This window comes from Paraglaciecola mesophila KMM 241, from assembly GCF_000315015.1.
Classification (GTDB): Bacteria; Pseudomonadota; Gammaproteobacteria; order Enterobacterales; family Alteromonadaceae; genus Paraglaciecola; species Paraglaciecola mesophila.
On the sequence record NZ_BAEP01000051.1, the window covers coordinates 1 to 57,671 of the forward strand.

Here is a 57,671-nt window from a genome sequence, read left to right on the forward strand (position 1 = left end):
GTTCAGTCGCCTTTTTCGTATTTGCTCAAATGAGACATCTGTTAAGCAAACATGTGAGTCGCCAGGGTTTGCTGAATGCCAACCACTGTGTCTTTCTTAAGTTCTTTTTCAATCGGCTGTTCTTGCCCTGACACCCAAATTTTTAGCTCGGCGTCTAAATCAAAATGCCCAGCGGTTTCAATTTTAAATTGGGTGATGGCCCGATAAGGAATGGAATGGTAATCCACCTTGCGGCCGGTCAAGCCTTGTTTATCAATCAGTAACAAGCGCTTATTGGTGAATACGTACATATCGCGTACCACTTTAAACACTTGCTGAACCTCTTCTGTAGCGCCGATAATCGGTGCTAGTTCTTCGCTCACATCACTGACATCGATTTCAGATGCGTTGCCCATGATGGCGTCAAGTAATCCCATGTTGTTCTCCTTTTTAGATTTTACCTAGTAAAACCGATTTTGTGTAAAAAGAGAACTAATAACGGGTGTTAGCTCATGCTAAAGTGCTTATCGGCTTTATTTATCAAGGAGTTGTTATTACATGCCTAGTGTGAACTTTGCTGATATCAGTGCGGCTAGATTACGTATTTCACGTTATGTGCACACGAGCGAACTGATGACATCCGCGTTACTCAATCGTTGGCTTGGGCACGAAGTTCTGTTTAAAACCGAATGCTTACAGCGCACAGGTGCTTTTAAGCTGCGTGGCGCATTGAATACCCTGCTGCATGCGAGAGAAAAAGACGTTCCCATTAAACGAGTGGTAGCCAGCAGTTCGGGCAATCACGCCCAAGCAGTGGCGTATGCTGCGTCTTTGTTTGGTATTCCTGTGACTATTTTTAGTGCGCAAAACATCTCAAAAATTAAAGCGGCTGCCACTCGGGCTTACGGGGCTGAGTTGCGCCTATTCCCATTACGAGATGAAGCGGACAATGCCGTGGCACAAGCAGCAGATGAGCCGGGCACGTTGTGGATCCCGCCCTTTAATCACCCGGATGTCATTGCAGGGCAGGGTACGGTTACCGCAGAAATACTAGAGCAAACCACTGACGTGAATGCCATTTTCATGCCTTGTGGCGGTGGGGGATTAGCCTCAGGTAGCATGCTAGCCGCACGCGCGTTAAGCCCACAAACTAAAGTGATCGCGAGTGAGCCGCTGGCGGGTAACGATGCGGCGCAATCTTTGCGCTTGGGCAGTATTCAGCGCTTAATAACACCGGCTAAAACACTCGCGGATGGTGCCGCAACGCCAGCGGTAGGCGAACATACCTATCCACTGATTCAACAGCTAGACGGTTTTTACGAAGTGGATGAAACGCAAATTGCCTACTGGACGCAGTGGCTACAGCATTTATTAAAGTTGCATGTTGAGCCCACAAGCGCCATGAGTATGCATGGCGTGGTTAACTATTTGGCCAAGCAAAGCGCACCGCAAAAAGTGGTGGTGATTTTGTCTGGGGGAAATATCGATGCACAAAAAATGCAGCAAATTTGGCAACAAGATCATTTAATCAATCAACCAAGTTTACCCAGTGTGCCGCTGGCTTCGGTGATTTAGCTCCTCTTGGTTCCTTCTGCATTCCTTTTGGATTTACACATAAAAAAAGCCCCAATGATTTGGTCAGTGGGGCTTTTTTTATGCGCTACGATATTTAGTCGCGCCAGCGCTTGGTCATGTCTTCGTAGGCGTCGATACGACGATCCCGGAAGTAGGGCCAAATGCGCTTGACTTGTTCCGTGCGGGCTAAATCCAATTCAACCATCAAGTTTTGTTCGCTGTCAGCATCGGCTTGGGCGAGGATCTCCCCTTGTGGGCCTGCAATAAAACTTTGCCCCCAAAATTGAATGCCGTTGTCGCCTTCTACTGGCGATGCTTCAAAGCCAGTGCGGTTTGCCACTATAACGGGAACTGAATTCGCCACAGCGTGTGAGCGCTGAATGGTTTGCCACGCACCGAATTGTCTTTGTTGTTCCTCTACTGTGTCGGCTGGATCCCAACCAATTGCAGTGGGGTAGAACAACATATCTGCGCCACGCATGGCCATCAAACGAGCTGCTTCTGGATACCATTGATCCCAACATACTAGTACACCCAATTTACCGACACTGGTTTGGATTGGCTCAAAGCCCATGTCGCCTGGTGTGAAGTAAAACTTCTCGTAAAAACCAGGGTCATCGGGAATGTGCATCTTGCGATACTTGCCGACCATGCCTAATTGGCGATCGAACACCACGGCGGTGTTGTGATACAAACCTGAACCACGTTTTTCAAACAAAGACGTAATTAAAACGATGTCTAACTTGGCGGCTAGCTCGGCAAAGTAATCCGTAGCTGGGCCTGGAATAGGTTCAGCTAAATCGAAAAAATCAGTGTTTTCTTGCTGGCAGAAGTACAGGGTGCTGTGCAATTCTTGCAGCATGACTAGTTCGCAACCTTGCTCGGCGAGTTTTGTTACTTGTTCAGCGCTACGCTGCCAACTGAGTTGCTTGTCATTATTGGCAACCGCTTGTTGAACAACTCCTACCTTTAGGGTTTTGGCGGTTTGTGGGGTGCGGCTCATAACTCACTGACTCCTGTTGCTAGTTTTTTACTAATGTCGAACGTTAATGTGCTAACCGGAACTTGCATACTAATACAATGCAAGCTGCCAAATTGCTGAACCAAGGGTAAGCAGTTTATTGGCACTATGGTATGGTCAGGATAGGCCTTTGCCATGACATCCATGGCAAGTTGGTCTTGTGGCTGCTGATATATAGGACATAAGATCTGTTTATTATTTATCAAGTAGTTGGCATAAGAAGCAGGCAGCCGCTCGCCTTGCTGGTTAAACACTTGGGGCAACGGGAGTTCAAAGATATCATGTTCTGGCATGGCAGCTTTGCACTCATCCACTAGGGCCGCTAAGCCAGTATAGTGAGTGTCATCGGGTACATTAAATGCTGATTGCACCACCAGGCCATCATGGGGGGTAAAACGCACTAGGGTATCAATGTGGCCGTCTGTGTCATCACCTTCTAAATGCCCTTGCTGGAATATATGTACACTCTTGGCGCCCAGTGCAACTTTAAAAGCCCCGCGATACTGAGACATCGTCATGTCGCTATTACGCTCAGGATTCGATAAACAAAACTCTGTTGACAACAACACACCTGCATCGTCTATTTCCAATGCGCCGCCTTCAGCAACAATATCGAAACTCTGTAGCGGTAAACGGCATAAGCCTGCTAACACTTGCTGGTTTATCATGTTGTCTTTTTTAGCATCGAACTTATTGCCCCAGCCGTTAAAGTTGAACTCGATGGGCTGCATGCCACCTGAACTGTGGCAAGTTAAAAAGCCATAATCTCGAACCCAAGTGTCGTTGTAATCGGCGCGTACTAATAGCACACGATCAATGGGCTGATTAAAATCTTGGCTCAAGGACCTAAAAGTAGGCATTTCTTGTCCGCGAATAAGGAGTATGACCCCAGTACCAGCTTGGTTAAGCGTGGCCATAATCGTCAAATAGACTTGGCGAACGTCGGCAAGCCAAGGTTGCCAATCTGTTTTTTGATCGGGCCAAGCAAGAATAATGGCTTCTTGAGGCGCCCATTCAGGGAGTAATCGCATAAAATTTACCGTCACAAATTAAAGTTGCTCAATATTCGCGGAGTATAATGATAACCATCAGGCGGGTCTTGTGAATTTTGCCTGTTTAGCGCTAAATTTTTGGTCGATGCAATGCGCTTGTCTCAATCCTCATGAAAACTGTCCAGTAAAATTCTGTAATAAAAATTACATATTTTGTAATTTAACAACGTTTTAACGTGAAAATCAGGCTGTTAATTCATATATTGTTTAACTTTTAATCTATTTTTGATTTTTAAGAGACATTACTTTCAGTTTTAAACAGATGTTTTTGGAATAAATAGGAATATTCATTTCAATTATGAGTATATATAAATGAAAAATACTGTTAAAATTCAATGGCTTACAAATGTTATTTTTGTGTAACTCCTTGTTTTACATGCTTTTTACTACTTTCGTACAATAAAACCACAGACATGATCATCAAATTCATGGATATTTCAGTGGCAGGCAGAACCTGCTGAACACTTAATTAGCTAACCAATATTTGGAGCACACAATGAAAAAAGTACTTATATCTCTCGTCGCGTTGACAGCCTTTAATGCAAGCGCTGGTATGGAATCAAGCAGCAAAGTGCGTTTCGCAGGTGACAGCGAATACTCGAGCTTCTGTAAAGCCGTAGTAAATGATGATCTTGGTATGCTTAAGCGCAGCCTACGTAGTAAAGTCGGTCAAGTAGCTGCAAGCTCTAATGATGTTCTTCGCAAGCTTGTATCGGCTGAAGGCATGAAGTGTAACGGTGTTGATTTGATTCAATTCTCAGAACAGCGTGAAGCATCACAAGTTAGTGCTTACCTAAAGACCAAAAACAATGCGTAAGAGGTCGCTTGATACCTCATTCAGCATAGGCAAATAGCCTGCCCAGCAGGCTATTTTAGCTTCTTTTTCTGTTAAAGAGCGCTATACGCTGTACTACATTCCCCTAAGGTTCTACCCTTCTTGCATTAAATTTCCCTGATTGTGTTTTTGACTGTCTATTAGACTGTTTCGTCATCCTAGATGGTGTTCTGTGTTGCTTGTTTTGTGACGCTCTTTTGACAGCTTTCGCTGGTTTAGAAACATAACGGTTTTTACCATTGTTTCTGTCAGTACTTTGATGCTTAACACGCTGATGCTCGCTGCGCTGACTTTTAATCGTACGCTGGGGTTTTGTTCTTAACTGCTCTGTCTTTTGTCTACCTTGTTCAATTTTGTAAGACCGCCCGTTTGCTTGGGATGAACGTTTTGAAAACGTCTCGCCGTTACTTTTTCTACTTTGCTCAAAATGCGCTTTCTTTTTGCTGTCGGCACTCTTTTTGCTAAAGGCATTCTGTTTGTTATGAGCATTCTGCTCTCGCTTGTACTGCCCATGATTGCGGGCGCTTTGTTGGTGCTTCAAGCGCGAGACGACCTTATCCCTATGTATACGATTTTTCTGCATTTCAACGTTACGGCTGGTAACTGTGCGCTTATGGGTACCGTTATAGCCACGATGGTATTTTACTGAGCGTCTATGATGATTATTATGCTGCCATCTGGGGTAATTGCGCACTTTGCTATAGGTATATCTGTGGTTCGAACGGCGGTAACGATAGTCGTTATTGATCACCACGTAATTTTTGCGCCAATGAAAACCACCGAAGAAGAACCCTGCGCTGATATGAAATCGCGGACTCCAATGAAATCCTGAATGAAAGGTGTAGTGACGAGGCGAGCGCCAAAAAATGGGCTGGTGCACGGTCCACCACCAGTCACCATATACGACGCGAGTGTCATAGTAGGGCACGTAAACGGTTTCACGTTCAACACTATGGATCACTATTTTATCTTGCTCACGCTCGACATTTTGGTATTGGTTGTCTTGCAAATTCCCTTTGGCATACGCCCGGCTGCGCAGTGTTTGCACACTTTCTAACACTTGCTCTTCATTCGCTAAAAATGCATCGCCTAAGTCCTGCAGCCAATTCAGGTCTTTACTCATACGTTCGAGCAATTCAGTAAAGGGAGTCAGGGCAATGACGCTAGGGTCCCAATCTTGTTGTTCGGCAAGATCCAGAGCTTGTTGTTCAGACAGGTTAGCGTGCTCTTCACGCCAGCGAGCGGCTTGCACCACTTCGAGAGGATACGTTGCTCCAATCAGGATATGGGATAACAAAGAATCTGGATACAAGGCAATAGGCGCCAACATTTGGTCTAATTTTGCTTGATGCAGCTCAACAGGTGGTTCAGCTTGGGTTTCTGCATGGGCCAATTGCAGCGCGACGCTAATCAACAGGCTTATGGCAGCCAAATAAATGATGATGTACTTAGTGTTTCTGCCCATAGGACACCTCAGTTGTTTTACCTTTACACGATAGGTAAAGGTTATACGGTGACTGTAGTGTGGGCGGTTAAGGCTTAATCTAAACTGAATCGAGGCTTAAGTGAGTTATTTATGTCTCGTTGGGGAAGCTAAGGCCGCGAACACGGCCTAACTTAAATGATTATTTAAGTAGATGTGGGTCAAACTCATGGCCCAATTTTTCCGTTTTAGTGCGAATATAATGGCGGTTGTCATCTGTAATGCCGTGGTCAATTGGCGTGCGGCTAACCACTTCAATGCCCATCGCTTCAAGCGCCTTACGCTTCTTAGGATTATTGGTCATCAAATTTACGCGTTGCACATTTAAAGTATCAAGCATTAACTTACACATATCGTATTCTCGCAAGTCAGCGTCGAACCCTAGATGCTCATTTGCTTCAACCGTATCTAAGCCTTGGTCTTGCAAATTATACGCTCGAATTTTATTTAACAAGCCAATGCCACGTCCTTCTTGGCGTAAATAAAGCAGCACACCTTTGCCTTGTTCTACAATATTTTGTAGCGCCTTTTCTAACTGTGCGCCGCAGTCACATCGGGTACTGAATAACGCGTCTCCGGTTAAGCATTCAGAATGAATTCTCATGGGTATCACATCACCAGATTGCCATTGTCCGAAAGTTAAGGCGACATGTTCTTGTTCGGTTGCGGTTTCAACGAACCCGTGTATGGTGAACTGGCCCCAGCGCGTGGGAAGAGAGGCTGAGCTCACGAATTCGTACTTCTGAAGTTGTTTCATAATTTTGCTTGCTGACTTGTAAAAGTTATTTAAAGGGCTGTCACACTGGATGAAAATATGGGTGCGGAATATTTAAATACAAGTGTCTCTACGGCCCCGCTTCTGAATTAAAGACACTGTTTTGGTCTGTCATTGTGCTTAGCGAGATGGGTTTATTCACGCCAAAGCCTTGAACAAAATCAACGCCAATTTTACCCAATTCCACCATGATCTCTTTTGACTCTACATATTCTGCTACGGTTTGTATTTTCATCGCACTGGCGATGTCTTTGATGGAAGTGACCATAGCCATATCGACGGGATCAATAAGAATATTTTTAACGAATTCGCCGTCAATTTTAACTTGGTCCACGGGCAGATTTTTTAGATAATTGTATGATGAAAAGCCGCTGCCAAAGTCATCTAGAGCGAACGTACAGCCAAGCGCTTTAAATGTATCAATAAACTCAATGGTTTCGTCGAGTTTTAAGATAGCCATGCTTTCTGTTATCTCGAAACAGATCTTATTGTGAGGCACTTGGTATTTTTCAAACGCGCTCAAAATAAACAGTTTAAGATCCTGCTCACCCAGTGAATGGCCACTTAAGTTGATATTACAACGCATAAGATCTGCCTTGTGCTGCGGGTTTTGTGCTAACCAGGCAAAATAAGTGTCGATAACCCAACGGTCAATTTTGGCACTGAGGTTATAGCGCTCGGCCGCAGGTAAGAATTCATTGGGTAGTATGCGCTGGTCATGTTCATCCACTAAACGCAACAATATTTCGTAGTGATGCCCCTTAGCAATAGATGTCATCGGCATATACGTTTGGCAATGAAGTTCAAAACCGTTGTGACTCAGTGCGTGTTGTATACGGGGTAGCCAACTCAACTGAGATTCGTATTTAGCTATTTGCTTGTCTGTTGAGGAGTAAGTGTGAAGTCGGTTCCTGCCATGTTTTTTCGCCATATAGCAGGCTGAATCGGCCATACTGAGCAGCTGCTCTGAGCTTGATATTGTGTCATTCCATGGTACTTGGCCAATGCTGACCCCAAGGGTCAAAGGGCGTTCTTCCCATGTAAACTCATGTGCTTGTACGGCATTTAATAGTTTATTGGCCAGCATAAAACTGTTCTGGGCATTATTGCCAACCAGCAAAATACCAAACTCATCTCCGCCTAAGCGACCTATTATGCCGTCATCGCTGACAATCTTTTTCATTAACTGCGAAAACTGCCTAAGTACAGCATCGCCGGCTTTATGGCCATGAGTATCGTTGATCGCTTTAAACTGATCGATGTTTACGTGCAATAAGGTCAATTCTTCTTGCTGTTGTTTAGCGAAGAGGATCGCTTCATGTAGGTGTTTCTCGAATGCTTGGCGCTGATAAAAGCCAGTTAGCGTATCGTGGCTGGCCATGTACTCAATACTTTGGTGGTCAGACTTTCGCGCGCTAATGTCTACTACTGAGCCACAAATTAGTTTTTCACCAGTGTCGCCATTTTTGCTCAATTGAGCAGACACAGATAACCAAAGATCCTGATTCTGCCGTGTTTTACCGCGTAACTCTCTACTTAACGTGGTTTGGTTTTTATGGAGTTCACCTAGCAGCAGCTCCCGTTCATTTGGCTCTGCATACAAAGTGGACATCGTGGGCAAGTGTGCTTTCATTTGCGCCACGTCTTCATAGCCAAATATCTTCGCCATGGCTAGATTAGCCCGTAACAATTGACCATCGAGGCTGGAGATAAAGCGCCCTTCTGGTGCTTCTTCAAACATATCGACGAATTGTTGTAAGGCGCGAATAGAAGTTTGTTGCTCGTTGTAATGCCTAAATGCGTTGACTTTTTCGTGGGCGGCTATGGCAACAGCAATCAATACAATACCGATAATGATTAACGTGCTAAGGGTGAGTGATAATTGTTCGGGAAAAGCCACCCAGTTTAGATAAAGTCCAATGTGTGCCACCGTAGTCAGGCTGATAAGCGTTAAACCCAAAGCAAACACGCGATTACTGATGGTGTGTCCTTTGTAACGATAAAATATTGCTAACACGGCGATAACCACAATGGATGATATAGAAGCGCCAGATACCAATAAAATTTGTTGGTAGCTATTGAGTACAAACGCCGAAGCAGCACTTAGCCAACCCATGGCATATAGGAAATAGCGGTAGTAGGTAGGCAGTGGACGAAATATAGTGAAGGTTATTTTCGCTAATGAAAACAGCAACAGGGCACACAAAATAGTGCTTAGGTTGTCTATGTATTGATTAAAACCAGTGACATGACTCACCACACCTTGGCTATTTAAAAACAGCAGTAAATACGCTGTACTGGCCACCGAAAACCAAAAGCGCACCGGGCTGCGCAATAACGTATAGGTGACCAAAAAGTACAGCACCATCATGGTCAATGCGCCGCTGAACAAGGAAAAAATCGTGCTGTTTCGTTGTTCTTTTTGAATCAGTGCTGACTCTGATTTCACATCAAAAGCGAACACCAGTGGGCCTTCATCGCGGATCTTAATATAGATGTTTCGCGGCTGAGCATAAGGAATATCTACCGGAACCACGAATAACCTATGCTCAAAAGGGCGGTTATCATGAGGCCGTGTTGTACCTAGGCGGTATGAGTTAATGATCCTGTCTCTTTCATCTAACACGTAGATATCCAGCGCGTCGATACGTGGATTATCAATACTGATAAAAAAAGGTTGATGATTACTATCGGTGCTCAGGGTAACTCTGCCCCAAAGGCTTTGATTTTTATTCAGAGGTTGTGGAGAGAAGGTATCACGCCAAGTTTTCAGTTCCTGCACATCAGATAGCTGCACTTTGTTATCGGCTACAAGCCAATGGCTAGAGGTGATTAAATTCACGGAAGGCGTTGAGTCATTAATATTAACGCTGGTTTGCGTAGTTTGCGCCTTAAGCACCAGCCCAAATTGCATGATAAGCAGCAACATAAGGCACAGCAAGGAAGTAAAATAAGATGAGCGGCGCATTTTCACAGTCTAAGAAACCAGAGCAAAGTTGGCTGCAGGCACGGTGTGCAACCTCGAGTTGTAATATGAAGCGTAGCCTAACATCGGATATTCCCTTTCAACAAAGAGTTTATACTTATACATAGGGATTAACTGCTGCATGATATTTCCATGTGCTTACCCCAGTCAGGTGGCGGTTTTGCAAATTCGGCGTACTCAGGTTTGCCCTCAAATGGATGTTGCAGCACCTGTAATAACCTTCTAAAACGTGAAAAATCTCCGTCTTGTGCCGCATCAATTGCCAGTTGTGCTTGGTAGTTACGCAGTACATATTCGGGATTAATGTTGCGCATGTTTGCTTGGCGTTCTTGCCTCTTCACATTTTGAGTAATGAGTGCTTGTTGATAATGTTCTAACCACATTTTAGCCGTGTCTCGTTGCATGAAGTGATCAACAAGTGGCTGGTTTTCGCCGTGTTCATCAATTTCACACAATAAACGAAAGCTAATATGGTAATCACGTTTGTCTTGAGAAATTAAGTCGAGCCAACGGTTCACTAGTTCAGCGGTGTTTTGGGTATTTTCGTACAGGCCAAGCTTTTGGCGCATAAGTTGTGAAAATTCAGCCATTAATTTTGGTTCATATTGACTTAGTTCCCCCTTGATTTGCTCGACATTCAAGTATGGGGTGAATGCGTGAGCAAGGGCATTTAAGTTCCACAAACCAACGCCAGGTTGTTGCTCGAATGCATATCGCCCTTGATGATCAGAATGGTTACAGACAAATTTAGGGTCAAAATCATCTAAAAAAGCATAAGGGCCAAAATCGAAGGTGATCCCGTGAATCGACATATTGTCAGTATTCATTACGCCATGGTTAAAACCGTACGCTTGCCATTTTGCAATTAGGGTGGCGGTATCCGTAACTACTTTTTCTAGCATGGCTAAATGGGGTGATTCACTGTGCAAACATGCAGAAAAATGATGTTCAAAGCAGTAGTCAAATAAACGCTTGAGTTTGTCCAGTTCACCGTTGTGATAAAAGTACTCAAAATGGCCGAAACGAATATGACTCTGGCTAACTCGGATCATCATAGCGGCTTTTTCTTGTTTTTCTCGGTACACAGGCTCGTCACTGGTAATTAAACAGAGTGCCCTTGAGGTAGGAATACCCATATGATGCAATGCTTCACTTGCAAGGTATTCACGTAGTGTTGAGCGCAATACAGCTCGCCCGTCCGCGAAGCGTGAATAGGGCGTAGGGCCAGCGCCTTTAAGATGCAAATCCCATGACTTTCCGAATTTGTCTTTTGCTTCCCCAAGCAATAAACCACGCCCATCACCTAAGTCCGGATTCCATCCGCCAAATTGATGACCACCGTACTTTTGTGCAAAAGAATGTGTCGTAAATGAACTTGTATTGCCAAAAAGCATCGACATTATGCTAGATTGCGTAAACCATGATGCTGGTAGTTGCAGTGCGTCGCGTAAGGTGTGGTTAACCTCAACAAGTTGAGGGTTTGCCACACGTAAAGGCTTAGTTAAGGCGCCTAAATCACCTAAATGCGTTGCATATGAATGATCTAAATTCATTGTCTGCCTCTATTTTATTACTCGTAGAATGGTTTACGTAAACCGACGTTATCTTAAGGACCAATTATGAATCTAATCTCAAAAGCATGTTTTGTGGCGAGTCTTTCAACAATCGCCATGTTATCAACTAACGTTTTCGCTGGCGACATTGCGGCGGGTAAATCTAAATCAGCAACCTGCATGGCATGTCACGGTGCTAATGGAATTTCACAAATTCCCATGTATCCAAACTTGGCTGGCCAGAAAGAACAATACTTGGCAATCCAGTTAAAGGCGTTTCGTGCAGGTGAGCGTAAAAATATGGTAATGGCACCTATGGTTGCAGGCTTGAGTGATGCTGACATAGAAAATTTAGCCGCATATTACGCGAGTTTAGATCCGTCAGGAAAATAACCCTACTCTGCACACATCAATGCGTAAATACCCTAAAGGCTGAAGATAACTTCAGCCTTTTTGCATTAATAGAGACATATTAATATTTTTGATGAGCCAGTTTGCGACTTTGAGCGTAAGTTAATCTCAATCAGATATATTTAAAAAAGGTACCTCATGCTCACACTTCATCATCTTAATAACTCTCGCTCTCAACGCATTTTATGGATGCTAGAAGAGTTGGGTGTGGAATATGACATTCAGCGTTATCAAAGAGACAGCCAAACTAATTTGGCGCCTGAGTCTTTAAAGAAGGTGCACCAGTTAGGTAAGTCACCTGTTATCACAGATGGTGAAGTGACTGTGGCAGAGTCAGGGGCGATTATCGATTATTTAGCGCGTAAATACAGTGATAAAGCCTTGATACCTGAGCCCGGCACAGAAGCGTATCGTCAATATACCTATTGGCTGCATTTCGCCGAAGGAACCCTGATGCCTCCCATGGTTGCCAAGCTGGTGTTCGATAAAGTCAGACAAAACGCTAAACCATTTTTTGTTAAAATCATCGCCAATAAAATTGCCGACAAAGTTATGGACGGATACTACGGCGTGAATTTGGTCGCTAACCTTAAGTTTGTTGAACAATATTTAGCGGATAACGAGTGGTTCGCTGGTGATGGGTTATCTGGGGCGGATATACAGATGAGCTTTCCGCTAGAAGCGATGGCGTCACGCAATGTGGCAGGTGATTACCCAAATATTGCGGCGTTCGTAAAACGTATCCATGCACGTCCGGCTTATCAGCAAGGTTTGTCTCGCGGGGGACAGTACGATTACGCGTAAATGTTATCATTTTTTAATAGGGGTAAGATTAGAAGGGCTATCTGGGATGGCCTTGTTGGCGAGGCTGAGTCATTAGCTTTAGTTGAGTAGCCCACAAAACAAGGGCTATTCTTCTGAGTCGATATCGATTCCCATTTCTTGCATGATGCGCAGTGCATCGCTAGGAATACGATTGTCATTATCTTTTTGCAAATCGTTGTCATTCGGCAATGGCTGCCCAGTGAAAGCATGTAAGAATGCTTCACACAATAACTCCGAGTTCGTTGCATGACGCAGGTTATTCACCTGGCGACGTGTACGTTCATCCGTTAACACCTTGAGCACTTTTAATGGAATAGAGACGGTGACTTTTTTCACTTGCTCGCTCTTTTTCCCATGCTCGGCGTAGGGATGAATGTATTTCCCGTTCCATTTTGTCGTTTTAGCCATCGTTTACTCGCTTTTTTCTTTCTTATAAGGGGAAATTCTAACCATAAACGAATAAAGGTCAACGATAGACTGCTAAACATCTTGACGGCTTTACGTACAAAGTTTAGTTTAGACGTCTAAACGTCCATATAATCACGGAGCTTTTCATGGTCTCTTATGCACAAGGTATCGATGCCCTCAACCAGTCACTGTCAGAAGTGAAAGGGATCAATGTATCATTTGAATTTTTTCCACCTAAAACCGAAACGATGGAAAAGACACTATGGAAATCGGTGGAGCGCTTAGCGCCCTTAAAGCCCAAATATATGTCTGTGACTTACGGTGCGAATAGTGGTGAGCGTGATCGTACCCACGAAATCGTAAAACGTATTCAAAGCGAAACAGGCATTGCCGCTGCACCGCACTTAACATGCGTAGATGCTAGCCGTGACGAATTAAAGCAAATCGCCAAAGATTACTGGGCCAGTGGCATCCGTAAAATTGTAGCTTTACGTGGAGACTTACCCGAAGGCTATACCGAGCATGTATCTTATGCATCTGATTTAGTGGCATTACTGCGCGATGTTGCTGATTTCGACATCGCCGTTGCCGCATACCCAGAGAAACACCCAGAGGCGCCAAACAGCCAATTCGACTTATTAAACCTGAAACGCAAAGCCGAAGCGGGTGCGAACCAAGCAATTAGCCAGTTCTTTTTCGATGCTGAAGTGTTTTTACGTTTTAGGGACAGGGCAGCAGCCGCGGGTATTGATATGGATATCGTACCGGGTATTTTGCCTGTGACGAACTATCAAACCCTGCAGCGTTTTGCTGGCTTTACCAATGTACACGTACCAAATTGGCTGCATAAAATGTATGACGGCCTAGATAAGGACGACCAAACTACTCGTAACTTAATGGGCGCTAGCATTGCGATGGACATGGTCAAAGTCTTAGCAAAAGAAGGCATTCGTGATTTTCATTTCTACACACTGAATCGCTGTGAATTGAGTTATGCTATTTGCCATATGTTAGGTGTTAGAGCAGACTAAGAGGATTGAATTCTCAGCCTGTAGTAAAGGAAAAGTATGGAGTCCAAGGTTATTTTGTCGGATGTACTAAGGAGCTGGTTACCTAAAGCGAATATTTTTGTTCGTATGTTTGTAAGCCATTGCCAACGAGATGGGATCACCGTGTCCGCTGGGCATTTAGCCTATGTGTCCTTGTTATCTTTGGTGCCGTTTATCATGGTGTTCTTCACTATATTGTCGGCCTTTCCTGCTTTTTCTGAGGTACGCGGTGATATAGAAGCGCTGATCTTCGGTAATTTCATTCCTACTTCTGGTGATCAAATCCAAGGTTACGTTGCCGAGTTCGTGGGTAACGCATCAAAAATGGGTGCGATCGGGATTTTATCTTTGGTGGTGGTTGCCTTATTGCTTATCTCGAACATAGATAAAACCTTGAACCGCATTTGGCAAGCAAAAAGCGAGCGGCCCATCATTTTTACGTTTGCGATTTATTGGATGATCCTCACCTTAGGGCCTTTACTAATTGGCCTAAGCGTGATCATGAGCTCTTATTTGGTTGCTTTTGCTAATTCGGCTGAAGCCTACACCATGGGCGCCACAACGGCCATGCTCAAAATTGTGCCTTTTATCGCGTCTGTCTGCGCTTTCTTTATTCTGTATATGATTGTACCGAATAAGCGGATAAACCCTCGCCATGCCCTCGTCGGTGCGTTTATGGGGGCGCTACTGTTTGAGCTATCGAAGAAAGGTTTCTCGTTTTACATTACTCACTTCCCTTCTTACCAAATGATTTACGGCGCGATGGCCGTTATTCCTATTTTATTCGTTTGGGTGTACTTGTCGTGGATAGTGGTGTTGCTTGGGGCTGAATTAACCCACGTGATTGAAGTGTTTTTTCATGAAGAATCACAAGAGAATTTTACGCAGGTCGATGAGGATGAGTCCCAATCGCCTGCGTAGGGTTAAATGCTAGTTAATCTCGCATACTGGAGATAAACGCATTTGATTCTTTGATGGCGTTATTCATTTCAGCAATAAGCTGATTGATGTCATTCTTAACACCGTTAAACTCACTTTGTAAGGCACCGATTGCAGTCGCATTCAAGTTGTGTTTTAGATACAGCACGTTGTCTTGTAGTGCAGATAAAACAGGATCCATTTTTGCCTCTGCTTTACGCATGCTTTTAACTAGGCTGGCATAGTGGCGCTGGGTATCTTTAAGTTTGCTCGCACTTTCACGGCGTAAACCGTCATTGGTATATTTATCTAATTCAGTTTCCCACTCATCAAATAACGCATCAGCTACGCTTTCTACTTTATTAATGCGCTTGGTCACTTCTGCTGCTGCTTGGTTACTTTCTTCGTACTGGTCTTTTAACTCTTCGTATACGTCTTGCAGTTCACCGCCGTCGTAATTCATCAAATGGGTAAATTGTTCTAGTGCATCGCTAAATTGTTGTTGGGCGTCTTCCTGCGATTCCTTCGCATCTTCAACACGATCAACCATGATATCGCGCTTTTCAACGCCCACTTTTTCCCAGGCTGCATAATAGGCGCTCTGGCAACCTGTTAGCAGGGTGAATAAAAATACTGTTGGTATTATTTTCTTCATGAAAACCTCTTTAGTGTTAATTAACCACGATATTTAGCGGCATCAATAATCGACCATACTTGGAAGATGAAGCCGAACACTGCCATAAAAAACAGAATACCTGTGGCTGCTAGGGCGTAGTTAGTCCATACCAGAACGAAAAATATGATTGCTGCTAGTATCCGTCCTTGAACTAATTGTCCCAATCCTGGAAAAAATAAGTTACATATCGCTGCAATTACATTTCCACCTGAACCTTGTCCTGCCATTTGTTGCCCCTAAGTTATTAATTCATTATTGTGGATACACTTTAACAAACTACTGTAATCGGTTGGAAGAAATAATGTCAAAGTGGCTGCCTATATGAGTGAACTCTATCCTACAATTAAACCGTTTTTCAGCGAGATGCTAGCAGTTAGCGACGATCATTCGTTATATCTTGAGCAAAGTGGTAACCCAGAAGGAATACCTGTGCTGTTTTTACACGGGGGCCCAGGGGCAGGGCTGTTCGCCAATTATCGTCGTTTCTTCGATCCTGACAAATATTGGATTATTGGGTTTGACCAAAGGGGGAGCGGGCAATCCACCCCATTCGGTAGCATCAAGAATAATACTACCCAAGATTTACTGAGTGATATTACCCAGATAAGAAAGCATTTAGGTGTCCAGCAGTGGGTATTATTTGGCGGCTCTTGGGGGGCAACATTGGCGCTACTTGCTGCCATTGAGCATCCTGAAACGGTTAAAGGACTCATCTTAAGAGGCAGTTTTTTAGCGCGAGAAGAAGATTTTGATTGGTACTTAGACGAGAAAGGCGGAGCTGCCCAGCTATTCCCTGACTACTATCAGGAGTTCATCCACCCCGTGGCAGATAAGTCTCATACGACGTCGTTAGTTGATGCTTACTATGATTTGTTTACTGGCATCGATGAAGTGCACAAAATGGCAGCCATTAAAGCATGGTGTTTGTGGGAAGCCAGGATCAGCAAGTTGCACTGTAAATTACATGAAGATGAGTTGGTCCCTGATGTACACAGGGGGATTAGTTTGGCCATTTTAGAGTGTCATTACATAAAGCACCTTTGCTTTATTGAGCCAAATTATATATTGAAAAATATTCATAAAATCAGTCATATACCGGCAACGCTCATTCATGGTCGCTATGACTGTGTGTGCAAAATACAAGGTGCCTATTTACTTAACGAAGTTTGGTCTACGAGTCAGCTCATCATAGTGCCCGAGTCTGGCCACAGCGCCAATGAGCCCAAAATTACAGCAGCTCTTTGTTTAGCTGCGACCGCGATGGCTGATTTTATAAAGGAGCAAGAATGATTGGTTTGATTCAGCGAGTCAGCGAAGCCAATGTCTGCGTTGGCAATGAGGTCATTGGGGAGATTAATCAAGGGATTTTGTTGTTGCTTGGTGTGGAAAAAGACGACAACGAGGAAAAGGCCAAAAAACTGTTTCAGCGGGTGCTGAATTACCGAATTTTTAGCGATCAAGACGGTAAAATGAACCTGAATCTTCAGCAAGTCGGTGGCGAATTACTTGTGGTCTCTCAGTTCACTTTGGTGGCGCAGACAAACAAAGGAAATCGGCCTGGATTTTCCCAAGGAGCGTCGCCAGAATTGGGCGAATCTTTGTATAACTACTTTGTTGAATTGGGGAGAAGCAGTGAAATACTCTGCGAATCAGGTAAATTTGGTGCAGATATGCAAGTTACATTAGTCAATGATGGCCCTGTGACGTTCTCCTTAAACGTCTGATTTGCTACCAAGCAATGAATAATATCTAATGGTGGACTGGCTGATATAATTCGGCCTCAGGTTATCGATATCTCCATAAGGATAAATGCATAATAATGTATAAGATTGAAACCCCAGAAACAGATGCAGAGTTTGAAGCATATTTTGAATTTCGCTGGTTAATGCTGCGAAAGCCTTGGAATTATCCTCAAGGCTCTGAAAAAGATGAATATGAGCAAGTCAGTGAACATCGCATGATCCGTAATAACAAAGGTGAAGTGATCGCTATTGGCCGTATACACATGAACAGCGCTGAGGAAGCTCAGGTTCGCCATATAGCTGTCGCCAATGATGCGCAGGGGCGTGGCTTAGCCAAAATGATCATGTCTTCACTTGAAGCCGTAGCGCGACAAGAGGGCGCCGTTCGCATCGTCACTAATAGCCGAGAGCTTTCCACTCCGTTTTTCGAGAGTTGTGGCTTTGAAGTGGAAAAAGAAGCTTCGACTGAATTAGGGAAGTTAAAACGCCAACAAATGGTTAAGCGTCTGTTGGCCCATAACACGATTTTGTTGCACCCAAAATGGTGTAAAGAGTTACAGGATACATGGCACGATACCATCCCTATTAGTGAACAAATGGGGATCAAGTTGTATCAATACTCTGGTAAGACTTTAGAGAACCGAGCTTCGCTAAATAAAAATATCAATTTGCATGGGACTATGTTTGCCGGCAGTATTTTTTCCTTGGCGACTCTGACAGGCTGGGGCATGATTTTTTTGCAATTGAAGGAGAAGAATCTTGTTGGGGAAATAGTGTTAGGGGACGGTAATATTCACTATCACAAACCCATCACTATGCAGCCAAGAGCCTTATGTCACATTGAAAGTCTTAGCGGTAAGTTCGAGCCATTAGCGAAAGACAAGAAATGCCAAATTAAATTACAGGTCGATATTCTTGATGGCGATACTGCTGTTGCCGAGTTCAAGGGAGTGTATTGGATTCTCCCCCCTGCGGCTGAAGAACAAGACGCCCAAAGCGAGTAATTTTTAGTTAATAAGCAGTGATTATTTTTCAGGCAATAAAAAAGCGCGTTTAAAACGCGCTTTTTCGTGTTCATATTACTGAGTTATACCATAGCACTCTGTAATTTTTTCATGGCGTTCTTTTCGATTTGACGAACACGCTCTGCAGATACTTGGTATTTATCTGCTAAGTCTTGTAGCGTTGTTTTGTCGTCGCTTAACCAGCGCGTTTGAATGATATGCTGACTACGCTCATCAAGGGTTTTAATCGCTGAATATAGCTTCTGTGAAGCTGTGGCGTCCCAATCTGCGTTAACAACGTCAGTTTCAACATCTGCACTTTTGTCTTCTAAAAACTGTACCGGTGCGAAGCTTCCGCTTTCATCATCATCTGCTGACAAATCAAAGGCTTGGTCGTGACTGCTCATACGAGCTTCCATTTGTAATACTTCTTTTTCGCTCACTCCCAAGTCACTTGCAACCTTTTGCACTTCTGCATGAGTGAACCAGCCTAAACGCTTTTTATTCTTACGCAGGTTAAAGAACAGCTTACGTTGTGCTTTGGTTGTCGCGACTTTCACTATGCGCCAATTACGCAGCACAAATTCGTGAATTTCGGCTTTAATCCAATGTACAGCGAACGATACCAACCTAACACCTACCGTAGGGTCAAAGCGCCTTACCGCTTTCATTAGGCCGATATTACCTTCTTGAATCAAATCAGCTTGAGGAAGTCCGTACCCAGAATAAGATTTTGCAATATGCACAACGAAACGAAGGTGTGACATGATTAGCTTTCTTGCTGCTAATAAATCGTCTTCCTGTTGTAAACGTTCTGCTAGACCACGTTCTTCTTCGGCTGTAAGCATATTAATGCTGCTAACAGCTTGCACGTAAGTTTCGATGCTACCGGTCTGTGGAACGGTTAATGTTAGTGCACGCATATCTGTTGTCATAATCACCTCGTGTAACATTGTGTTCTTGGAACCATGCAATGACTTTGCCAACCAAGAACCGCATTGAGTTCTACATTTGCTGTAATAGACCACTCAAACGCGAAAAAATTTCATGTAGCGGCTGATCTATCAATAAGATATTATACAAATATAAGCTCTAGTTGATCGAGATCAATTGAAAAGTTATTAAAGCGCTACTTTTTGGGGGTTGCTCGAATAGTATGAACAACGAATGATGCCACCATAATAACAGTTACCATTGTACGCAAGTACTATCTTCGCAATATTAATATTCTATTACATATGTCGGAAGTGCATCATATTTGATAAGCGGAATTGATCTTATTTGTTTTATGGATGTAAAAACAGCAGTTTGTCTTATTTACAAGGTTTAAATTTGTCTGTTAGTCTGACTTTGTTCAAAAAAACGACGACAGTACATCTATGTACTAAAAATTTATTTGCAGCGCTTTCCGTGCGTTGTGTCTTTAGGCCTAATAACCTTACTCAAATGATTTCATAGGGATGTAAATGTTCGCCTTTATTGCTCGCCAGCCTATTTTAGATCGCCAACGTGATGTGTTTGCCTACGAATTACTTTTTCGTGATGGTAAGAACAATTGCTATCCAGATACGGCAAGAGACGAACGCACCGAAAAACTGATTGCTAAGCATTATCTTACCCTCGGACTAGACGAAATCTCTTGCAATAAAAAATCTTTTATTAACTTTCAAAAAGAAACCTTAATTAATGGATTACCTGCTGTTTTAGATCCTTCTAACGTCATCGTTGAATTATCTGATGCTAACTTGCCACATGACACTTTGCTAGGGGTCTGCCAGCAAGTGAAGAATAGCGGATTTACTATCGCTTTGGACGATCATAACTTAGACCCTAAATGGAATGATTTTCTGCCATTTGTTGACATCGTTAAAGTGAATGTGATGCAAAGCGATTACGATGGTGTGGCGAAAAGTATGCCTAGGTTATTAGATGCCAATGTAAAATTGGTGGCTGAACAGATTGATAGCCAGCAAGATTTTGAGATATATCGCGACATGGGGTTTGATTACTTCCAAGGTTACTTTTTTGCTAAACCCGAGGCAATCAAACAACAAAATTTGCCTACCTCAAAATTAACGTTAGTAGAACTCATGGGTGTCAGCTCTAGCGAAACCTTTGATATTGAGCGTGTAAATTCTGTTATCGAGCATGATGTTGGCTTGTCTTATATGTTGTTGCGCTTTGTAAACAACCCTATGGTGAATAAGCGTTACAGGATCACGTCACTGCGCCACGCAATCACCTATATGGGGGAAGTGGAACTTAAGAAGTTCGTGGCCTTGTTAGCACTGGCCAATTTAAATGATGACAAGCCGATTGAGTTGCTGCACTTGTCGCTCGTAAGAGCGAAATTTTGTGATTTAGTTGCCCAAGAAGCGAAAAAAGGGGATAACCCGCCAGTGGGATTTTTAGTCGGTTTGTTCTCTTTACTTGATGCAATACTTGATCAAGATATGGACACACTACTGAATCAGTTACCCATAGATGATGAAGTTAAATTTGCTTTAAGCGGTGGCCAGAACGACCTGTCTATTTATTTAGTTTTGGCCAGGGCGTTTGAAAGTGCGAACTGGTTGAAAGTCATACGGATAGCTGGTTTGTTGAAAATTGACCAGAAACGACTACACAGTATGTTCAACGAAGCCATTATTTGGGGTAACGGTCTACGTCAGTCTGTATCACCACACTTTCCAGAATCAAGGGCGTAAACGCCCGCCTGAATAAACATTGCCATTAAAGTTTGCTTGGCAGCCAAACTTTAGTGCGCCTTTCACGACACGAGGTACGACATTACTTTGGCTCAATGGCACTTACATGTCGTTTTACTGAAATCATCGAACCAACCAGCCCTAGGAGCACAGAAGTTGACAGCATAATAAGTAAGGTGCTGAAGTCGACACCGGCAATATTGAATTGCTTTTGATAAAGGGCGCTCACAGCCTCAACACTGGCGCTCATCCACCACAATAAGCTAACTACCGTGAACCACGCTAATAGGCCGCCTAATAAACCATACCAGAAGCCAGTGTACATAAAGGGGCGTTGAATAAAGGCGTCGGTCGCACCCACTAGCTTCATCACTAGTATTTCATCTTTTTTACTTAGAATGTTGAGCCTGATGGTATTGCCAATAATCAAAACAACCGCCAAAAACAGCAGTAGCGCAATAATCGTCACCAGCTCTTTGGCTACTGTTAAAAGTGCATCTAGGCGCTGTAACCACTCCAGATCAAGTTTGCCTATATCGACTTCTCGCTCTTTGCGCAGCTTATCGAGTAACAAACGCGCAGCCACAGGGCCGGCGTGTTTCTCGCTAGGCGCCACAAGCACAACAGGTGGTAATGGGTTTTTATCTAAATACGCGATAGCATCGCCGAATCCTGACAGCGCTTTAAACTCATTTAGCGCGTCATCCGCAGGGATATAAGTCACCTTACTCACTTCTGGCCAAGAATTAATACGGGTCAGAAGTTGGTCTATGTGTTGCTTTGATGTTTCAGCTTTTAGAAATAAAGATATTTCAGAGGCTTGGTCCCACCCTGAGCTCACTTGTTCAATATTTTTTACCAAGATGTATAAGGTGCTAGGCAATGTAATACTTAAACCCAACACGCCTATGGTCATCAGTGAGGCCGCGCCAGAGCGCCACATTTCCCCCAAACTGCCTAATGCTTGGCGAACATGGCTGAGAAAAAACATTTGGATGCGCTGAATGATAGAAACCTGACTTAGCTGGGCGCCCTGGGCTCGTCCTTTAAATAATAAACTCATTCTTCAAACTCACTTATGCATGTGTTGCTAGCCATTGCTCAGCCAGACTGTTGTTATTTCAGCGTTTTGGTTAAAAGTCTTGGGATAGACCATCGGTGATCATTTGCCCGTTTTTGAGGGTCAGAGTTCGATATTTCATGCGGGCAATCAAGCCCAAGTCATGGGTTGCGATAAAGACGGATACACCCGCTTGGTTGAAGTCCTCGAACAATCGAATAATTTCCATAGACAACTTTGGATCTAAATTACCCGTGGGCTCATCAGCCAACAATAGTGGCGGCTTATTCACAACTGCGCGGGCAATGCCTACGCGCTGTTGCTCACCGCCTGATAGCATAATGGGAAGATTTTTTGCTTTGTCTCTAAGGCCAACCATTTCAAGTGCTGCATGCACTCGTTTGGTGGTTTCCTTGTGTGAATAACCTTCAATAATGAGTGGCAGCGCGACATTGTCGAATACGCTTTTGTCCATCAAGAGTTGGTGGCTTTGAAAAATCATGCCTATGTCACGACGAATATAGGCGATTTGGCGACGACTAATGGTATTTAAGTCATGCCCATTAATTAACACCTGACCCACAGTGGGGCGTTCCATCAAACTGATTAATTTCAGCAAGGTGCTTTTACCGGCACCAGAATGACCCGTTAAAAACGCCATTTCTCCGGGCTCTACATGAAAGTCTACCTTGCGCAGCGCTTGTTGCCCGCCAGGGTAGGTTTTACTCACTTGCTGAAATTTGATCATTGAATCACTCTTCGCTCAATCAGGCTGTTAGCTGCATTGTTTGTTTTTGCAAACCCTGCTCAAGTCTTGCTTTCAGCGCTATTTTCAACGCTGCTTTCAGCGAAGAGTGCTTCAACAAACTCATCACTGGCAAAAGGGCGTAAATCGTCAATGCCTTCACCTACACCGATATAACGAATAGGAATTTTGAATTGATCCGCTAAGGCAAAAATTACCCCACCTTTCGCGGTGCCATCGAGCTTGGTTAATGTAATCCCAGTTAGCCCTACCGCTTGGTTGAATAACTTGGTTTGGCTAACGGCATTTTGGCCCGTGGCCGCATCGAGTGTCAGCATAACTTCGTGGGGCGCATTTGGGTTTATCTTGCGCATCACCCGCACCACTTTTTTAAGCTCTTCCATCAAGTGATCTTTATTTTGTAGTCGACCCGCGGTATCGGCGATTAGCACATCCACATTACGCGCTTTGGCGGACTCCAATGCATCGTAGATAACAGATGCGCTGTCAGAGCCGGTTTTCTGCGCTATCACAGGAATGTTATTACGCTCACCCCATACTTGTAGCTGTTCAACTGCTGCGGCTCTGAACGTATCACCGGCAGCCAACATGACTTTTTTACCTTGAGATTGGAACTGTTTAGCCATTTTACCGATTGTGGTTGTTTTACCTACACCGTTTACACCCACCATTAAGATAACAAACGGACCATCTTCGCTTTTCGGTTCAAGGGGCTGGCTGACTTCTTGTAATATATTGCTCATTTGCTGTTTCAGCAATTGATACAACGCCTCACCGTCTTTTAGCTGATTACGTTTCGCACCGTCTGTTAGCTTAGAGATAATTTTGCTGGTGGTCTCTATTCCTACATCGGCGACTAATAATTGGGTTTCTAACTCTTCGAATAAATCATCATCGATGGCTTTACCGCGAAACAGGCTAATAAAGCCGCTGCCGAGGTTTTCTTTCGTACGTGACAGGCTTTGTCTTAACTTGGCGAACAGCCCCATTTTGACTGGCTTTTCAGGTGTCGTTTCACGTTCTTCTTCAGGCTTCGCCTTTGGCTCAGGTTCTAGCTCAGGTTCAACAACAGGCTGAAGCTCTGCCTCAGACATTTCTGTCTTGGCCTCAAGTGCTTCAGTCGGTTCAGTTGATGAAGCAACTGGTACAGGCACCACATCGCTTGTTATAGGGTCTTCATTGGCGTCAATAACCGAGGTAGGTGTTTCAACTTCAGTAAGGCTCTGGCCGTGCTCAGTAATAGCGCGCTCTTCCAAGGTACGCTCTACTTCCACTGCAGGTTGCCCGTGAGAAGGGCTTTCTACTTCGGTGGCAATAGCATCATCAACTTTTTGCAGTTCTGCTTGCTCGCCCGCTTTCTCGTCTGCTTGCTTAAGAAGGCGCTCATCGATGTTCTCGTCGATTTGTGGTTGTGCCTCTTGGGCTTCTTCTGGTGTGCTCTTTGTGGGATTTTGTGGCTCTGACTTAGGCTTGTCTTTTTTGAGCCAACCGAAAAACTTGGACATATTAGATAGAAATCCTTGGAAAATCGTTGAATTAATTGAGTACACTTACGTATCTTTGCAGCAATGATAACATTCCTACTATAAATGAAGCGAGACGTAAAAAAGACTCAAGCCGCCAATGGTGCAATTCGTATTATCAGCGGGCAATGGCGCGGGCGAAAATTGCCTGTAATGGACGTTCAAGGGCTGCGCCCCACAACAGACAGAAACAAAGAAACATTGTTCAACTGGCTAATGGCGTATACTCAAGACAGTCATTGCTTAGATGCATTTGCAGGCAGTGGAGGCCTTGGTTTTGAAGCACTTTCTCGGTATGCCAAGCATGTGACGTTTATTGAGTTAGACAAGAAGGTCGCAAGAAATTTGCAGCAAAATCTCGAAACTCTCAAAGCATCTAAAGAGAGCGCACAGGTGCTCTGCGGCGATTCCCTAGGTTACCTAAGTCAGCTAAACGACAAATTTGATTTGATCTTTTTAGACCCACCTTTTAACAAAAATCTAATTCCTAAAGCGATCGATGGTATCGAGCAGAACAGTTTGTTGGCCCAAGAGGGCTTGGTTTATATCGAATGCGAAACGCAAAATGCTCAGTACAAAGTGCCGCCTGGTTGGCGCTTATTGAAAGAAAGTCAGACTAGCCAAGTTACCGCGAGGTTGTATCAAGGCTAGTGCTATAGGTAATATCGTTGAGGCATTTACAACCTTAAAGAACCTGTTATGGAGTAATATCAATGCCAATATTACTCATGCCTTCACCAATAGCGATATCTTTAAGGGCTTTACAGGTATCGCCATTTTTTGGGCTGTTGGCCAAAAACGTGAGTAATTCTTGTTGGATTTCAATTTCCCATTGCATCAGAGGGTGTTGCTTTATCTCTTCGACACTTATTTCTGCTTCAGAAGTCGCTTCGACAAAAGCTTCTACCGTACCTTGGGCAAGTTTGCTGACCACAACGGCGCCTTGCAGGTCTTCTTCCATCAATAACAGAATAAGCGCCGACATTGACATAGCGGTATCAATGGCCGGATATACTCCAATACTGTCGTAATCATTTGGGTCAGGCACGCTTGCTTCAACTTTTTCAAGTTGCGCGGCAAAATTGATTTTGGTTTTTGGGTGAGCGAGCCACTCCCAAATCACGTTCAAACTGTTGCGGTATGGGCTTGGATCGGCAAATTCAGTGGCTTCACAAAAAAGCTGGTAATTCGGTAGCATGCGTTCTAGCAATGCTGCTGAAAAAGCAACAGATTGCCACGTTTCTAAATCTCTAACTTGCTGAAAAATAGTTAGTCTATTGTCTTTCATTTTTACCTCATTGATTCGCCGCTTACACCAGCGAATAGAATTTTCCGATGCCATCTAGCAGCATTTGAATTGAAATCATAATTAAGATCATGCCCATCAAACGCTCAATCGCAATAAGTCCGCGCTCGCCCAGTACGCGATGGAATACACTTGAAAACATTAATATTACGGCACTGACTGACCAAGCCGCCAATAGCGCTAAAGACCAATCAAGCATGCGGCTGTGATCTTGGTTGGCCAACAAAATTAAGGCTGCGAGAATGGAGGGCCCAGCGACCATAGGAATGGCTAAAGGGACAATAAAAGGCTCTTCACCTGCAGGTAGTCCTGTTACCCCTCCTGGTTGAGGGAATATCATTTTCAAGGCAATCAAAAATAAAATAATACCACCTGCGATGCTCACCGTTTCTTGTTTGACGCTTAGAAAATCTAATACAGCCTGACCGCTGAATAAAAAGCCTAACATGATCAACAACGAAAAAATCAGTTCGCGGATCAAAACGATACGTCGTCGTTTAGGCTCAATGGTTTTAAGCACAGACATAAACACAGGAAGGTTACCTAGTGGGTCCATAATCAAAAATAATGTAATGGCCGCAGACCAAGTATCCATAATGCTACTCTGTTGGTAGGTAATTTCACAAAGGGGTGATAGCGCAAGTGTATAACAACTATGCTGCTCAGCCCATCTGATTGAAAGAATTATCTATTTTTATTATTTTAAGTTGCCAAAGATCAACAGCTCATGGGTAAATTCTTTGCTATGGTTGATTAACAGCACTTTGCTAACGAGAAATACCCATGCCAGCATTTGGCGTTTTAATTGAAAGAAGGATCAAAAAATGAGTGTGATGACAGTGGATGAAGTAGCAAATTTTTTGGGCGTGGAAGCGATACGTGTTGAACGGTTAGAGCGTGAAAGTTTGTTAATTGCCGTTGATAAAGACGAGCAGGGAAAACCGCTGTTCAATTCTGCCGACGTAGAGAAATACAAAGTGCTGGCTGAGCGCTTAGGTGGGCTGTAAAGGTCTTGATATCTAAAGTGTTATTTCAGTAACCTTAGGTACGACCAGCGTACCTAAGTTTGTTTTGCATCTGCTAATAAAGTCTAAAAATAAGGTGATTATTCAGACAGTAGCGCTTTGGCGATGGTTCTAATACCCAAGCCAGACGCGCCAGCGGGTGTGTAAGCATCAGCGCTGTCATTAAATGCGGCGGCTAAATCCATATGTAACCAACCTTGTCCCTTATTCCCCACGAACCGAGACAAAAATCCTGCCGCGTTTGATGCGCCCCCAGCGCCACCACCTTTTTGAGCACGGCTATTGGCGGTATCTGCATAATTTGAAGGGCATTTTTCTTGATGCCATAGCTCTAGAGGCAAAGGCCAAGCGGGTTCATTTTCCTCATTGGCGTAACCTAGCACACGTTGCATCAAGTTTTTGTCCAAGGCAAATAGGGCATTGTAATCACGACCTAACGCAGCACTTGCTGCACCGGTTAAGGTTGCTGCATCAATAATCAGAGGTGCTTGGGTTTCACTGGCCGCCATCAGACCGTCAGCTAGGACTAATCGCCCTTCGGCATCGGTATTGACGATTTCTACTGTCGTACCATTTTTATAGGTGATGACGTCGCCTAACTTGTATGCATGACCGCTTATTAGGTTTTCAGCACAGCACAAATATAGTTTCACTCGTTTGTTCAGACCTTGCAAAATCGCTAAGCCTAAGCCGCCTGTTACCATCGCCGCACCGCCCATATCACATTTCATGTGCAGCATACCTTCACTGCTTTTAATGCTATAACCGCCGCTGTCAAAGGTGATGCCTTTGCCAACTAAAGCTGCACTAACAGGCGCAAGAGGGTCATCAGTAGGATTGTAATCTACTTCAAGCATGACCGGCGGGCGCTGGCTACCCCGGCCCACATTGTACAAACCGTGCCATTGTTGCTCGACTAGCTCTTCGCCCATCCATTGTTTTGCGGTGACGTGTCTTGGACTTAGGCTGGTTAGCCATTCAACACTGCTGCTTGCTAGCTTTTCAGGGGAAAGGTCTTCAGGGGTGGCATTGGTTTGATTACGGGTAAAAACCAAGGCTTGGTAACGCTGCGTTAGCGTGTCGCTATTCTCATCGTCAGCCCATTGAATATGGTGTTGCTTTTTGGTGTTCGTGAAACTGTAAGCAAACGCCCATTGCTGTTCGATATGCCACTTACCGCATAAAGTAACGAAATCTAAATTTAAACCGTCTAAAATGCGCGCTGCTCGGCGAATGGTTCGGTTTTGAGGATCATCTGTTAATAAATGGATTGTAGCGCTTTCATTGTCGAACGAGAGTACAGCGTTTTTACCCCAGTGGGCAGGTGCTGGCGCGTTAGACAGTTGGATAGAAAGTCGAGACATAAAACACTCCTAAGAAAAGTAAGCCGATATCATAACAACTTTGTAACGATAAACAGTATGGTGATGAATGCAATTTTATAACAGTTTGATTGAAGGGATATTGGTTAAACGTTACAAACGATTTTTAACCGACGTCACGTTGTTAAATGGTGAAGAGGTCGTTGCGCACTGTCCTAACACCGGAGCAATGACCGGATGTGCCGAGCCCGGGATGCAGGTTTGGCTCTCTCCAAGTAATAACCCTAAGCGTAAACTGGGCTATACTTGGGAGTTAGGAGTAACGCATCAAGGTCATTGGATTGGTATCAATACCAACAACGCAAATAAAATAGTTGCAGAGGCATTGGCAACGCACGCTATTCAAGAGTTGCAGGGATATGAAACTATTCGTCCTGAAGTGCGTTTTGGGCATGAAAACAGCAGAATTGATTTTCTTCTAAGTAGCAGCGATAAGAAAGATTGCTATGTTGAAGTCAAATCGGTGACCTTATTGGAAGAGGGGCAGGGTTACTTCCCTGACGCGAAAACAGTGCGTGGTCAAAAGCATTTGCGTGAGCTTGCCGCTATGGTCGAACAGGGTTATCGCGCTGTTTTACTGTTTTGTGTGCAGCACAGTGGCATTCATAGCGTTAAGGTTGCAGAAAATATTGATCCAAAATATGCGCAAATGTTTAAGCATGCTGTTGACGTTGGGGTAGAAGTGTTAGCGTACTCGTGTGCGATTAACGAACAAAATATTACGCTAAATCAACGACTACCCATGATTGTATGAAAATATAAGTTGCTTTTTTCGCCGACATCGCCATATTGCCCGTCGGAATTTGGTTTTTAGCATGAATAGCAGGTCAGTGCGTGGAATTGCCAGCGGTATTTCTTTCTGTTATACATACCCGCTTGCACAAAACCGTCCTGTGCTCGTAGTTAAGGAGAATTGGCTGATGCCAACAGGAAATACGAATAAAACACTCGGATTATTAGCCCTAGCTGGTCTTACTCCCTATCAGGAGAAAGCAGGCGAGGAATACATGAATGATAAACAAATGGAGCATTTCCGTTTGTTGCTAAAAGCATGGCGCGACCAATTACGCCAAGAAGTAGATCGTACAGTGCATCATATGCAAGACGAAGCGGCTAACTTCCCTGACCCAGTTGATCGGGCAGCACAGGAAGAAGAGTTCAGTATTGAACTTAGAACCCGTGACCGTGAGCGTAAGTTGATCAAAAAAATCGAGAAAACCCTTAAGCGTATCGAAGAAGACGATTTTGGCTTCTGTGATACCTGTGGTATCGAAATTGGCGTTAGGCGTTTAGAAGCCCGTCCTACCGCTGATATGTGTATCGATTGTAAGACCCTAGCTGAAATTAAAGAAAAGCAGCTACAAGGTTAATACTGATAAATAATGAAAAGCTGCTCAATGCAGCTTTTTTTATGTTTACACGTTAATTAGGTTAATGAATTTACCTTTCGTTGCACAGCGCCTTAATCAAGATACCTCTTACGTAGGTCGGTTTGCGCCATCCCCCTCTGGACCATTGCATTTAGGTTCCCTCGTGGCTGCTTTAGGCAGTTACATACGTGCGCGGCAAATGGACGGGAAATGGTTGTTACGGATAGAGGATATTGACCCTCCGCGGGCGCTCGTTGGTGCAGATGATCTCATAAAAGAGTCACTGGTTCGTCACGGGTTGTTATGGGACGATGAAGTGACTTACCAACATGACAGTCACCAACGATATGAGCAAGCACTCAATTGGCTGCAGGCAAATGGTCATAGTTATTGTTGCCAATGTAATAGAAAGCAACGACTCGCCAACCCTAAAGGGCAATCTTGCCCCTGCGCGCAGTTAGCCTTGGCAAAGGATGAATGCGCCACTGTCCTTAGGAATACTTTGGGGGCGCAGCATATTCAAGATTTAGCATTAGGGGCGGTTTCGTTCGCAAAAGGCGCCTGTGATGATTTCATCTTGCGTCGTAAAGATGGATTATATGCCTATCAATTAGCTGTGGTCGTGGATGATATATACGCTGGCGTGACCGAAGTGGTGCGCGGTGCAGATATTCTGCCTTCTACTGCATACCAGCTGGCTTTATATCAACTGTTTAACCAGCCCGCCCCCGCATACCTGCATTTACCACTTGTGATGGGGGATAATGGTCAAAAACTCAGTAAGCAAAACCATGCTCCTAGGTTAAATGATGCTGTCGCCAACAGTAATTTATGCAGGGCTCTTGGGGCCTTAGGTTTGCCGGTTCCTAGGGCGCTGAATAACGCCGCCGTGAACGATATTTTAGAGTTCGCACTGAGCAACTGGCACATAGCGTTTATCGCAAACAATGCGAGTGCGTTTGACAATAGAATTGACGCGTAAGACAGGTTATGATCCCACGCGTTAAAAAACCTGTTTTGGGTAATCCCTTATATTGGAGCTGAACTTATTATTTCTCGCGTAATCAACAAGGTTAAAGAGGCGTTTAAAAGTACGCCAAGCACAGCTAAAACCACTCTTGTTGCCAACATTATTCCCCGTGCTGAACATCCGGTATCCCGCAGTGACATTAGCGATAACGCGCTAAAGGTGTTGTACCGTCTGCACAATAACGGTTATCAAGCGTTTTTAGTTGGTGGCTGTGTGCGCGATATTCTACTGGGTAAAAAACCCAAAGATTTTGACGTCACGACAGACGCAACGCCTGAACAGGTCAAAGAATTGTTCAGAAACTGCCGCCTAATCGGCCGCCGATTTCGTTTGGCGCACGTGGTGTTTGGTCGAGAAGTTATCGAAGTTGCCACTTTTCGTGGTCATCACCCTGTTGAAGACGAAAACGCCAAAGAGCAGAATTTAAGCAAGCAAAGCGATCATGGACAGCTGCTTCGTGACAACGTGTTTGGCAGCATAGAAGAAGACGCAGAGCGTCGTGACTTCACCGTCAACGCTATGTATTACAACATTGCCGATTACAGTATTCATGATTTTGCCAACGGCATGGAAGCAGTTAAACAGCGTCAAATCACTATGATTGGCGACCCTGCTACTCGTTACCGTGAAGATCCAGTACGTATGTTACGTGCGGTGCGTTTTGCTGTGAAACTGGGTATGAAAATAAGCCCTGAAACTGCTAAGCCCATGTACGAACTCGCCCCATTAATGGCGAATATTCCCCCAGCGCGTCTGTTTGAAGAAGTACTAAAGCTACTGTTATCAGGCCAAGGACTAGAAACCTACAAATTACTCAACGAATTCGGTTTATTTGAACAGTTGTTCCCTCAGCTCACCCCTTTGCTAAAATCGCAAAATAGTCGTGAACTTGCGTTTATTGAGCAAGTGCTGATGAATACGGACAACCGTATTAACTCAGATATGAAAGTGACCCCAGCGTTTATTTTTGCAGCCTTGTTATGGTACCCATTAGAAGAGCGTTGTCAGCAACATATGGTGGAAGGTGGCTTGAACCACTTTGACGCGTTTAATTTGGCCTTGAGTGATGTGCTGCACCGTCAAATTCAACGCATTATGATCCCCAAACGTTTTACCATCACAGTGCGCGAGATTTGGCAGTTGCAACAACGTCTTCCTAAGCGTTACGGGCGCAGAGCGTTTCAAATGCTAGAACACCCTAAATTTAGGGCTGCTTATGATTTCTTGCTTATTCGCGGGCAGATTGAAGGCGGTGAGCTACTTACGTTAGCCCAGTGGTGGACCGACTTTCAAAACGTTAACCCTGAGCAGCGCCAAGGGATGTTAAAAATACTACGCGAGAAAGAAGGCGGCGGTGCACCCAAGCGCAGAAGCCGCTACAGAGGCAAGAAGAAAGCTACCCAATGAGCCAAGTTTATGTTGGACTAGGGAGTAATTTAGCCCAGCCTGAACAACAAGTTAGCCAAGCGTTACGGGCAATCGAATCATTGCCTGCTTCACATATATCGGCGACTTCAAGCTTGTATATCAGTCGCCCTATGGGACCACAAGACCAACCTAGCTATGTTAATGCCGTGGTTGAAGTACAAACTGAAATGCAAGCTGTCGAATTTCTTCATTGCTTACAAAAAATTGAGCTTGAGCATGGTCGTGTGCGTAAAGCAGAGCGTTGGGGGCCGCGGACTTTGGATTTGGATATTCTCATTTTTGGCACTCAAGTTATTGATTCAGTTGAACTTACTGTTCCACATTACGGCATGAAAGAGCGAGAGTTCGTCTTGTACCCTTTGCATGAAATTGCCCCAGAATTACAACTTCCAAACGGCCCCAAATTGACCGAATTGCTCATTAATTGCCCCCTCAATGGGTTGGAAAAACTACCCTATAAATGAGCGTGATAGAAATCCGTTAAAAAATCCGTATAGTGCCTGATTTACTCAAGCTCTATTTAGTGATCATCGTACTGGAGTGATTCAAAATGAAAAAAGTCACAACTTCCACGTTGTTGAAAATGAAGCAACAAAGCGAAAAAATTAGTGCGCTTACCGCATATGATGCGAGCTTCTCAAAATTGTTTGATGAGCAAGGGATAGACGTACTGCTGATTGGTGACTCGTTGGGCATGGTTTTGCAAGGCTGTGACGATACATTAGGTGTCAGCATTGACGATGTGGCCTACCACACTCGTGCTGTGCGTAAAGGCGTTGAGCGCGCATTTGTTATCGCAGACATGCCGTTTATGTCTTATTCCACCCCAGAACAAACCTATTTGAACGCGGCAAAGCTTATGGCGGCCGGTGCAAGTATGGTCAAACTTGAAGGCGGTCGTTGGTTACTTGAGAGCATTAAAGGTTTAAACGAGCGTGGTGTCCCTGTTTGCGGTCATCTAGGCTTAACACCTCAGTCTGTGCATGTCTTCGGTGGCTTTAAGGTACAAGGCCGAGACGACCTGCAAGCAGAGCAAATGCTCGAGCAAGCCAAAGAAATGGCAGCAGCGGGTATACAGTTGTTAGTACTTGAATGCGTACCTACAGAGCTGGCTGGTGCGATATCTCAAGCCGTTGATATTCCGGTTATAGGAATAGGCGCGGGTGCAGAAACCGACGGACAAATTTTAGTGATGCATGACATGTTTGGTATCAGCGCCAATTACATGCCGAAATTTTCAAAAAATTACCTTCAAGAGACTGGCGATATGCGCACAGCAGTGAGTCAGTATATAGAAGAAGTGAAAGACGGTTCTTTCCCGTCTGAAGCCCATAGTTTCAGTAAGTGAGTTAAGTATGCGAGTAATCAGTAATATTGCTAGCTTGCGCGATGTGCGCCGTAGCTGGCAGGCAGATTCCAAAGTGATAGCTTTTGTTCCCACCATGGGTAACTTACATCAAGGTCACCTTAATTTGGTTAAAGAAGCTAAATTAAAGGCTGATATTGTGGTGGTATCAATCTTTGTTAACCCGTTGCAATTCGGGCCAGATGAAGATTTAGAAGCGTACCCACGCACATTAGAGAACGATCGTAATGTGCTTAGCGAAATGGGGGTCGATGTACTCTTTACTCCTCAAGTGAAGGATATTTACTCTCGCGGCTTAGAGCAGCAAACGTTCGTAGAAGTGCCGGGCATTTCCTACATGATTTGCGGTGCGAGTCGTCCAGGGCATTTTCGCGGTGTGGCAACGATAGTGTGTAAGCTCTTCAACATGGTTCAGCCGAATATGGCGTTCTTTGGTGAAAAAGACTTTCAGCAACTACAAGTCATTAAAGCCATGGTCACCGACCTGTCGATGAACTTAACCGTGCATGGTGTAAAGACAACCCGTGAAGATGATGGTTTGGCCATGAGCTCGCGTAACCAGTATTTAAATGCTGAGCAGCGTGCGCTTGCCCCCACTTTATATACGCGCTTACAAGAGATGCAGCAAAAAATTGAATCGGGTCGCCGTGATTTTTCACGTATTACCAGTGAGTGCTGTGAGCAGCTTGCCGAAGCGGGTTTTAGTATTGATTATATCGAAATTCGTTCAGCCGATACGCTTTTACAGCCTGGGCATGAAGAAACTAAAGTTGTTATCTTGGCTGCCGCCTTTTTAGGCCGTACTCGCCTAATAGATAATTTGCAGGTTTCGTTAGCCTAGCAGCCATTAATGTAATCTTACTCAGCAAAAAGGCCGTTAGTTTTCACTAACGGCCTTTTTATTTATAACAGGATGGGACATGTTAGGACACAACATTGTTCACAAAAACCAGCTAGACAACGTCTTTGGTTAACTCAGCCCAGTTTTGGCTTTTGCTGGCGATAGCGATTTGTTCATCCAATATGTTTTGTAAATCATTTTCAGTGGTTAACGGATTTGCTAAAACCACACGAAACACTGTCATAGTTTGTTCGCCATAGGCTTGAGTCTGCATACGTGTACGCGACACAAATGACTTACCTGCCTCACGTTGCTGCTTTTGTACGTAGACGGTGAGCTTATCCAGCTTCTCATTAAATTTTACGCTTAACGAAGGATCGGCTTTGACCTGTTGCTGCACCTCTTGGGGGTTAACTCGATAAGTAAGTAACGACAAAGTAGGGTGTGTAATCAACTCAAAATCTGGGTGAGATTGGATCATTCGAGCGAAAATTTTCGCTTTCTCGATGCTTTGGTCAATCAACAATTCGTAACCTTGGCGACCAAATATATGCAAAGACGCATATACCATCATGGCCATACCGTTGCGAGAGCCCTCCAACGTCGTAGCCCCTAAGTCTTTTGAGCCAGCTCGTAATATATAATTTGCGTGGTGACGAACCGCATTGCTGTCGTTAGGATCTTTAAACAGCACCATTCCAGCGCCCATAGGAACATACATTTGCTTATGCGCATCTATAGTAACTGAATCTGCTCGTTCAATTCCCTTGAGGATATTTCTATGGGTGCTTGAGAATAACGTAGCACCACCCCAAGCAGCGTCTACATGAAAGTGACAACCTAGCTCTTGGGCCACGTCAGCAAGTTCATTCAATGGGTCAACGTGGCCCGTCTCAGTGGTGCCGGCTACGCCAACAATGCTAAGAATTTTATTGCCTTGTTCTGCGTATTGTTTACCGAAAGCAAGCGCCTTTTCAGGGGACAAGCGCTGAGTAGGGCAGTCTAGCGTGATGAGCTGTTCACGGCCTAGTCCAAGTATATCTACGGATTTTGACAGAGAGTAATGACCACGGCGAGATGACAAAATTGCCATTTTCTTATAGCCATAATGAGCCAAACCTGCCGCTAATCCTTCACGAGCTACCCCTTTAAATACACCATCGGCGGCTAAAGCTTTATTACGCGCCACCCACAAGGCCGTTACGTTGGCTATTGTGCCACCAGAGCAAAAAGCTCCCAACGCGTGATTAGCGCTGTGCAGATAGGTGTTATAAAAGTCACTTTTTTGGGCATACACCAGTTCATGCATCATGCCCAATACTTGACGCTCCAAAGGCGTAAAGGCTTTAGACGTTTCGATTTTGACCAAATTTTGATTTAAGCCAACTAATAATTTAGCTAACGATAAATGAAAATAAGGTAAGGCAGAGGTCATGTGCCCGATAAACGTTGGCGAATAGGTATTAACAGAATTTGCGACTAACTTTTCCAGTAAATTAGCAGCGTGCTCAGAGACAAACTCTGGGTGCTCAGGCACATTAAATTCAGCGAAACTTTGTTCAATTTGCTCAAGTGACGTGACTTTGGTTACCACGTGTTGAGACAAAAAATCAGCCAAGTTATCTGACAGATGCTGCTCAATTTGAGCCAATTTAGAATCTTTACCTTCAGGCATGGTAAATACTCTAAACAAATGCTCTAAACTGACTTCAGCTACGGCCACTCTTGACACCTCATATGAAAACTTTCAGGTCGCGAACTTTACATGAATTTTTCACCTAGACCAACATAAACACCGCGTTTATAAGGGGGGAAAGTCGCTTTTTGAGGACTCTTTTTACGTAACAGAGTGTGTGGCGAACAGAAATATTCAAAAATGTGTATAAAAGTTGCACAATCCACCCTAGCCTTGGGGCGCTAACTTGCTATAGTATAAAGAAAAAATGCTATCCATTATGAAAGTCTCTCAAGTTACAGAAAGCTTTAACCTCGACAACGTCGTGCCCTTCTTCCAACCGATTATGGATTTGACCACTAATCAGGTTTGGCGTTACGAATGCTTAGCTCGTTTAATTACCTTAGGTGAGCATCCGTTTATTCCCACTGAGTTCCTGTACTTAGTTGACCGACAAGAGAGTCGCTCCCAATTGACCGAAACGATTTTTAATCGCAGTGCGCAATATTTTCGTGAGCGTGACATACCTTGGAATATCAACATTAGTCTAGCCGATATGCAAGATGAAGGCATTCACCGGTTTTTAAGCACTCAGGCTCAGAGCTACCCCAATCCTCAGCGGGTGGCGTTAGAAGTAACCGCACAAAATGTGTTGGCAGACACATATACATTTGAAACATTTTCCTTGTTATGTAAAAAGCTGGGCTTGAGTTTGTTTGTTGATAACCTAGAGCCAGACGTAGAGCAGGTAGAGCATTTACTCGAGTTGCCGATTAGCGCTGTGAAAGTGTCAGGCCCAGTGTTAGCAGACTTGGCTAAGAATGAAAAAGCACAGTCCATCATCAAGACACTGTGCGAACAGGGGCGACATAAAAATATCGATTTAGTTGCTCAACACCTCGAAAGTGAAGAACAATTAAACCTGCTTAAACATCTTAATGTGCGTTACGCCCAAGGCTTTTATTTCAGCCAGCCTAAGGCGCAAGCGCACTAAAAGTGTGTAGATATAATTGGAATGACAACTGTGGATAAAACCGCGATTATAACTGGCTAATCACTTGCCAACTGTGTTGGCCGCTAGCCCAATATTTGCGCTCGAAGGGGGTGATAGCCTGCGCATGATGATATTGCTTCATGTCTGCGTTAAACCCTGCTAGTTCAAGCGCTAAAGCAAATTCCTGAATGTAAATCTGCCAGTTGCTGCGCACTTCAAGTTGCCCGCCTAATTTAACGATTTCTGCAAATGCAGGGCTGCCGTGCCAACGTCTTTGCACATGTGCAGCTTTAGGATACGGGTTAGGGTAGAGCAAAAAGTGCTTACTCAAACGCCATTCGGCTTGCACCGCCAAACGCCAGAAGTCATTTAGATCCGCTCTGAGTATCAAAGCATTATCTTGTTTGAGACTGTAATGCTCATGTTTGCCCACGCGCAGGGCTGACTTGTCGACCCCTATGACTCTGGCCTCTGGGTGCTGATTGGCAATGTGTGCGGTGCTTTCACCCACGCCGCAACATGCATCCAATATTAGCGGGCCTTGCCAATCACCTAGCCAATCTTGCGCTTGGGAAAACGCCTGTAAGGTATGTTCCGTCAATGGACGCTGGCTGGGGTGTTGCAAGTGACGAGCAACCAAATCTGGGAGCTTCTCATGCACCCCAGTTTGATTGCTATCGATATGCCGAGAATTGCCCTCGGGCGACGAATAGTTATGACTCACGTTTGTTATTTCACCTAGCTTCTAATACCAACGCCGCGATTAATCAGTGAATACGCAAAACCTAGCAACACCACATTAAATACCACTAACAACCCCAATGAGTACATGTAATCCACGTCAGACACCCCTAAAAATCCATAGCGGAAGCCATTCACCATATATACGATAGGGTTGATTTTACTGACCCATTGCCAGAATTCAGGCAACAATGTTAACGAATAAAACACCCCGCCTAAGTAGGTCAATGGCGTTAACACAAAGGTAGGCACCACGCTGATATCATCGAACGACTTAGCAAATATGGCATTAATTAAGCCAGCGGTAGCGAATAAAATCGACGTTAATAGCAAGGTAATGATAATAATGGGAATACTGTGCAGGCTTATATCGACAAACAACATGGATACGCACGTCACGATAATACCGATGAGTATCGCCCGAGCGACCCCGCCGCCTACAAAGCCGGCTATGATCACCCAGTTTGGGATGGGCGCCACTAACAATTCTTCAATGTTGTGCTGAAACTTAGCACTGTAAAAAGAGGACGATACATTTGAATATGAATTGGTGATCACCGCCATCATAATCAGCCCAGGTACGATAAACTCCATGTAGCTAAAGCCGCCCATTTGGCCGATGCGACTGCCAATTAAGTTACCGAATATCACGAAATATAAAGACATCGTAATCGCTGGTGGCACAAGCGTTTGTATCCAAATACGCAAGAAGCGAGTGCACTCTTTTATCCACAGCGTTTGCAGCGCAATCATGGTGCGATTACCCATTAGCTAACTCCTTCTTTTTTTGTTCGCTATTCGCTAGCTCCGCACGGCCTGATTCAACCAATCGTACAAACAACTCCTCTAAGCGGTTCGATTTATTGCGCATACTTAACACTTGTATTTGCTGGCTGGATAGCTGCTCAAACACGTTGTTTAAACTCTCTTCTTTAGCTACATCCACTTCTAACGTGTGGACATCCAATAAACGATATTCAAAGCCTGATAGAGCTATATTCTGATGTTCACCCGCTAAATCAAAGATGAATGTTTCAATATTTAAGGTGGCAAGCAATGATTTCATACTGGTGTTTTGTACAATCACGCCCTTATCGATAATCGCAATGTTGCGGCACAACATTTCGGCTTCTTCAAGGTAGTGCGTGGTCAATATAATGGTGATGCCTTGCTCGTTAATCTCTTTGAGGAAAGTCCACATTGAGCGGCGTATTTCAATGTCTACCCCAGCGGTCGGCTCATCCAAAATCAACATTCTGGGTTCATGCATTAGTGCGCGTGCAATCATCAGGCGGCGCTTCATACCACCGGATAAATTGCGCGCTGGCTGGTTACGCTTTTCCCATAAGTCCAATTGCTTAAGGTATTTTTCGGCACGCTCTTTGGCGACATTGCGCGGTACACCGTAATAACCTGCCTGATTAACCACGATTTGGGTCAAAGTTTCAAACTGGTTAAAGTTGAATTCTTGTGGCACCAAGCCAATGCAAGATTTGGCTTCAACGGGCTGTGCATCTAGCGAGTATTCAAAAATGTCCGCACTGCCACTGGTTTTATTCACCAGAGAACTGATAATGCCAATTGTGGTTGATTTTCCAGCACCGTTCGGGCCGAGTAGGGCGAAGAAATCCCCCTGTTTCACTTCTAAGTTAATCCCATTAAGGGCTCGGGTTCCACCTTTATATACTTTGGTCAACCCTTTGATATTCAATGCATTCATGCTTTATTCCGCGTGATTTTCAGGATGTTGGATAATCTGTTTTAACGATGACTGCCAATTTAGAGAGACAAAATGAAAAAGCACAAAGTTGTTGGCTGGATGTACTCACACCGAAAAGTATGCATTATACCATGGCGATGAATGAATAAAACATGACGGGCACTGAATAAAATGTAAGGTTTTTAGTTTGTTAGTCCCTAAAGCACGTTCGGTGTATATAAGCAGCAATGTGCACATCGAAATTACTATACCAACAATAACAAGATAGGAAAATCCATGGCCCATATGCAGCCTTTACCCAAAGAAACCACACCTGAATTGGCAGACGACTTCGCAATCTTTGAACAAATTTTAGGTTTTGTACCCAATAGTTTGCTAACAATGCAGCGCCGGCCAGAGATCGTACGCGGTTTTGGGGTGTTAACTAAAGCGGTGATGGCAAAAAACGGCACGGTTGATTTAGGTTTCAAACGTCTACTGGCGCACTTTTCCAGCCGAGCCGCAGGCTGCCAATACTGTGAAGCGCACTCCTTAATAGCTGCTAAAATTCACGGTATTTCTGATGAAAAGGTCGCTGCCGTGTGGGAATACCAAACCAGCCCGCTTTATTCCGATGCTGAGCGTGTCGCTCTTGATTATGCACTTGCTGCAGGTTCAGTGCCGAATGCGGTAGATGAGCCATTGATGGCGCGTATGCGAGCCTATTGGGAAGAAGACGAAATCGTCGAAATTCTAGGCGCTATTTGTTTATATGGTTTTTTAAACCGCTGGAATGACTCCATGGCCACAGATTTAGAAGCCACGCCCAAAGCACTAGGTGAAGACGTGCTCGCCCAAGGCGGCTGGACAGGCGGCAAACACGTGTAGAAGTGCTAAATGATCGCGCTTAATTGAGGGCTAAAACTCATGCTTGCCGTATATCCAATCGAGCCCTTGAATTGACGTGGTTGGGAATGCGGTAGAGTGAGTGGCCCCTTCAATAATCTTAAAATTGAGTTTTACATTCTCTGATGCGCCGGCAGTTATTTTGTCCGCGAGCAATTGTGCGCCCTTCACCATGTCTTCACGCTCACCAAATTCTGGTGATTCTAGGCTGCCGACACCAAGATACACCTTCGTTTTATGTTCAGGGCTTTGCATAGACAGCGACAGTAAGTAGTGATTATTGAACCATACGGAAGGGCTGCCTAGCACATATGCTGAGAATGTCTCTGGGGCCGTAGATAGCACATAGGCGCCAAACAGCCCGCCAAGTGAGTTGCCTACATATGTTCTGTATTTAGTATGAGCGCGATAATTTGACTCGATATATGGGAACACTATGTCTTGAATAAAGGTTAAGTGTGCTTTTGCACCGCCTGTTTCTAGTTTCCAATCGCTAGCTTTTGCAGGGGTAAAGTCTTATACCATTCCACGTTAATAAGTGATGACTCAGCGAGAGTTTAAAAGGGCTTAAACAAGGCGCATGACTGAATGAATAGTTGTTCTCTTTCGAAGTCATGCAACGCAGTGTAAGCCCTTTTAAAACTCGCCTGCAAGGAATGCCCCAGCGGCTTTTGATCTGCGTTCTCACTATTTGAAAGGGAACAACCATTACTACATAGCGACGCCTTAATCAAAAACCGCTGGACGCATTCTGAGGCGGTCACTTATTAATGCGGATTGGTATTACTCTGCTTGATGCGCCTTTCGAACCTTTGGAGTATGAAATGCCTGCAATTATCGCTTCCTCCATTGTGCCACTATTCATAGGGAATCGAGTAGCGCCAGAAACCAGTGGGAAACTGTATGGTGCGTCAGTGAGATATATCACTGGGTAATGCTTGCTTTTATTGGTCCGATAAGAGCGAGGAAGTTTGATAAAAAGCGGATAAACTCTTTTTGAAATAGGCTCTTCCAGTTCAACTACCTCACTTCTGGGGATGGTATAAGCGATTTTTTCGGGTTCTTTGTCTAACCATTTTTTAAGTGGTTCAACCCACGCGTTATGTGGTCGGTAGAAAGCGCCATGTGCTAGCCCTGTAGAAATCGAAATTTCTTCAAATGACGCCACCTTACCACCACTGCGCTGTATGACTTTATTGCAGGAGCCAACGGTATCTGAGGTCTCATAAATTGAAAAGATATTACCCTGCAAAATCACATCATTATGGGTGGAAAGGCTGCTAGTGCAAGCAGCTAAAATCACATAATTAATATCACTATTAGCTAGGTAGCTTGAGGTGATAGCGGTGATAAAACCGCCGCGAGAAAACCCCACTAGCGTTATATTACTTGGGGATACGCCATTTTTAATTAAATACTGAACTTGATGTTGAAGTTTCTTGGCATGCTCAAAAGGGTCGGTATTTTTCGCCCTGTGCTCAGCAATAATGAAGGCATCTAGCTTTGAAAATGTCTCAAGTATTGCTGGGAAATCATAAGTGCCCCAAGATGGATGTTCTGGCGTTGTATCAAGGCCTTCGACAATCAAACCGTGAGAGTAAAAAACATAACGTGCGTTTGGGTCGACAGATGCGGGTACTTCGTTGTAAACACCACTCGCGACAGCATTGACGCAATAAAGAATAAAAATAAATAAGATAGCGAGCTTCATGCTTTTCCTTGCCTGAATTGAGCGTGATATTAGGTGAAATCTAAATGCGAAAGTTAGCGTAAATACCATGCATGTTCCATATGAGACGCTAGGAATATGCCATTTTAAGGCGTCACACTTCTTTAGCTTGGCTGCTTTCCTTGCCGCTATTGCCCGCTAAGCTCTGTATCGTTTGCAACATTTCAAGCACGCCTGCTCTTAACGCTGCATCTTTGCTATGGGTATTGCCTAGGGACTGATCAAACGCCGCTGACTGCTTGGCTAAAGCGACGGTGTCGTATTTTTCATCGGGATCAAAATTTCGACTAGGGGGAGCCATTAAGGCTAGGCTCTCTTGGGACGTTATTAATCCATTTTCGAGCAACTCTGCACCCATGCTAACCAATTGATTGTACGACATATTGTTTGGATTATACTTGGCGGCGATATCCTGCAATTTACTTTCGGCATTTAGCCCCGCTTCACTGAGCGTTACCTTATCTGTTGTCTGTTTTGTATTGGCCACATTCAAATTTTTGGCGACTGAAGTAGCGCTATCGCTCATTTGGTAAATACGACTGACTTGATCGGGGCTATTTATTTGCATGTCATTCCCTGTTGATAATAATGTGCGAGTGATAAGGCTTGAACGTCTCGGTAACTAGCTAAGCCGAGGTGAAAATTGGACTGCGTAATCAATTTGAACAGCAATAAATAAGCCAAAAAATAATCTCTTTCCCGAGCAGCAAAGCCTCACTTAGTTGCATTCATGAGGTGTTTTTAGGAAGCTTATTGCCGTTAAAAACAACAGTGCGGCAACAAAGGGTTATCGTACCCTCTCAGCACTGACCACATAGCGCATGGTCGGGTTGGGTATCATTGAGTTAAACGGGTAGCAGGTGATTAATGTGAGTTGATCTGCGCCTTGTGACTCGATGATGTGAGTTTGGCTCTGATGCACAATGAAGGTCGATGTGACGCGATACTGCCCTTGCGCTTTGAGGGTTTGCACGCCTATGGAATCTCCCTTGTTGAGGTATTGCAGCGCGGCGAAGTGTGTATCTCTATGGCCTGTGATGACACTATTGCCGCTCTCAAATGGCAGAGGGGTGGTACTCATATGTCCGGGCCCGAATGCCATCGTGCTCCCTGATGCTCCCCCTAAAACGTATAATGTATCTTCTGATAATGAGCCTATTAACTGACTTGGAAACGTGAGTTTGGCCACAGGATAGGTATCAGCCCAGGGCCAAGGTTTGGTTCTTATGGCTTGATCTGCAAGTGTTTGATTAGTGTGATTGGAAAGAATATTAGCTTCAGTTGCATGCACGTTGCGTTGCCAAGCGCTGGCGATAAGCGCCTGTGCTAATTGTGCCTTAGCCCACATGTACACACCGTTTGAAACCAATAGCCCGCCGCCAACTAGGCATGTGAGCCAGATAGCACTTAACAGAGCATTTTTTAGACTCACTCGGCTAAACCACACAGTCCACTTTGCCTCGTTATCGCACACGTGCGTGCTTCGTTCAGCTCCTGAAATCATGACAATCGTTTTTGGCGCGCGCACAGTGCAATTCCCAAAAGTAACAGCCCTAAGGTGATATGCAGCGGGGTATTGGTGGCTGTTTGAGGCAATTGGCCAACCATTTGTAACCCCGTTATTTGCAACCCAGCCATAGCAAGCCCAGCAGGTGCGTTGTGGTTAATGGGTGTGTCTTTGCTGTTCTCGTGCTCTGGTTTAACGTCTTGGGGGGTAGGCGGCTTTTCATCCACGGCAATAAGGCTAGTGAACTGACTTACGATATGATGCTCAAGGGCAATATTTGTGATGCTATCTTGCCATTTCTTACGCATCATTGGGCGTATATCGCTGTTGCGTTCACGGCGCAAGGTATGACTGAGTTGCGCGATTTTTTCTCTCGCCCAAGCAACGCCTAAGCCAGCGCGTTTGGCCGTGGGGCTAAGGGGCATGCGAATTGACCAAGGTTTGCTTGATGCCGCTCGTGCTGACTGCCAACCCGTTACCTTGAGTGCATTGTCGGGGTGTTGCACTTGCATGCCATTTTCAAGGTGTGTCACTGGCACTCGGTAGTGGATAACCAATGGCTGGGCGGCATATAAGTCAGGAGTAACACTGGGGTAAAACTCAGTCTCTCGGGCGAATTCAATATGTATATCTTGCATCACAGGGCGAGTCAGTTTGTTAAACAGTGCCGTCATTTTGTGTTGTACCTGTTGAATGTCGCCAATGTAGGTAAAGGTGCCCCGGCCTGCTTGTGCGGCCTGGGTCATAAAGTAACTGTTGGGCGCCGAACCAATGCCAATAGTAAACAAGCGACTGTCAGCCAACTTGTTTTCAATCAGGCTCATTAAGGCACCCTCATTGCTGACACTGCCATCGGTGATAAAGACCACTTGGCGTAGCTTATGCGAGCCAAGTGAATCGCTATCGTCCCTATGGAGTGAGGGTTTGTTTAACGCCAATGTCAGGGCGGGTGCCATTTCAGTGCCGCCATCTGCGTGTAAGCTGGCGACCCAATTTCGTGCGCGCTGAATATTTTTTGCTGTGGCGGGCATGGCACGTTTCCATAATGCTTGGGGTGAGTCGTTAAATTGAATAATGTTGACGTTATCCTCTGGGCGCAGCTGCGTTAAGGCAAAGTCTACAGCGCGCTTTGCTTGTACAATCGATTCCCCAGCCATAGAGCCTGAGGTATCGAGTAAGAACACCACTTCTCTTGGGGTCATCTGTTTGGCGACGGCACCGTCAGTGGAATGAGATGCATCTTGCACAGGTGGAGTAAGCATCACTAGCCCATAACGATATTTGCCTTGGGTTTCGCTAAAGTGTGCTGCACTGGGAGCATCGCCTGGGGCGGGTTGCCACGTTAGAGCGAAGTCGTGGTTGGCGATATGCTCTTGAGCCAATTCAATATGATAGCCACCGTTTTTCTCTCCTTGTTGGCTGATGTTGATAGGATGATGTTCGCTAATAATGTCGTCAGCGGTCAGTGCAAAGCCACTGTCTAACTCAACACTGATACGGACTGGGTTGGCGGGCTCATCAGCTGTTTTTATTTGCTGGCTCATTGCTGTCACGCTTTGCCCCCAACCCTGAGTATTGACCGTGGCGACTGTACTCTTGTCAGTCGCGTCATTGGGTGAATATCGCGGCGTTATTGTCATGGGAAAGCGCAACCTAAATGTTTGTTCGTCAAACCCAACCACCTGTTGATATTCAATCGTGATGCTGATGGATTCATTTGGGCCAATGTTGGCAATAGTATTGGTGAAAAGGTTAGGGCGGTGTTGCTCAATTAAACTGGCTTTTCTACCTTGAGTTTTAGCTTGCTCGAAATGCGCCTTAGCTTGTGCTTTGGGCATAATTTTGCCTTTGATCCTCCGCTCACCTATGCGCATATCGAGATGATCAACGGCGGCATTTTCAGGTAGAGGGAAGGCGTAAATCCCATTTACCCAATCTTGACTAGGGTTATGAAAACGCTGAGTAACCTTGGTTCTGGCTATCATGCCTGTTATGTCGATTTTTACATCGGTACTTAACAGCGGACTAAGCTGATAACGGCGTTTTTGATGAAGTTGACTGGGCTCATCATTGTTGTTTTCATTAGGGGGATTGCCTGTTTTGCCTTCATTTCCGTTCGTGCGCGAGCGTGCTTCTGAAGAGTCACGTAAGTAAAACAGACTGCCTTGGGCGACTTGATTAATAGAGTCCACATACACGCTGGAAGCACTGTCGTCCCCAGTTTCTGGGCGACTAATACTGTCAACAAGACCGTCGTTACGTTGTTTGTTATACATTTTGTTTTCCTCAACGTCAGGCTGAATAAGGTATTGAGAAGCTGCGCTGTGCAACACCCCTATGGTGCTAACAATCAATAACAGCCCGCTGAATTTAAGTAATAGGGACATTCCTGTTCTCCGGTTTAGCGCTATTTACTTGCCGAAGCGGCCATTAACGATGTATGAGATGCAGCCTGGATCGACAGCGTGACCTTACGGGCGAAAAACCAACTCTCTGGGTGGCTTCCCATATTGCTGAAGGTGGATTCACCGAAAGATTCAGTGTGCAATTGTGCGCCAGGCACGTGCTGCTTTGTTAAGTAGCGTTTAACGCTGATAGCCCTTTGCTGAGAAAGCGCTTGGTTATAATGAGAATCGCTGCGTTCATCGGCGTAGCCCGCTAAGGTTATTTGCAGATCAGGGGTTTGACGTACAAGCGCCGCAATTAAATCTAACTGCCTGTGGTAATGGGTTTCAACAGCATGAGAGCCGGTGCGAAATTGAATATTTGTTTCAATTGGCGTTATAGAGTCAGGCTCAATTGTTTGCTCTGTGCTTTGCTGCGCTACATCGTTATGACTTTCTAAGCTCGCGGTGAGAATGGTGTGATTGTCGGATCTTTCTTGCTGATGCATGCGCTGCTGAGCATGTTGTAGGGCGGCCAATTGCTGCTCTTTTTGCTTAAGTTCAGACTGAACTTGGTCTAAAGCGTTGTCGTTTTTCACATCATTTGAAATAAACAGGCCCATTATACCGCCTATTACGCCGCCTACTGGCCCGCCTACTGCAGTACCTAATAATGCGCCTGAGCCAAAACCAGCGAGATCATTTCGAGTGTTTGACGGTGCTGTCTTCTCCTGTGTTGTTTGTGCGTGCGCCGGTGTTTGCGCATAAATAAGTGGGGCAAAAGCGTGGTTGATGAGCAGTGATAAGGTGAGTGCAATAGCGCTATATTTCATGATAGTTCCTTTATTTTTTTAGAGAGAGTTGGCGTTTTTGGTTGCGCTATTACACAGCGAATTTGCGGCTATTTAATGAGTGAAAAATGGCAATCTTAGGAGCAATTGTGGCGAAAAAATGGAAATTTCCTGATGTCAGCAAAATGCGCGATTTTTAGGATATAGTGACGTCACCGAATAAAGTGGCACGACCGAGTAAAGTGGCGTGACCGAGTAAAGTGCGTCACTGAATAATATGAGTGTGGTTATGTCTCAACGTATTGCGCTAGTGGAAGATGATCTCGCTATTCGAGAAAACTATACCGCAGCCCTCAAAAAACAAGGATACGAGGTTATCTGTTATGCTAATCGACGGCAGGCTGAGCAAGGTTTTGCTCAGCGCCTGCCTGACCTGGCCATTATTGATATTGGTTTACAAGACGAGATCGATGGCGGTTTTATGGTTTGCCAGCAACTACGCAGTTTATCTAAAACCTTGCCGATTATTTTCTTCACTGCCAGAGATAACGACTACGACACCATTTGCGGTTTGCGCATGGGGGCAGACGACTACTTAACAAAAGACATTAGTTTGCCTCATTTGTTGGCGCGCATCGCAGCATTGTTTCGTCGAGTGGCGCTGTTGAATCAACCCCAATTGTCAGAAGACCTAATACAAACTGGTGCATTGAGTATCGACAGCAAGCGCATGACCGTCAGTTGGCAAGCACAAGGCATTGAGCTAACTGTGACTGAATTTTGGATGCTACACGCCATTGCCAAGTATGCAGGGCATGTTAAAAGCCGCCAGCAATTGATGGATGAGTCAAAAATGGTAGTAGACGACAGCACCATCACGTCGCATATCAAACGTATTCGCAAGAAATTCCTGCAAGTCGACAGCCAGTTTGATCGTATCGAAACGGTTTATGGCATGGGCTATCGCTGGAAAAACGGCATGAGCCATTACCCTTAATGAGTCGTTCTACCAGTCTAGCTAAAAGTCACAAAGTAAGTCATGTTCGCAACAAGGGGCGGTTTCGATTCCGTTTCGGCATTCGCTTAAAATTACTCGCTTTATCGATATTTTTGTTTGCCATTCCTTGGCTTGGGTATCAATACGTGTGGGAGCTAGAGAGTTATCTGCGTATTGGGCAGGAGCAAACCATGGTTGGCACTGCGCGTGCAGTTGCGACGGCTTTGCATGAGCGGCCCACATTATTTGATACCCAAAGTGCTTACCTTACCGATGTAAAACCTGGGACCGACTTATACGCCCATAAAATTCATGACCCGATCCGCTTGGATGGCAAGCTGGATGACTGGCTGGATTATCAGCATTTAAGCCTTGAGTATGGGCCAGCGCATCTACTCGATTACCTGAATGACAGCGACGATTACCAGCGTAGCAGCTTGCATTTTCGGCATATGGTGGGGCAATTTGGTGAGTACCTGTATGCCATGTTTGAAGTCACTGATGAGAATGTATTGCTACGGGCTAAAAACAGTCTGCGGGTGGACCGGAATGACTATCTGCAAATAGCCATGACCGGCCCTGACGGTAGCTTTAAACGCTATGTTGTGGCACCGCAAGAGGCTGGCTGGGTTAACGCGTATTTGCTATCTGAATCTGTGGACTCAATGCGCCCTGTTTCACTTGAAACGCAAATTCAAGGCCGATGGTTAAACACAGCTAACGGCTACAACATAGAGTTGCGATTTCCTTTGGCGATGATGAGCAGCAAAATCGCCTTTGCCATTACGGATGTAGACGACCCTCAAACTCGGCAAATACGCTATCGCATAGGCACCGCCAACCCGAACAAGAGCGATGCCCTTGGCACGGTATTGGTGCCATCGCCAGAGATAGAGAACATTATTAAAGGGCTAAAATATTCAAACGCAAGGGTATGGGTCATTGATAAACACAAACGGGTGCTCGCTCGTTCTGGCGGTATTCATAAATCGGTTGGTTTAAGCAGCAGCGCTTATTCATCAAACGGCGACCAGCAGGCTAGCTGGTGGCAAAGCATAGAGCAGGAATGGTTATTACCCCTGTATTATCAAATTTTGACCAAGCCCCCAGCGGATTTTATTGATGACTTGCAAGATGCGTATGCGCTGCAAGGGCAAGATATTGATCAAGCGCTAACGGGGACATCAGCCTCTTTATGGCGATTAAGCCCAGATAACAAAGCGGTTATTCTGTCAGCAGCGCACCCCATTTTTATAGATGAAAGGGTGATGGGGGCTGTGGTCGTTGAACAAACCACCAACGGTATTCGCACGCTCAGAAATCTGGCCCTCGAAAAATTATTTCATGTCATATTAGCCGTGATGGGGTTAGGGACCTTAGCACTGTTTTTATTCGCCTCTAGGATCTCGTTTCGCATTCGCAAGCTTAGAAACCAAACGGAAGCAGCGATTGATCAGCACGGTAAAATCATTGGCACAATTCCCAGTGCCACCGCGGGAGATGAAATCGGTGATTTAGCAAATACGTTTAATATCGTGCTGGGCAAACTTGGGCAGTACAACGCTTATTTGCAAAATATGTCAGCACGTTTATCTCATGAGTTGCGCACCCCTGTGGCAATAGTGAAATCGTCCTTGGAAAACCTGCAATTGAGTCAGCAGACAGATGAAGACGCCCAGTACATCGAACGGGCGCAACTTGGTATCAAACGCCTCAGCACTATTTTGAATAACATGAGTGAAGCAACCAGATTGGAGCAGGCAGTACAAAGTAACGAGCGGGAAGAGTTTACTGTGAACGCCTTGCTCAGCGGTTATGTTGAAGGTTATCGAATGACCTACGCTAGTCATAAGTTTGTCTATACAAATGAGGCGGGGGATGTACTGCTACTCGGCTCAAGTGATTTATTTGGGCAAATGCTGGATAAGATCATTGCCAACGCCCTTGAGTTTAGTCCTGAGCATTCCCTTATAGCTATTAAGCTTAGACAACATGCAAGTAAGCATTTACTTACCATTGAAAACGATGGCCCACCGCTACCGAATGATATGGAGGGTAAGCTATTTGATTCCATGGTATCGGTACGCCCTGAGCATGCTACATCTCAGCCGCACCTTGGGCTGGGACTATTTATTGCCAAAGCCATCGCACAATTTCACGGTGGTGATATTCAGATAGAAAACCGCACTTTAGAAACGGGCGAGCATCTGGGTGTGCGGGTGTCTTTGCTTTTTTAACGGAACAAGTTGTCTGTTATTTGACAAGACACCCTATTGCCCATAGCTGTTGTCAATTTTTAACAGGATACAGTTCAGGGTGTAAAAATGGCGCCATTGCTAACACCATTGCATGAGTGTAATTGCCTTCTCGAGTGGCATTTCCGTTGGTCAGCAACCCTATCGCCCCACCTTTTTGTTTCACGTTGTTGGTGTTAAATAGCTTATCCATTAACGGGCCTAGTTCTTCGCCACTGGCTAAGGCTTGATAAACAGGTTCAGGAATAGGCATAATTGCGCCCCGGCCAATAGACTTGCGCTGGTGATTAGCGATAACGATATAAGCAAACGTAGCTGGGCCGTATTCGAATTTATCGACGCCGCCTTCCATCGCCACATAAAAATCTGCTTTTGCATTGGCTTGACAATAATTGACCCGATTAATAGCACCTATGCGAGTTTCTTCACTGGTCATGGGCTGTTCGGCTACGCCTGAGGGGGCATGCATACCTTCGCACGTTATTTCATGTTCAGGGTAAAGCATACTGATAGCGTTTTTGGCGGCGTTCACTTTCACTGGATTTTGAGAGCCGACGACTACGTGCAGCGTTGTAGAAATTTGAGATTGATGCAAGGTCGTTTCCTTAAAAGAGTTGCAGATAAAACGTTGTATTGTTCGAAGTGGAGAAGGGTAGCACAGTAAAATGGCTGAAGATTCTGCGCTGGGGATGAAATATCCACTGATGTAGGCAGTTGGAAGTGAGTCTTATATTCACTGCAGCCATTGTGCTATCGGGTTTATATCATTTTATTTGGCTTAACTATTTACAACAAAAAGTTCGATTTCACTGGCATGACCAGTATGCTAGTTACTGCGCAATATAAAGCTAAAAGAGCAGTTAGAGTTATGAAGTTACATCATTTACAGGGTTATATTCAGTCAATATATTTAGTTGAATACCCAGACCGCCTTATGTTGCTGGACGGCTGTACCCGTGCCGATGTCGATACCCTGCGAGATTTTATTACTCAAGAGTTGAATCGTCCTTTCAGTGATTTGAAAGTGGTAGTGGTTACTCACATGCATCCAGATCACGCTGGTGCAGCGCACACATTAAGAAAACTGGTTGGTTGCAAGATAATCGCTAGTGACGTTGAGCACTCTTGGTATAAAGGCGTAACAGGTTGGCTTATGTTCGTCACAGATTTAATGCTTGCACGTTGGGTCGCCAACCGAATGGGGCGTGAGCGCAGAAGTATGTGGTACGCCAAAACTCTTAAACCAGACATCAAACTTGTTGATAAGCAGACTATACCTGGCTTTGATGAGTGGTGCGTGTATGAAACACCAGGGCATACAGACCGTGATTTATCGGTTATGCATATGCCAAGTCAGCGCATGTACGTGGCTGATTTGGTGGTTAAAGTGAAAAGTCGCTTTATTCCGCCTTTTCCAGTGTTTTTCCCCGAAGTGTATGGAAACTCAATTGAGCGGCTTATGGCAATGCGCCCAGAATCTATTTTGTTGGCTCACGGCGGTGAAGTGCAATTGGACGATGCTGATTACCAGCACTTACAGGCCAGTGTACCCAGAGGGCCGCAAACGCCTTGGCGAGTGATCAAAGCAAAAGGCCGGCGGGCGTTAGGTTTGAAGAAATCAGCACGAACGTAAAACGTAAGTCTAGTCCTGAGCATTTGGCTTTTTGGCTTCTAGTATCTAACATTTGTTCAGTAAATTTAGACAGTCCCAAATGAAATTAATGGTATATTTTTAATATTAGATGAATTTTACTCATAGGTTCTGCCATTATGCTAGAGCGCCATCATTTAGCCATTATCCACGCTGTTGACAAACATGGTACATTAACCGAAGCCGCCAACGCCCTGCATTTGACGCAATCAGCTCTGAGTCATGGTATCAAAAAACTTGAAGTGCATTTAGGTGCGCCAGTGTGGCAAAAAGACGGTCGCCGCTTGCGTTTAACTCAAGCTGGGCAGGGGTTGCTCAATTTGGCCAACCGGGTGTTACCGCAATTCGAACACAGTGAACAAGTGATCCAGCAGATTGCCCAAGGCCAACGCGGCGCACTGCGCATCGGTATGGAATGCCACCCCTGTTATCAATGGTTATTGAAAGTCGTATCCCCATTTTTGCAGCAATATCCTGACGTGGACGTTGATGTGCGCCAAGCGTTTCAATTCGGTGGGTTAGGGGCGTTGCTGGGCTACGATATTGATATGCTGGTCACCCCAGATCCATTATTTCAAAAAGGTTTAGAGTACTTACCAGTATTTGAATACGAGCACGTATTAGTTGTGCCTGAATCGCACCCTGTTGCGGGGCAATCGTGGGTGCAGCCGCAGGATCTCAGTGACGACGTGCTAATAACGTACCCCGTAGAGGCAAGTCGCTTGGATATATTCAGCCAATTTTTAACCCCAGCAGGTGCGAGCGTTAAGCGACATAGAACGATTGAAACAACAGAAATCATGTTGCAAATGGTCAGTGCGGGGCGAGGTGTTTCTGCACTACCCAAATGGCTGGTGGAACAGCATCAAAAAGATTTACCTATTGTGCCCGTTAGATTGGGTAAAAAGGGAATATTTAAGAATATTCACTTGGGGTTTAGGGCCGGTGAAGCAAGACCTGAATATCAGAACACGTTTATTGAAATCGCTAAGAAAACCGACCATTTAATCTAAAATCATTCCACGTTAATAAGTGCTCACTTATTAACGTGGCTTAGTGCAACAGTCGATTAAATAGATTAATTATGCTTTTTGCGTGAGGCGCAATATACATCGAACAATTTCGCCTCGGTCGTAAGGCTTGCCTAGATGTTCGTTCATTCCAGCTTGTATGTACTGTTGTTTATCTTGCTCGAATATATTGGCCGTAAGGGCAACAATGGGTAAGTCAGCCATCCCCAATTCCCCGCGGATCACTTTCAACGCAGCAAGGCCGTTCATGACGGGCATATTGATGTCCATCAAGACAATATCCACTTTTTCTGCACGCTTGAGCTCATCTATGCAGTGTTGGCCATCGTTCGAAAGCAGCACCTCGGCTCCTTCCTGTTGCAGAAGCTCACTAATGATCTCTTGGTTAATCATATTGTCTTCAGCGACTAGCACGACTAATCCATCCAATGGGCTGTTGTCTTCTTCGCTTGCTATCATTTCCGTATTTTCAATGATGTGAAACAGTTCTTCATTGCGACAGGGTTTACTTAAAATGCGCTCAACTGAAAACTGCTGCGTCATGCGCGAGATACTTTTTGCATCGTAGGCGGTTAAGACCAGTATTCGGCTGGTGATCTGTACTTTTAACTGCTGTAATCGAGATAGGAAAGCTAAACCGCCTACTTGTGGCATCACCCAATCAAGTAAAATAATGTCAGGCTGGTCATTCTCTATTAAGGCCTCAAGCGCATCACTGGCGGATTGAAAGGTTGCTACTTCGGCGCCCATTGTACTGAGTGCATTTTCTAACATAATTAAAGAAATAGGGTTGTCATCGACGACGACGATGCGCTGCGGCGCCGATAGCTGCATGACTTTTTCTGGTGACGTAATAATCAGGTTATTGAGTTTCAACTTAACGCTGGCGGTAAAACAGCTGCCGATGCCAAGCTGACTTGATACAACAATTTCACCGCCCATCAACTGGCACAATTGTTGGCTTATGGTTAAGCCCAGTCTGCCACCAGCATTGTGATTCTGCTTTAAAGGTTGTCCTTGGCTAAAGAGTTGGTTGATATCTTCTTGATTTATGCCAGCCCCGGTATCGGTAACCATGATGTTTAACGTGTAATCACTATCATGTAGAAGTGGGTCTTGCTCTGTTTGTTGGTTGTCTGTGCTGATGACTAAATGAATATGGCCACTGCTAGTTTGCTCAATTGCATTAATGCATAGATTCAGCATAATTTCGCTTAATCGTCTGCGATCTCCGATGAGATCGCAGTGCACTGTGTGAGGCAACGTAATATTAAACACTAACCCTTTATCTTGTGCCTCTTTAGACAACATGGCGTATAAACTATCTACAATTTCATGCAATGAAAATGGTTGTTCAGCAAGTTGCAGTTCGCCAGATTCCAACAACGCGAAATCAGATAAATCCCCCAATACTGAATTGAGATGTTCAGCCGAAGCAGTAATTTTACGTAGGTAGTCTTGCTGCTTTAGGCTCAACTCAGTTTGCATGCACAAATCGGTCATACCTAAGATACCATTTACAGGGGTACGGATTTGATGGCTCAATGTGGTCATGAATTGCGTTCGCCCGCTGACCGCCCAGGCTGCAGTTTTTTCACTGGCTGCTAACGCTATTTCAGTATCATTTAACGAATGCGTAACGCGTTTAACTTCCCGTGATTGTCGCAAGAGTTGTAGGTAAAGTCCCCTGTGTTGTTGTAATGCATAGCGCAATAAAAAACCGACTACAAAGCTACCGACAATAGATAAGGCCAAATACACGTAATAAATAAAATCAACCGGTTTAACGTGTCGTGTTGGCGGATATACCCAGAGCTGCCACTGATTGCCGAGTATACTAAGCGGTACATTTAGGTCTGGAATGTCAGTACGCTTTGCATCAACACTAGGCGCACTGTCGAGCATTTTGTTATCAGGGAATACATAGTGATTTTGCTCGTGATCGGCCAAAATATAGGCGAAATGTTCGCGACCCGCCTCATTAGGAAGCGCATCTGTAAGGGATGCCACTTGATGAACGGTGATCAGAAAAGTTGCTGCGTTTAGAGCTTTCTCCTCTCCTTCAGCAATAGGATTTACTACAACAATCATTGGAGATTTAACCGCTGAATTATGTGCGGCAATGATAGGCGAAACTTGGGTTGTCCCCAGTTTGCGAGCGGCAATAAGGTAAGGTTGAATGTAGGGTGCTAATTCGTCAACGAGCTGACTGAGTCCGGTATCAGGCGCATAGTGAAAGCGCGGCAGGGCAGCATTATCGCTAAACAGGTAAATTTCCGCGACATCATTGGCTTTGGGATAAACCAAATGAATAAATTGACTTAGCTGGGCCGCTTTTAAGGGGCTATTGAGATGTACCGCATCAGCTAATTTAGTACTGCGTTCAACGGTTTGTTGCAGGGCCACATCGTACCGGGCGACAAATTGCTGTAAGTGCTGTTGAGCATGGTTCAGCTCTTGGGTACGGTAAGACGATACCCCCTGATTGAACAGCAATAATCCGATGGCACTACCCACCACGAAGGTTAACCAAAAAACGACATTAGCCATTTTACCACTAGCAAGATACTTCATTCCATGTCATCCGTTTAAGTGCTTCTTAAGGCAGGTATGGGCAATTCATTTGCCACTGCATACCACACTCTGCACCGTACTCCTCGGATGACTATATTTCAATATTTGCGGCTCAAATATTTGCAATTAGTGCGTTATTGACGCTTTTTAGAAAAGAGAAAATGGCAGATATTTCATTTTGAAATATCTGCCACAAATGTGACACCAAGCCAGGACCAGTGAAACTCAGTATCAAACAGGCAGGATTAATTTAATCTAAATGAGAATTGTTTGCAAGTGCATTTGAGGGTTAATGTAAAATACTAGTCGAATATGAGGCAAGGTGTTTGATATGTCTGTGTCTGCCTCTCATATGGAAAGGGGTTTTGAGCGGTCGATGTGCTCTGATAAACAGCTTAGAGGGTATTAATAGCAAGGGCGAAATGAAAACATGAGTATTTTCGAAAAATGGGCTTTCGAAATAGCGTTTAAAAATGTCCTTAAAGCGTGCCCTCATAAAGGGCACCTAATAGGAGTTGCTTAAGTTGTCCAAAAAGCCTTCCGTAAAGCGCCCGCAAGATATGCACGGCTTGAGCTTTACGGAAGGTTATACATATTTCATTGCTCTAGGCAGCTAGATTCATCGCGAGCAACCCCACTAGCCCTATGAGTCCACCAAATACACCACCCCATACAACCAACCAACCTAAATGTTTCTTGATCATGGCTTGAATAATGTCTTTGACCATTTTAGGGGTAAGTTCATTTAAGCGTTGCTCAACAATCGATTCAATTTTTTGTTGCACGTCATGCATCACATTTGGCTGTTCTAACTGATTGCTTAACGTCTCCAGAAAACGCTCATCCCGGCTTATTTCAATCAGGGAGGTTTTCATTTTCTCCACAAAGGGCTGTTTCAGCGGAGTGAGGGCTTCTGCGCCACCGAACATACCCAGCATGCTGCCGAATGAAGATGCATTAATGACCTCAACTAAGGAGTCAAACGTGGGCTCTAAATCGACCTTTTCTAGTACTGGGGCTAAGTCAATCTTAAGTTGCTGGTTGTCACTGTTTAGAAAGCGAGCAATGTTTTGCTCAGTAAAAAACTGCGTCATCATCAGCTCACGTATTCCAGCTTTAAACTCTTCAAAGCGTGACGGGATAACACCTGAACCGTATAAAAGCGGCACTTTCTCAAACAACATGTGTACCGCAAGCCAGTTCGTTACTGCACCAGATAAAGCAAATACGCCTATGGTGGTAACCATCATATTTTCTAACACTAAACCCAAAATTAGTAATAGCAGGGCAACTACATTGGTTAGGATACTTTTGTTCAAAATCGCTCCTTAAAGAATGGGTGTAAATAACGCGCGAATAAGCGCTGTGGTACCAAATTGGCGCTATGCTAGCAGGGCAGCGGGTAGGGTGACAACAGGATTCGCTAATGAATGAAGCTACACCAATCTTAGTCAGTAAATGAACTGCCAGTGTTTGCCCTCTCAGCAACTTTCAACTGGGGAAAGTGCCCTCGTCGTGCTGAAAACCGCCGCCATTTCTCGGTATGTGGTTGTCAAATATAACCGTTTAATTTTCGAGAATGCCCCGCTGTATGATTTCATCAAAAGGCACGCTAGCGGGAAGCGTCCCGAATACCAACCCTTGCTGTTTGCCCAATCTAGCTAGGCAAAATGCCTCAGCCATGTCTTTGTCATCCGCGTTTAACAGCAAGGCACCTTGCAGTGCGAGTGCCATTTTCTCCACCAACAAACGACTCCGTATTTCAAGGGTTTCTTGCTCGTCAAAGGCAGCTTTAAGATTTTCTATGTGCTTATCGTATGCGCTGTTCTTACCGACGGCTTTTTGCAGTTCAACAAACAGTGCATTAATGGCCTCAGGTTCTTTGCGTAGCGCACGAAGCACATCGAGACATTGTACATTGGCGCTGCCCTCCCATATCGAGTTCAAGGGCGCTTGGCGATATAAACGCGGCAGAATGTTTTCTTCCACATAGCCAATACCGCCTAAACATTCTTGCGCTTCATTTACAAAGGCAGGAGTACGTTTGCATATCCAATATTTTCCGATGGCAGTGGCAATGCGTGAAAGATGCGCTTCGTGCTGATTGGCTTTAGCCAAATCAACGGCGCGAGCAACGCGCATGGTTAAGGCTAAACTGGCGGCGACTTCTAAGGTGAGATCCGCCAGTACGTTTTTCATCAATGGTTGTTCTATAAGTTTTGCGCCAAAGGCCTCTCGGTGCTGAGTGTGATGCAGCGCCTGCACTAATGCTTGGCGCATTAAAGACGTTGAGCCAATCATGCAGTCAAGGCGAGTAAGGGACACCATATCAATAATAACGGGCACACCTCGTCCTTCTTCCCCTACTAGATGTGCTGTGGCACCTTGAAACTCCACCTCTGAGGAGGCATTGCTCCAATCCCCTAATTTGTCTTTTAGGCGCTGAATTCTAACGTGATTTAGCGAGCCGTCTTCTAAAATGCGCGGCAGCAAAAAGCAGCTTAAGCCTTTTGTACTCTGCGCTAAAATTAGGTGGGCATCGCACATGGGCGCCGAAAAGAAAAACTTATGCCCCGTGATCCGGTAGCTTCCGTCAGCTTGAATGTCTGCGCGAGTGGTATTACGCCGTACATCAGAGCC

Annotated in this window: 56 protein-coding genes (1 of these 56 running past the window's edge); 25 read left to right on the plus strand and 31 right to left on the minus strand. The window is 44.8% G+C overall.

The features are described from left to right. Window positions 1–41: 41 nt before the first annotated feature. The gene (locus tag GMES_RS11785; RefSeq protein ID WP_006992924.1) at window positions 42–416 is read right to left on the minus strand and encodes a PH domain-containing protein; all 375 of its coding nucleotides are present in this window, start codon (window positions 414–416) and stop codon (window positions 42–44) included. A 121-nt stretch (window positions 417–537) separates the two neighbouring features. On the opposite strand from GMES_RS11785, the gene GMES_RS11790 reads away from it, so the two are divergent. After that, window positions 538–1,554: a serine/threonine dehydratase gene (locus GMES_RS11790; RefSeq protein WP_006992925.1), complete on the plus strand. Its 1,017-nt coding sequence runs from the start codon at window positions 538–540 to the stop codon at window positions 1,552–1,554. Window positions 1,555–1,648: 94 nt separating this feature from the next. On the opposite strand, the gene GMES_RS11795 is transcribed toward GMES_RS11790, so the two are convergent. Beyond that, the gene (locus GMES_RS11795) at window positions 1,649–2,557 is read right to left on the minus strand and encodes a carbon-nitrogen hydrolase (RefSeq protein WP_006992926.1); all 909 of its coding nucleotides are present in this window, start codon (window positions 2,555–2,557) and stop codon (window positions 1,649–1,651) included. After that, the gene (locus GMES_RS11800) at window positions 2,554–3,606 is read right to left on the minus strand and encodes an agmatine deiminase family protein (protein ID WP_006992927.1); all 1,053 of its coding nucleotides are present in this window, start codon (window positions 3,604–3,606) and stop codon (window positions 2,554–2,556) included. The genes GMES_RS11795 and GMES_RS11800 overlap by 4 nt, the downstream gene beginning before the upstream one ends. 517 nt (window positions 3,607–4,123) lie before the next feature. Between GMES_RS11800 and GMES_RS11805 the strand changes: the two genes are divergently transcribed. Then, window positions 4,124–4,444, plus strand: coding sequence for a DUF3718 domain-containing protein (locus GMES_RS11805; protein ID WP_006992928.1), 321 nt, complete (start codon window positions 4,124–4,126; stop codon window positions 4,442–4,444). A 103-nt stretch (window positions 4,445–4,547) separates the two neighbouring features. Here GMES_RS11805 and GMES_RS11810 read toward each other — a convergent pair whose 3' ends face one another. The 4 genes from GMES_RS11810 to GMES_RS11825 all read right to left on the minus strand — a co-directional run bounded on the left by GMES_RS11810 (window position 4,548) and on the right by GMES_RS11825 (window position 11,259). Next, the gene (locus tag GMES_RS11810; protein ID WP_006992929.1) at window positions 4,548–5,927 is read right to left on the minus strand and encodes a DUF3300 domain-containing protein; all 1,380 of its coding nucleotides are present in this window, start codon (window positions 5,925–5,927) and stop codon (window positions 4,548–4,550) included. Between the two features lie 160 nt (window positions 5,928–6,087). Next, a complete protein-coding gene (gene ribA, locus GMES_RS11815) occupies window positions 6,088–6,702 on the minus strand; it encodes a GTP cyclohydrolase II (protein WP_006992930.1) in 615 nt (204 codons plus the stop codon). Window positions 6,703–6,790: 88 nt separating this feature from the next. Continuing rightward, window positions 6,791–9,649, minus strand: coding sequence for an EAL domain-containing protein (locus GMES_RS11820; protein WP_039987339.1), 2,859 nt, complete (start codon window positions 9,647–9,649; stop codon window positions 6,791–6,793). Window positions 9,650–9,816: 167 nt separating this feature from the next. Further along, complete coding sequence (locus GMES_RS11825) at window positions 9,817–11,259, minus strand: protein adenylyltransferase SelO (protein WP_006992932.1); 1,443 nt, start codon at window positions 11,257–11,259, stop codon at window positions 9,817–9,819. A gap of 66 nt (window positions 11,260–11,325) precedes the next feature. Here GMES_RS11825 and GMES_RS11830 point away from each other — a divergent pair, with 66 nt between their 5' ends. Continuing rightward, window positions 11,326–11,652 (plus strand): c-type cytochrome, encoded by a 327-nt coding sequence (locus tag GMES_RS11830; RefSeq protein ID WP_033185492.1) that lies wholly within the window; start codon window positions 11,326–11,328, stop codon window positions 11,650–11,652. Window positions 11,653–11,808: 156 nt separating this feature from the next. Then, complete coding sequence (locus GMES_RS11835) at window positions 11,809–12,474, plus strand: glutathione S-transferase (RefSeq protein ID WP_006992935.1); 666 nt, start codon at window positions 11,809–11,811, stop codon at window positions 12,472–12,474. Window positions 12,475–12,579: 105 nt separating this feature from the next. On the opposite strand, the gene metJ is transcribed toward GMES_RS11835, so the two are convergent. Then, window positions 12,580–12,903, minus strand: coding sequence for a met regulon transcriptional regulator MetJ (gene metJ / locus GMES_RS11840; RefSeq protein ID WP_006992936.1), 324 nt, complete (start codon window positions 12,901–12,903; stop codon window positions 12,580–12,582). Between the two features lie 146 nt (window positions 12,904–13,049). Between metJ and metF the strand changes: the two genes are divergently transcribed. Together metF and GMES_RS11850 are read left to right on the plus strand one after the other, a co-directional pair. After that, complete coding sequence (gene metF, locus GMES_RS11845; RefSeq protein ID WP_006992937.1) at window positions 13,050–13,934, plus strand: methylenetetrahydrofolate reductase; 885 nt, start codon at window positions 13,050–13,052, stop codon at window positions 13,932–13,934. 36 nt (window positions 13,935–13,970) lie between these two features. After that, window positions 13,971–14,873: a virulence factor BrkB family protein gene (locus GMES_RS11850; protein WP_006992938.1), complete on the plus strand. Its 903-nt coding sequence runs from the start codon at window positions 13,971–13,973 to the stop codon at window positions 14,871–14,873. Window positions 14,874–14,886: 13 nt separating this feature from the next. On the opposite strand, the gene GMES_RS11855 is transcribed toward GMES_RS11850, so the two are convergent. Further along, entirely contained in the window at window positions 14,887–15,525 is a 639-nt protein-coding gene (locus GMES_RS11855; RefSeq protein ID WP_006992939.1) for a DUF2959 domain-containing protein, read from the minus strand. 20 nt (window positions 15,526–15,545) lie between these two features. Then, a complete protein-coding gene (locus GMES_RS11860; protein ID WP_006992940.1) occupies window positions 15,546–15,773 on the minus strand; it encodes a hypothetical protein in 228 nt (75 codons plus the stop codon). A gap of 94 nt (window positions 15,774–15,867) precedes the next feature. Between GMES_RS11860 and pip the strand changes: the two genes are divergently transcribed. The 3 genes from pip (at window position 15,868) to GMES_RS11875 (ending at window position 18,292) form a co-directional block, all read left to right on the plus strand. Next, on the plus strand, window positions 15,868–16,836 hold the full coding sequence (gene pip, locus GMES_RS11865) for a prolyl aminopeptidase (protein WP_006992941.1): 969 nt from the start codon (window positions 15,868–15,870) through the stop codon (window positions 16,834–16,836). Then, entirely contained in the window at window positions 16,833–17,270 is a 438-nt protein-coding gene (gene dtd, locus GMES_RS11870; protein ID WP_006992942.1) for a D-aminoacyl-tRNA deacylase, read from the plus strand. The genes pip and dtd overlap by 4 nt, the downstream gene beginning before the upstream one ends. A gap of 95 nt (window positions 17,271–17,365) precedes the next feature. Next, complete coding sequence (locus GMES_RS11875; protein WP_006992943.1) at window positions 17,366–18,292, plus strand: bifunctional GNAT family N-acetyltransferase/hotdog fold thioesterase; 927 nt, start codon at window positions 17,366–17,368, stop codon at window positions 18,290–18,292. A gap of 83 nt (window positions 18,293–18,375) precedes the next feature. Here the strand turns inward: GMES_RS11875 and rpoH are convergent, their stop codons facing one another. Further along, the gene (gene rpoH, locus GMES_RS11880; RefSeq protein WP_033185507.1) at window positions 18,376–19,227 is read right to left on the minus strand and encodes an RNA polymerase sigma factor RpoH; all 852 of its coding nucleotides are present in this window, start codon (window positions 19,225–19,227) and stop codon (window positions 18,376–18,378) included. A gap of 531 nt (window positions 19,228–19,758) precedes the next feature. Between rpoH and GMES_RS11885 the strand changes: the two genes are divergently transcribed. Next, a complete protein-coding gene (locus tag GMES_RS11885) occupies window positions 19,759–21,000 on the plus strand; it encodes an EAL and HDOD domain-containing protein (RefSeq protein WP_006992945.1) in 1,242 nt (413 codons plus the stop codon). Between the two features lie 82 nt (window positions 21,001–21,082). Here the strand turns inward: GMES_RS11885 and ftsX are convergent, their stop codons facing one another. From ftsX to ftsY, 3 genes are all read right to left on the minus strand, one after another. Next, window positions 21,083–22,063, minus strand: coding sequence for a permease-like cell division protein FtsX (gene ftsX / locus GMES_RS11890; RefSeq protein ID WP_006992947.1), 981 nt, complete (start codon window positions 22,061–22,063; stop codon window positions 21,083–21,085). Window positions 22,064–22,133: 70 nt separating this feature from the next. Further along, window positions 22,134–22,808, minus strand: a complete 675-nt coding sequence (gene ftsE, locus GMES_RS11895; RefSeq protein WP_006992948.1) for a cell division ATP-binding protein FtsE — start codon at window positions 22,806–22,808, stop codon at window positions 22,134–22,136. 59 nt (window positions 22,809–22,867) lie between these two features. Further along, on the minus strand, window positions 22,868–24,331 hold the full coding sequence (ftsY, locus tag GMES_RS11900; RefSeq protein ID WP_006992949.1) for a signal recognition particle-docking protein FtsY: 1,464 nt from the start codon (window positions 24,329–24,331) through the stop codon (window positions 22,868–22,870). 84 nt (window positions 24,332–24,415) lie between these two features. On the opposite strand from ftsY, the gene rsmD reads away from it, so the two are divergent. Then, window positions 24,416–25,000, plus strand: a complete 585-nt coding sequence (rsmD, locus tag GMES_RS11905) for a 16S rRNA (guanine(966)-N(2))-methyltransferase RsmD (protein WP_006992950.1) — start codon at window positions 24,416–24,418, stop codon at window positions 24,998–25,000. Between the two features lie 46 nt (window positions 25,001–25,046). On the opposite strand, the gene GMES_RS11910 is transcribed toward rsmD, so the two are convergent. Together GMES_RS11910 and GMES_RS11915 are read right to left on the minus strand one after the other, a co-directional pair. Next, a complete protein-coding gene (locus tag GMES_RS11910; protein ID WP_006992951.1) occupies window positions 25,047–25,637 on the minus strand; it encodes a YjaG family protein in 591 nt (196 codons plus the stop codon). Window positions 25,638–25,659: 22 nt separating this feature from the next. Further along, the gene (locus tag GMES_RS11915) at window positions 25,660–26,250 is read right to left on the minus strand and encodes a YhgN family NAAT transporter (protein ID WP_006992952.1); all 591 of its coding nucleotides are present in this window, start codon (window positions 26,248–26,250) and stop codon (window positions 25,660–25,662) included. Between the two features lie 229 nt (window positions 26,251–26,479). Between GMES_RS11915 and GMES_RS11920 the strand changes: the two genes are divergently transcribed. Continuing rightward, complete coding sequence (locus GMES_RS11920; protein ID WP_006992953.1) at window positions 26,480–26,662, plus strand: hypothetical protein; 183 nt, start codon at window positions 26,480–26,482, stop codon at window positions 26,660–26,662. Between the two features lie 98 nt (window positions 26,663–26,760). Here the strand turns inward: GMES_RS11920 and pepB are convergent, their stop codons facing one another. After that, entirely contained in the window at window positions 26,761–28,044 is a 1,284-nt protein-coding gene (gene pepB / locus GMES_RS11925) for an aminopeptidase PepB (protein WP_006992954.1), read from the minus strand. Window positions 28,045–28,111: 67 nt separating this feature from the next. Between pepB and sfsA the strand changes: the two genes are divergently transcribed. From sfsA to panC, 7 genes are all read left to right on the plus strand, one after another. Next, window positions 28,112–28,816: a DNA/RNA nuclease SfsA gene (sfsA, locus tag GMES_RS11930; protein WP_006992955.1), complete on the plus strand. Its 705-nt coding sequence runs from the start codon at window positions 28,112–28,114 to the stop codon at window positions 28,814–28,816. 166 nt (window positions 28,817–28,982) lie between these two features. After that, on the plus strand, window positions 28,983–29,432 hold the full coding sequence (gene dksA / locus GMES_RS11935; RefSeq protein ID WP_006992956.1) for an RNA polymerase-binding protein DksA: 450 nt from the start codon (window positions 28,983–28,985) through the stop codon (window positions 29,430–29,432). A gap of 64 nt (window positions 29,433–29,496) precedes the next feature. Then, entirely contained in the window at window positions 29,497–30,414 is a 918-nt protein-coding gene (gluQRS, locus tag GMES_RS11940) for a tRNA glutamyl-Q(34) synthetase GluQRS (RefSeq protein WP_006992957.1), read from the plus strand. A gap of 150 nt (window positions 30,415–30,564) precedes the next feature. Continuing rightward, the gene (gene pcnB / locus GMES_RS11945; protein WP_039987328.1) at window positions 30,565–31,869 is read left to right on the plus strand and encodes a polynucleotide adenylyltransferase PcnB; all 1,305 of its coding nucleotides are present in this window, start codon (window positions 30,565–30,567) and stop codon (window positions 31,867–31,869) included. Next, entirely contained in the window at window positions 31,866–32,354 is a 489-nt protein-coding gene (gene folK / locus GMES_RS11950; RefSeq protein ID WP_006992959.1) for a 2-amino-4-hydroxy-6-hydroxymethyldihydropteridine diphosphokinase, read from the plus strand. Before pcnB ends, folK begins: the two co-directional genes overlap by 4 nt. A gap of 86 nt (window positions 32,355–32,440) precedes the next feature. Continuing rightward, window positions 32,441–33,238, plus strand: a complete 798-nt coding sequence (gene panB, locus GMES_RS11955) for a 3-methyl-2-oxobutanoate hydroxymethyltransferase (RefSeq protein ID WP_006992960.1) — start codon at window positions 32,441–32,443, stop codon at window positions 33,236–33,238. A gap of 7 nt (window positions 33,239–33,245) precedes the next feature. Beyond that, window positions 33,246–34,097, plus strand: coding sequence for a pantoate--beta-alanine ligase (gene panC / locus GMES_RS11960; protein ID WP_006992961.1), 852 nt, complete (start codon window positions 33,246–33,248; stop codon window positions 34,095–34,097). A 112-nt stretch (window positions 34,098–34,209) separates the two neighbouring features. Here the strand turns inward: panC and panP are convergent, their stop codons facing one another. After that, a complete protein-coding gene (panP, locus tag GMES_RS11965; RefSeq protein ID WP_006992962.1) occupies window positions 34,210–35,820 on the minus strand; it encodes a pyridoxal-dependent aspartate 1-decarboxylase PanP in 1,611 nt (536 codons plus the stop codon). A gap of 232 nt (window positions 35,821–36,052) precedes the next feature. Here panP and GMES_RS11970 point away from each other — a divergent pair, with 232 nt between their 5' ends. Next, window positions 36,053–36,766 (plus strand): EAL domain-containing protein, encoded by a 714-nt coding sequence (locus GMES_RS11970; protein ID WP_226990292.1) that lies wholly within the window; start codon window positions 36,053–36,055, stop codon window positions 36,764–36,766. Between the two features lie 46 nt (window positions 36,767–36,812). Here the strand turns inward: GMES_RS11970 and trmB are convergent, their stop codons facing one another. The 3 genes from trmB to GMES_RS11985 are packed head-to-tail and all read right to left on the minus strand — an operon-like array spanning window position 36,813 to window position 39,227. Further along, window positions 36,813–37,490 carry a tRNA (guanine(46)-N(7))-methyltransferase TrmB gene (gene trmB, locus GMES_RS11975; protein WP_006992964.1) on the minus strand — a complete coding sequence of 226 codons (678 nt, stop codon included), beginning with the start codon at window positions 37,488–37,490 and terminating at the stop codon, window positions 36,813–36,815. 14 nt (window positions 37,491–37,504) lie between these two features. After that, a complete protein-coding gene (locus GMES_RS11980; protein WP_006992965.1) occupies window positions 37,505–38,275 on the minus strand; it encodes an ABC transporter permease in 771 nt (256 codons plus the stop codon). Next, complete coding sequence (locus GMES_RS11985) at window positions 38,268–39,227, minus strand: ABC transporter ATP-binding protein (protein ID WP_006992966.1); 960 nt, start codon at window positions 39,225–39,227, stop codon at window positions 38,268–38,270. The genes GMES_RS11980 and GMES_RS11985 overlap by 8 nt, the downstream gene beginning before the upstream one ends. 276 nt (window positions 39,228–39,503) lie before the next feature. On the opposite strand from GMES_RS11985, the gene GMES_RS11990 reads away from it, so the two are divergent. After that, the gene (locus GMES_RS11990) at window positions 39,504–40,094 is read left to right on the plus strand and encodes a carboxymuconolactone decarboxylase family protein (RefSeq protein ID WP_006992967.1); all 591 of its coding nucleotides are present in this window, start codon (window positions 39,504–39,506) and stop codon (window positions 40,092–40,094) included. 30 nt (window positions 40,095–40,124) lie between these two features. On the opposite strand, the gene GMES_RS11995 is transcribed toward GMES_RS11990, so the two are convergent. The 6 genes from GMES_RS11995 to pdsO form a co-directional block, all read right to left on the minus strand. Then, window positions 40,125–40,559 carry an alpha/beta hydrolase gene (locus tag GMES_RS11995; RefSeq protein ID WP_226990294.1) on the minus strand — a complete coding sequence of 145 codons (435 nt, stop codon included), beginning with the start codon at window positions 40,557–40,559 and terminating at the stop codon, window positions 40,125–40,127. A 313-nt stretch (window positions 40,560–40,872) separates the two neighbouring features. Next, window positions 40,873–41,823, minus strand: coding sequence for an alpha/beta hydrolase (locus tag GMES_RS22985; protein ID WP_407636008.1), 951 nt, complete (start codon window positions 41,821–41,823; stop codon window positions 40,873–40,875). A gap of 112 nt (window positions 41,824–41,935) precedes the next feature. Then, window positions 41,936–42,409: a hypothetical protein gene (locus GMES_RS12005; protein WP_006992968.1), complete on the minus strand. Its 474-nt coding sequence runs from the start codon at window positions 42,407–42,409 to the stop codon at window positions 41,936–41,938. A gap of 219 nt (window positions 42,410–42,628) precedes the next feature. Next, window positions 42,629–43,345: a class GN sortase gene (locus GMES_RS12010; RefSeq protein WP_006992970.1), complete on the minus strand. Its 717-nt coding sequence runs from the start codon at window positions 43,343–43,345 to the stop codon at window positions 42,629–42,631. Next, window positions 43,342–45,735, minus strand: a complete 2,394-nt coding sequence (locus GMES_RS12015) for a marine proteobacterial sortase target protein (protein WP_006992971.1) — start codon at window positions 45,733–45,735, stop codon at window positions 43,342–43,344. Before GMES_RS12015 ends, GMES_RS12010 begins: the two co-directional genes overlap by 4 nt. 20 nt (window positions 45,736–45,755) lie before the next feature. Further along, window positions 45,756–46,565: a sortase-associated OmpA-like protein PdsO gene (pdsO, locus tag GMES_RS12020; RefSeq protein ID WP_006992972.1), complete on the minus strand. Its 810-nt coding sequence runs from the start codon at window positions 46,563–46,565 to the stop codon at window positions 45,756–45,758. 247 nt (window positions 46,566–46,812) lie between these two features. On the opposite strand from pdsO, the gene pdsR reads away from it, so the two are divergent. Together pdsR and pdsS are read left to right on the plus strand one after the other, a co-directional pair. Continuing rightward, window positions 46,813–47,520: a proteobacterial dedicated sortase system response regulator gene (pdsR, locus tag GMES_RS12025; RefSeq protein WP_006992973.1), complete on the plus strand. Its 708-nt coding sequence runs from the start codon at window positions 46,813–46,815 to the stop codon at window positions 47,518–47,520. After that, window positions 47,520–49,757, plus strand: a complete 2,238-nt coding sequence (pdsS, locus tag GMES_RS12030) for a proteobacterial dedicated sortase system histidine kinase (RefSeq protein WP_006992974.1) — start codon at window positions 47,520–47,522, stop codon at window positions 49,755–49,757. The genes pdsR and pdsS overlap by 1 nt, the downstream gene beginning before the upstream one ends. A gap of 52 nt (window positions 49,758–49,809) precedes the next feature. Here the strand turns inward: pdsS and yjjX are convergent, their stop codons facing one another. After that, the gene (yjjX, locus tag GMES_RS12035; protein ID WP_006992975.1) at window positions 49,810–50,370 is read right to left on the minus strand and encodes an inosine/xanthosine triphosphatase; all 561 of its coding nucleotides are present in this window, start codon (window positions 50,368–50,370) and stop codon (window positions 49,810–49,812) included. 273 nt (window positions 50,371–50,643) lie between these two features. Here yjjX and GMES_RS12040 point away from each other — a divergent pair, with 273 nt between their 5' ends. Together GMES_RS12040 and GMES_RS12045 are read left to right on the plus strand one after the other, a co-directional pair. Continuing rightward, window positions 50,644–51,408: an MBL fold metallo-hydrolase gene (locus tag GMES_RS12040; protein ID WP_006992976.1), complete on the plus strand. Its 765-nt coding sequence runs from the start codon at window positions 50,644–50,646 to the stop codon at window positions 51,406–51,408. A gap of 137 nt (window positions 51,409–51,545) precedes the next feature. Continuing rightward, the gene (locus tag GMES_RS12045; protein WP_006992977.1) at window positions 51,546–52,439 is read left to right on the plus strand and encodes a LysR family transcriptional regulator; all 894 of its coding nucleotides are present in this window, start codon (window positions 51,546–51,548) and stop codon (window positions 52,437–52,439) included. A 69-nt stretch (window positions 52,440–52,508) separates the two neighbouring features. Here GMES_RS12045 and GMES_RS12050 read toward each other — a convergent pair whose 3' ends face one another. The 3 genes from GMES_RS12050 to GMES_RS12060 all read right to left on the minus strand — a co-directional run. Continuing rightward, on the minus strand, window positions 52,509–55,031 hold the full coding sequence (locus GMES_RS12050; protein WP_006992978.1) for a response regulator: 2,523 nt from the start codon (window positions 55,029–55,031) through the stop codon (window positions 52,509–52,511). 605 nt (window positions 55,032–55,636) lie between these two features. After that, on the minus strand, window positions 55,637–56,350 hold the full coding sequence (locus GMES_RS12055; protein WP_006992979.1) for a DUF445 family protein: 714 nt from the start codon (window positions 56,348–56,350) through the stop codon (window positions 55,637–55,639). A 247-nt stretch (window positions 56,351–56,597) separates the two neighbouring features. Continuing rightward, window positions 56,598–57,671, minus strand: the 3' portion of a protein-coding gene (locus GMES_RS12060; RefSeq protein ID WP_039987331.1) for an acyl-CoA dehydrogenase family protein. Its footprint extends 573 nt past the window's final position; only the last 1,074 of its 1,647 coding nucleotides appear in the window; its start codon lies beyond the right edge, outside the window; its stop codon occupies window positions 56,598–56,600.

What these genes read in the sequence shown, in the direction of transcription:
- GMES_RS11785 (WP_006992924.1), bottom strand. Translation starts at nt 416, where the DNA reads ATGGGATTACTTGACGCCATCATGGGCAACGCATCTGAAATCGATGTC.
- GMES_RS11790 (WP_006992925.1), top strand. Translation starts at nt 538, where the DNA reads ATGCCTAGTGTGAACTTTGCTGATATCAGTGCGGCTAGATTACGTATT.
- GMES_RS11795 (WP_006992926.1), bottom strand. Translation starts at nt 2,557, where the DNA reads ATGAGCCGCACCCCACAAACCGCCAAAACCCTAAAGGTAGGAGTTGTT.
- GMES_RS11800 (WP_006992927.1), bottom strand. Translation starts at nt 3,606, where the DNA reads ATGCGATTACTCCCTGAATGGGCGCCTCAAGAAGCCATTATTCTTGCT.
- GMES_RS11805 (WP_006992928.1), top strand. Translation starts at nt 4,124, where the DNA reads ATGAAAAAAGTACTTATATCTCTCGTCGCGTTGACAGCCTTTAATGCA.
- GMES_RS11810 (WP_006992929.1), bottom strand. Translation starts at nt 5,927, where the DNA reads ATGGGCAGAAACACTAAGTACATCATCATTTATTTGGCTGCCATAAGC.
- ribA (WP_006992930.1), bottom strand. Translation starts at nt 6,702, where the DNA reads ATGAAACAACTTCAGAAGTACGAATTCGTGAGCTCAGCCTCTCTTCCC.
- GMES_RS11820 (WP_039987339.1), bottom strand. Translation starts at nt 9,649, where the DNA reads ATGTTGCTGCTTATCATGCAATTTGGGCTGGTGCTTAAGGCGCAAACT.
- GMES_RS11825 (WP_006992932.1), bottom strand. Translation starts at nt 11,259, where the DNA reads ATGAATTTAGATCATTCATATGCAACGCATTTAGGTGATTTAGGCGCC.
- GMES_RS11830 (WP_033185492.1), top strand. Translation starts at nt 11,326, where the DNA reads ATGAATCTAATCTCAAAAGCATGTTTTGTGGCGAGTCTTTCAACAATC.
- GMES_RS11835 (WP_006992935.1), top strand. Translation starts at nt 11,809, where the DNA reads ATGCTCACACTTCATCATCTTAATAACTCTCGCTCTCAACGCATTTTA.
- metJ (WP_006992936.1), bottom strand. Translation starts at nt 12,903, where the DNA reads ATGGCTAAAACGACAAAATGGAACGGGAAATACATTCATCCCTACGCC.
- metF (WP_006992937.1), top strand. Translation starts at nt 13,050, where the DNA reads ATGGTCTCTTATGCACAAGGTATCGATGCCCTCAACCAGTCACTGTCA.
- GMES_RS11850 (WP_006992938.1), top strand. Translation starts at nt 13,971, where the DNA reads ATGGAGTCCAAGGTTATTTTGTCGGATGTACTAAGGAGCTGGTTACCT.
- GMES_RS11855 (WP_006992939.1), bottom strand. Translation starts at nt 15,525, where the DNA reads ATGAAGAAAATAATACCAACAGTATTTTTATTCACCCTGCTAACAGGT.
- GMES_RS11860 (WP_006992940.1), bottom strand. Translation starts at nt 15,773, where the DNA reads ATGGCAGGACAAGGTTCAGGTGGAAATGTAATTGCAGCGATATGTAAC.
- pip (WP_006992941.1), top strand. Translation starts at nt 15,868, where the DNA reads ATGAGTGAACTCTATCCTACAATTAAACCGTTTTTCAGCGAGATGCTA.
- dtd (WP_006992942.1), top strand. Translation starts at nt 16,833, where the DNA reads ATGATTGGTTTGATTCAGCGAGTCAGCGAAGCCAATGTCTGCGTTGGC.
- GMES_RS11875 (WP_006992943.1), top strand. Translation starts at nt 17,366, where the DNA reads ATGTATAAGATTGAAACCCCAGAAACAGATGCAGAGTTTGAAGCATAT.
- rpoH (WP_033185507.1), bottom strand. Translation starts at nt 19,227, where the DNA reads ATGACAACAGATATGCGTGCACTAACATTAACCGTTCCACAGACCGGT.
- GMES_RS11885 (WP_006992945.1), top strand. Translation starts at nt 19,759, where the DNA reads ATGTTCGCCTTTATTGCTCGCCAGCCTATTTTAGATCGCCAACGTGAT.
- ftsX (WP_006992947.1), bottom strand. Translation starts at nt 22,063, where the DNA reads ATGAGTTTATTATTTAAAGGACGAGCCCAGGGCGCCCAGCTAAGTCAG.
- ftsE (WP_006992948.1), bottom strand. Translation starts at nt 22,808, where the DNA reads ATGATCAAATTTCAGCAAGTGAGTAAAACCTACCCTGGCGGGCAACAA.
- ftsY (WP_006992949.1), bottom strand. Translation starts at nt 24,331, where the DNA reads ATGTCCAAGTTTTTCGGTTGGCTCAAAAAAGACAAGCCTAAGTCAGAG.
- rsmD (WP_006992950.1), top strand. Translation starts at nt 24,416, where the DNA reads ATGAAGCGAGACGTAAAAAAGACTCAAGCCGCCAATGGTGCAATTCGT.
- GMES_RS11910 (WP_006992951.1), bottom strand. Translation starts at nt 25,637, where the DNA reads ATGAAAGACAATAGACTAACTATTTTTCAGCAAGTTAGAGATTTAGAA.
- GMES_RS11915 (WP_006992952.1), bottom strand. Translation starts at nt 26,250, where the DNA reads ATGGATACTTGGTCTGCGGCCATTACATTATTTTTGATTATGGACCCA.
- GMES_RS11920 (WP_006992953.1), top strand. Translation starts at nt 26,480, where the DNA reads ATGAGTGTGATGACAGTGGATGAAGTAGCAAATTTTTTGGGCGTGGAA.
- pepB (WP_006992954.1), bottom strand. Translation starts at nt 28,044, where the DNA reads ATGTCTCGACTTTCTATCCAACTGTCTAACGCGCCAGCACCTGCCCAC.
- sfsA (WP_006992955.1), top strand. Translation starts at nt 28,112, where the DNA reads ATGCAATTTTATAACAGTTTGATTGAAGGGATATTGGTTAAACGTTAC.
- dksA (WP_006992956.1), top strand. Translation starts at nt 28,983, where the DNA reads ATGCCAACAGGAAATACGAATAAAACACTCGGATTATTAGCCCTAGCT.
- gluQRS (WP_006992957.1), top strand. Translation starts at nt 29,497, where the DNA reads ATGAATTTACCTTTCGTTGCACAGCGCCTTAATCAAGATACCTCTTAC.
- folK (WP_006992959.1), top strand. Translation starts at nt 31,866, where the DNA reads ATGAGCCAAGTTTATGTTGGACTAGGGAGTAATTTAGCCCAGCCTGAA.
- panB (WP_006992960.1), top strand. Translation starts at nt 32,441, where the DNA reads ATGAAAAAAGTCACAACTTCCACGTTGTTGAAAATGAAGCAACAAAGC.
- panC (WP_006992961.1), top strand. Translation starts at nt 33,246, where the DNA reads ATGCGAGTAATCAGTAATATTGCTAGCTTGCGCGATGTGCGCCGTAGC.
- GMES_RS11970 (WP_226990292.1), top strand. Translation starts at nt 36,053, where the DNA reads ATGAAAGTCTCTCAAGTTACAGAAAGCTTTAACCTCGACAACGTCGTG.
- GMES_RS11980 (WP_006992965.1), bottom strand. Translation starts at nt 38,275, where the DNA reads ATGGGTAATCGCACCATGATTGCGCTGCAAACGCTGTGGATAAAAGAG.
- GMES_RS11985 (WP_006992966.1), bottom strand. Translation starts at nt 39,227, where the DNA reads ATGAATGCATTGAATATCAAAGGGTTGACCAAAGTATATAAAGGTGGA.
- GMES_RS11990 (WP_006992967.1), top strand. Translation starts at nt 39,504, where the DNA reads ATGGCCCATATGCAGCCTTTACCCAAAGAAACCACACCTGAATTGGCA.
- GMES_RS22985 (WP_407636008.1), bottom strand. Translation starts at nt 41,823, where the DNA reads ATGAAGCTCGCTATCTTATTTATTTTTATTCTTTATTGCGTCAATGCT.
- GMES_RS12005 (WP_006992968.1), bottom strand. Translation starts at nt 42,409, where the DNA reads ATGCAAATAAATAGCCCCGATCAAGTCAGTCGTATTTACCAAATGAGC.
- GMES_RS12010 (WP_006992970.1), bottom strand. Translation starts at nt 43,345, where the DNA reads ATGATTTCAGGAGCTGAACGAAGCACGCACGTGTGCGATAACGAGGCA.
- GMES_RS12015 (WP_006992971.1), bottom strand. Translation starts at nt 45,735, where the DNA reads ATGTCCCTATTACTTAAATTCAGCGGGCTGTTATTGATTGTTAGCACC.
- pdsO (WP_006992972.1), bottom strand. Translation starts at nt 46,565, where the DNA reads ATGAAATATAGCGCTATTGCACTCACCTTATCACTGCTCATCAACCAC.
- pdsR (WP_006992973.1), top strand. Translation starts at nt 46,813, where the DNA reads ATGTCTCAACGTATTGCGCTAGTGGAAGATGATCTCGCTATTCGAGAA.
- pdsS (WP_006992974.1), top strand. Translation starts at nt 47,520, where the DNA reads ATGAGTCGTTCTACCAGTCTAGCTAAAAGTCACAAAGTAAGTCATGTT.
- GMES_RS12040 (WP_006992976.1), top strand. Translation starts at nt 50,644, where the DNA reads ATGAAGTTACATCATTTACAGGGTTATATTCAGTCAATATATTTAGTT.
- GMES_RS12045 (WP_006992977.1), top strand. Translation starts at nt 51,546, where the DNA reads ATGCTAGAGCGCCATCATTTAGCCATTATCCACGCTGTTGACAAACAT.
- GMES_RS12050 (WP_006992978.1), bottom strand. Translation starts at nt 55,031, where the DNA reads ATGAAGTATCTTGCTAGTGGTAAAATGGCTAATGTCGTTTTTTGGTTA.